The organism is Streptomyces guryensis (assembly GCF_021261325.1).
Taxonomy (GTDB): domain Bacteria; phylum Actinomycetota; class Actinomycetes; order Streptomycetales; family Streptomycetaceae; genus Streptomyces; species Streptomyces guryensis.
This window is the reverse complement of record NZ_JAJSBI010000002.1, coordinates 572,572-629,302: the sequence shown is the minus strand read 5'-3', so window position 1 is coordinate 629,302 and position 56,731 is coordinate 572,572. Positions and strand designations below refer to the sequence as shown.

General features: G+C 71.5%; 52 protein-coding genes and 4 pseudogenes (2 of these 56 running past the window's edge). 31 read left to right on the top strand and 25 right to left on the bottom strand.

Annotation, left to right across the window (positions count from 1 at the left end):
• Positions 1–792, top strand: partial view of a Gfo/Idh/MocA family protein gene (locus LJ657_RS06725; RefSeq protein WP_232647343.1) — the 3' portion only. 231 nt of this gene lie to the left of the window's left edge; 792 of the gene's 1,023 nt are visible here — the last part of the coding sequence; its start codon lies off the left edge, out of view; it ends in the stop codon at positions 790–792.
• Here LJ657_RS06725 and LJ657_RS06720 read toward each other — a convergent pair.
• The 4 genes and pseudogenes from LJ657_RS06720 to LJ657_RS06705 all read right to left on the bottom strand — a co-directional run bounded on the left by LJ657_RS06720 (position 785) and on the right by LJ657_RS06705 (position 4,107).
• A complete protein-coding gene (locus LJ657_RS06720) occupies positions 785–1,285 on the bottom strand; it encodes a hypothetical protein (protein ID WP_232647341.1) in 501 nt (166 codons plus the stop codon). The genes LJ657_RS06725 and LJ657_RS06720 overlap by 8 nt on opposite strands.
• 34 nt (positions 1,286–1,319) lie before the next feature.
• A pseudogene (locus LJ657_RS06715) lies at positions 1,320–1,661 on the bottom strand (cytochrome P450); the annotation flags it as partial.
• 488 nt (positions 1,662–2,149) lie between these two features.
• Positions 2,150–2,812, bottom strand: coding sequence for a response regulator transcription factor (locus LJ657_RS06710; RefSeq protein ID WP_232647339.1), 663 nt, complete (start codon positions 2,810–2,812; stop codon positions 2,150–2,152).
• A gap of 47 nt (positions 2,813–2,859) precedes the next feature.
• On the bottom strand, positions 2,860–4,107 hold the full coding sequence (locus LJ657_RS06705; RefSeq protein WP_232647337.1) for a sensor histidine kinase: 1,248 nt from the start codon (positions 4,105–4,107) through the stop codon (positions 2,860–2,862).
• Positions 4,108–4,286: 179 nt separating this feature from the next.
• Here LJ657_RS06705 and LJ657_RS06700 point away from each other — a divergent pair, with 179 nt between their 5' ends.
• Complete coding sequence (locus tag LJ657_RS06700; RefSeq protein ID WP_232647336.1) at positions 4,287–4,487, top strand: hypothetical protein; 201 nt, start codon at positions 4,287–4,289, stop codon at positions 4,485–4,487.
• 58 nt (positions 4,488–4,545) lie between these two features.
• On the opposite strand, the gene LJ657_RS06695 is transcribed toward LJ657_RS06700, so the two are convergent.
• From LJ657_RS06695 to LJ657_RS06680, 4 genes are all read right to left on the bottom strand, one after another.
• Positions 4,546–4,941, bottom strand: a complete 396-nt coding sequence (locus LJ657_RS06695; protein ID WP_232647335.1) for a ribonuclease domain-containing protein — start codon at positions 4,939–4,941, stop codon at positions 4,546–4,548.
• An 84-nt stretch (positions 4,942–5,025) separates the two neighbouring features.
• The gene (locus LJ657_RS06690) at positions 5,026–5,931 is read right to left on the bottom strand and encodes a DMT family transporter (protein WP_232647334.1); all 906 of its coding nucleotides are present in this window, start codon (positions 5,929–5,931) and stop codon (positions 5,026–5,028) included.
• A gap of 91 nt (positions 5,932–6,022) precedes the next feature.
• Positions 6,023–6,649 (bottom strand): dihydrofolate reductase family protein, encoded by a 627-nt coding sequence (locus tag LJ657_RS06685; RefSeq protein WP_232647332.1) that lies wholly within the window; start codon positions 6,647–6,649, stop codon positions 6,023–6,025.
• Positions 6,650–6,756: 107 nt separating this feature from the next.
• Positions 6,757–7,572 carry an AIM24 family protein gene (locus LJ657_RS06680; protein ID WP_232647331.1) on the bottom strand — a complete coding sequence of 272 codons (816 nt, stop codon included), beginning with the start codon at positions 7,570–7,572 and terminating at the stop codon, positions 6,757–6,759.
• A gap of 120 nt (positions 7,573–7,692) precedes the next feature.
• Between LJ657_RS06680 and LJ657_RS06675 the strand changes: the two genes are divergently transcribed.
• A complete protein-coding gene (locus tag LJ657_RS06675; RefSeq protein WP_232647329.1) occupies positions 7,693–8,439 on the top strand; it encodes an SDR family oxidoreductase in 747 nt (248 codons plus the stop codon).
• A gap of 213 nt (positions 8,440–8,652) precedes the next feature.
• On the opposite strand, the gene alc is transcribed toward LJ657_RS06675, so the two are convergent.
• Positions 8,653–9,783: an allantoicase gene (gene alc, locus LJ657_RS06670; protein WP_232647328.1), complete on the bottom strand. Its 1,131-nt coding sequence runs from the start codon at positions 9,781–9,783 to the stop codon at positions 8,653–8,655.
• Positions 9,784–9,835: 52 nt separating this feature from the next.
• Positions 9,836–11,176, bottom strand: a complete 1,341-nt coding sequence (allB, locus tag LJ657_RS06665) for an allantoinase AllB (RefSeq protein ID WP_232647327.1) — start codon at positions 11,174–11,176, stop codon at positions 9,836–9,838.
• Between the two features lie 253 nt (positions 11,177–11,429).
• Between allB and LJ657_RS06660 the strand changes: the two genes are divergently transcribed.
• Positions 11,430–12,224 (top strand): IclR family transcriptional regulator, encoded by a 795-nt coding sequence (locus LJ657_RS06660; RefSeq protein ID WP_232647326.1) that lies wholly within the window; start codon positions 11,430–11,432, stop codon positions 12,222–12,224.
• A 190-nt stretch (positions 12,225–12,414) separates the two neighbouring features.
• On the opposite strand, the gene LJ657_RS06655 is transcribed toward LJ657_RS06660, so the two are convergent.
• On the bottom strand, positions 12,415–12,699 hold the full coding sequence (locus LJ657_RS06655) for a DUF5955 family protein (RefSeq protein WP_232647426.1): 285 nt from the start codon (positions 12,697–12,699) through the stop codon (positions 12,415–12,417).
• Between the two features lie 215 nt (positions 12,700–12,914).
• On the opposite strand from LJ657_RS06655, the gene LJ657_RS06650 reads away from it, so the two are divergent.
• Positions 12,915–13,514, top strand: coding sequence for a nucleotidyltransferase family protein (locus tag LJ657_RS06650; RefSeq protein WP_232647324.1), 600 nt, complete (start codon positions 12,915–12,917; stop codon positions 13,512–13,514).
• 202 nt (positions 13,515–13,716) lie between these two features.
• Positions 13,717–15,342 carry a malate synthase A gene (aceB, locus tag LJ657_RS06645; protein WP_232647323.1) on the top strand — a complete coding sequence of 542 codons (1,626 nt, stop codon included), beginning with the start codon at positions 13,717–13,719 and terminating at the stop codon, positions 15,340–15,342.
• A 1-nt stretch (position 15,343) separates the two neighbouring features.
• On the opposite strand, the gene LJ657_RS06640 is transcribed toward aceB, so the two are convergent.
• The 10 genes and pseudogenes from LJ657_RS06640 to LJ657_RS06595 form a co-directional block, all read right to left on the bottom strand.
• Positions 15,344–15,634, bottom strand: a complete 291-nt coding sequence (locus LJ657_RS06640; protein WP_269786082.1) for an Rdx family protein — start codon at positions 15,632–15,634, stop codon at positions 15,344–15,346.
• Positions 15,631–16,545 carry a HipA family kinase gene (locus LJ657_RS06635; protein ID WP_232647319.1) on the bottom strand — a complete coding sequence of 305 codons (915 nt, stop codon included), beginning with the start codon at positions 16,543–16,545 and terminating at the stop codon, positions 15,631–15,633. The genes LJ657_RS06640 and LJ657_RS06635 overlap by 4 nt, the downstream gene beginning before the upstream one ends.
• 164 nt (positions 16,546–16,709) lie before the next feature.
• A complete protein-coding gene (locus tag LJ657_RS48530; RefSeq protein ID WP_232647318.1) occupies positions 16,710–16,982 on the bottom strand; it encodes a tyrosine-type recombinase/integrase in 273 nt (90 codons plus the stop codon).
• 248 nt (positions 16,983–17,230) lie between these two features.
• Positions 17,231–18,196 (bottom strand): expansin EXLX1 family cellulose-binding protein, encoded by a 966-nt coding sequence (locus LJ657_RS06625; protein WP_232647317.1) that lies wholly within the window; start codon positions 18,194–18,196, stop codon positions 17,231–17,233.
• A gap of 121 nt (positions 18,197–18,317) precedes the next feature.
• Positions 18,318–19,018: pseudogene (locus tag LJ657_RS06620) on the bottom strand (LUD domain-containing protein); the annotation flags it as partial.
• A pseudogene (locus LJ657_RS06615) lies at positions 19,015–19,250 on the bottom strand (heterodisulfide reductase-related iron-sulfur binding cluster); the annotation flags it as partial. The pseudogenes LJ657_RS06615 and LJ657_RS06620, both read right to left, overlap by 4 nt.
• Entirely contained in the window at positions 19,208–20,239 is a 1,032-nt protein-coding gene (locus tag LJ657_RS06610; RefSeq protein ID WP_232647316.1) for an aldo/keto reductase, read from the bottom strand. The pseudogene LJ657_RS06615 and the gene LJ657_RS06610, both read right to left, overlap by 43 nt.
• The gene (locus LJ657_RS06605) at positions 20,236–20,994 is read right to left on the bottom strand and encodes an SDR family NAD(P)-dependent oxidoreductase (protein WP_232647315.1); all 759 of its coding nucleotides are present in this window, start codon (positions 20,992–20,994) and stop codon (positions 20,236–20,238) included. Before LJ657_RS06605 ends, LJ657_RS06610 begins: the two co-directional genes overlap by 4 nt.
• Positions 20,991–22,337 (bottom strand): L-fuconate dehydratase, encoded by a 1,347-nt coding sequence (locus LJ657_RS06600; protein WP_232647312.1) that lies wholly within the window; start codon positions 22,335–22,337, stop codon positions 20,991–20,993. Before LJ657_RS06600 ends, LJ657_RS06605 begins: the two co-directional genes overlap by 4 nt.
• A gap of 14 nt (positions 22,338–22,351) precedes the next feature.
• Complete coding sequence (locus LJ657_RS06595; RefSeq protein WP_232647310.1) at positions 22,352–23,203, bottom strand: fumarylacetoacetate hydrolase family protein; 852 nt, start codon at positions 23,201–23,203, stop codon at positions 22,352–22,354.
• An 831-nt stretch (positions 23,204–24,034) separates the two neighbouring features.
• On the opposite strand from LJ657_RS06595, the gene LJ657_RS06590 reads away from it, so the two are divergent.
• The 4 genes from LJ657_RS06590 to LJ657_RS06575 all read left to right on the top strand — a co-directional run bounded on the left by LJ657_RS06590 (position 24,035) and on the right by LJ657_RS06575 (position 28,626).
• On the top strand, positions 24,035–25,084 hold the full coding sequence (locus LJ657_RS06590) for a sugar ABC transporter substrate-binding protein (protein WP_232647309.1): 1,050 nt from the start codon (positions 24,035–24,037) through the stop codon (positions 25,082–25,084).
• A gap of 95 nt (positions 25,085–25,179) precedes the next feature.
• The gene (locus tag LJ657_RS06585) at positions 25,180–26,790 is read left to right on the top strand and encodes a sugar ABC transporter ATP-binding protein (RefSeq protein WP_232647307.1); all 1,611 of its coding nucleotides are present in this window, start codon (positions 25,180–25,182) and stop codon (positions 26,788–26,790) included.
• 2 nt (positions 26,791–26,792) lie between these two features.
• Positions 26,793–27,836 carry an ABC transporter permease gene (locus LJ657_RS06580; protein ID WP_232647306.1) on the top strand — a complete coding sequence of 348 codons (1,044 nt, stop codon included), beginning with the start codon at positions 26,793–26,795 and terminating at the stop codon, positions 27,834–27,836.
• Positions 27,837–27,924: 88 nt separating this feature from the next.
• Positions 27,925–28,626, top strand: a complete 702-nt coding sequence (locus LJ657_RS06575; protein ID WP_232647304.1) for a FadR/GntR family transcriptional regulator — start codon at positions 27,925–27,927, stop codon at positions 28,624–28,626.
• 732 nt (positions 28,627–29,358) lie between these two features.
• Here the strand turns inward: LJ657_RS06575 and LJ657_RS06570 are convergent.
• Positions 29,359–30,018, bottom strand: coding sequence for a hypothetical protein (locus tag LJ657_RS06570; protein ID WP_232647302.1), 660 nt, complete (start codon positions 30,016–30,018; stop codon positions 29,359–29,361).
• A 344-nt stretch (positions 30,019–30,362) separates the two neighbouring features.
• Between LJ657_RS06570 and LJ657_RS06565 the strand changes: the two genes are divergently transcribed.
• Positions 30,363–31,409, top strand: a complete 1,047-nt coding sequence (locus LJ657_RS06565; RefSeq protein WP_232647301.1) for a histidinol-phosphate transaminase — start codon at positions 30,363–30,365, stop codon at positions 31,407–31,409.
• Positions 31,410–31,414: 5 nt separating this feature from the next.
• Complete coding sequence (locus LJ657_RS06560; protein ID WP_232647300.1) at positions 31,415–33,112, top strand: aldehyde dehydrogenase family protein; 1,698 nt, start codon at positions 31,415–31,417, stop codon at positions 33,110–33,112.
• A 14-nt stretch (positions 33,113–33,126) separates the two neighbouring features.
• Here the strand turns inward: LJ657_RS06560 and LJ657_RS06555 are convergent, their stop codons facing one another.
• A complete protein-coding gene (locus LJ657_RS06555) occupies positions 33,127–33,627 on the bottom strand; it encodes an Lrp/AsnC family transcriptional regulator (protein WP_232647299.1) in 501 nt (166 codons plus the stop codon).
• Positions 33,628–33,747: 120 nt separating this feature from the next.
• On the opposite strand from LJ657_RS06555, the gene pdhA reads away from it, so the two are divergent.
• The 17 genes from pdhA to LJ657_RS06470 all read left to right on the top strand — a co-directional run bounded on the left by pdhA (position 33,748) and on the right by LJ657_RS06470 (position 51,509).
• A complete protein-coding gene (gene pdhA / locus LJ657_RS06550; protein WP_232647298.1) occupies positions 33,748–34,869 on the top strand; it encodes a pyruvate dehydrogenase (acetyl-transferring) E1 component subunit alpha in 1,122 nt (373 codons plus the stop codon).
• 5 nt (positions 34,870–34,874) lie between these two features.
• Positions 34,875–35,894, top strand: coding sequence for an alpha-ketoacid dehydrogenase subunit beta (locus LJ657_RS06545; protein ID WP_232647297.1), 1,020 nt, complete (start codon positions 34,875–34,877; stop codon positions 35,892–35,894).
• The gene (locus LJ657_RS06540; RefSeq protein WP_232647296.1) at positions 35,891–37,273 is read left to right on the top strand and encodes a dihydrolipoamide acetyltransferase family protein; all 1,383 of its coding nucleotides are present in this window, start codon (positions 35,891–35,893) and stop codon (positions 37,271–37,273) included. Before LJ657_RS06545 ends, LJ657_RS06540 begins: the two co-directional genes overlap by 4 nt.
• A 109-nt stretch (positions 37,274–37,382) precedes the next feature.
• Positions 37,383–39,080 (top strand): phenylacetic acid degradation protein PaaN, encoded by a 1,698-nt coding sequence (gene paaN, locus LJ657_RS06535; RefSeq protein WP_232647295.1) that lies wholly within the window; start codon positions 37,383–37,385, stop codon positions 39,078–39,080.
• Positions 39,070–40,251 (top strand): thiolase family protein, encoded by a 1,182-nt coding sequence (locus tag LJ657_RS06530; protein WP_232647294.1) that lies wholly within the window; start codon positions 39,070–39,072, stop codon positions 40,249–40,251. Before paaN ends, LJ657_RS06530 begins: the two co-directional genes overlap by 11 nt.
• A complete protein-coding gene (locus tag LJ657_RS06525) occupies positions 40,248–41,108 on the top strand; it encodes an enoyl-CoA hydratase/isomerase family protein (protein WP_232647293.1) in 861 nt (286 codons plus the stop codon). Before LJ657_RS06530 ends, LJ657_RS06525 begins: the two co-directional genes overlap by 4 nt.
• Positions 41,105–41,971: a 3-hydroxyacyl-CoA dehydrogenase family protein gene (locus LJ657_RS06520; protein ID WP_232647292.1), complete on the top strand. Its 867-nt coding sequence runs from the start codon at positions 41,105–41,107 to the stop codon at positions 41,969–41,971. Before LJ657_RS06525 ends, LJ657_RS06520 begins: the two co-directional genes overlap by 4 nt.
• Before the next feature lie 32 nt (positions 41,972–42,003).
• The gene (locus LJ657_RS06515; RefSeq protein ID WP_232647291.1) at positions 42,004–42,819 is read left to right on the top strand and encodes an enoyl-CoA hydratase/isomerase family protein; all 816 of its coding nucleotides are present in this window, start codon (positions 42,004–42,006) and stop codon (positions 42,817–42,819) included.
• A 180-nt stretch (positions 42,820–42,999) separates the two neighbouring features.
• Positions 43,000–43,938, top strand: a complete 939-nt coding sequence (gene paaA, locus LJ657_RS06510; RefSeq protein ID WP_232647290.1) for a 1,2-phenylacetyl-CoA epoxidase subunit PaaA — start codon at positions 43,000–43,002, stop codon at positions 43,936–43,938.
• Positions 43,935–44,231 (top strand): 1,2-phenylacetyl-CoA epoxidase subunit PaaB, encoded by a 297-nt coding sequence (gene paaB, locus LJ657_RS06505; protein WP_232647289.1) that lies wholly within the window; start codon positions 43,935–43,937, stop codon positions 44,229–44,231. The genes paaA and paaB overlap by 4 nt, the downstream gene beginning before the upstream one ends.
• Before the next feature lie 81 nt (positions 44,232–44,312).
• Entirely contained in the window at positions 44,313–45,203 is an 891-nt protein-coding gene (gene paaC / locus LJ657_RS06500; protein WP_232647288.1) for a 1,2-phenylacetyl-CoA epoxidase subunit PaaC, read from the top strand.
• On the top strand, positions 45,197–45,715 hold the full coding sequence (gene paaD / locus LJ657_RS06495; protein WP_308117011.1) for a 1,2-phenylacetyl-CoA epoxidase subunit PaaD: 519 nt from the start codon (positions 45,197–45,199) through the stop codon (positions 45,713–45,715). The genes paaC and paaD overlap by 7 nt, the downstream gene beginning before the upstream one ends.
• On the top strand, positions 45,712–46,815 hold the full coding sequence (gene paaE / locus LJ657_RS06490; protein WP_232647287.1) for a 1,2-phenylacetyl-CoA epoxidase subunit PaaE: 1,104 nt from the start codon (positions 45,712–45,714) through the stop codon (positions 46,813–46,815). Before paaD ends, paaE begins: the two co-directional genes overlap by 4 nt.
• 52 nt (positions 46,816–46,867) lie before the next feature.
• Complete coding sequence (locus LJ657_RS06485) at positions 46,868–47,422, top strand: SRPBCC family protein (RefSeq protein WP_232647285.1); 555 nt, start codon at positions 46,868–46,870, stop codon at positions 47,420–47,422.
• 80 nt (positions 47,423–47,502) lie between these two features.
• A complete protein-coding gene (locus LJ657_RS06480) occupies positions 47,503–48,615 on the top strand; it encodes an ABC-2 transporter permease (protein WP_232647284.1) in 1,113 nt (370 codons plus the stop codon).
• Between the two features lie 1,000 nt (positions 48,616–49,615).
• On the top strand, positions 49,616–49,813 hold the full coding sequence (locus tag LJ657_RS48900) for a hypothetical protein (RefSeq protein WP_372487814.1): 198 nt from the start codon (positions 49,616–49,618) through the stop codon (positions 49,811–49,813).
• A gap of 133 nt (positions 49,814–49,946) precedes the next feature.
• Positions 49,947–51,509, top strand: a complete 1,563-nt coding sequence (locus LJ657_RS06470; protein ID WP_232647282.1) for an RICIN domain-containing protein — start codon at positions 49,947–49,949, stop codon at positions 51,507–51,509.
• Positions 51,510–52,121: 612 nt separating this feature from the next.
• On the opposite strand, the pseudogene LJ657_RS06465 reads toward LJ657_RS06470, so the two are convergent.
• Positions 52,122–52,305, bottom strand: a pseudogene (locus LJ657_RS06465) (GntR family transcriptional regulator); the annotation flags it as partial.
• 129 nt (positions 52,306–52,434) lie between these two features.
• Here LJ657_RS06465 and LJ657_RS06460 point away from each other — a divergent pair.
• Positions 52,435–52,572: a hypothetical protein gene (locus LJ657_RS06460; protein WP_232647280.1), complete on the top strand. Its 138-nt coding sequence runs from the start codon at positions 52,435–52,437 to the stop codon at positions 52,570–52,572.
• Positions 52,573–52,842: 270 nt separating this feature from the next.
• On the top strand, positions 52,843–55,842 hold the full coding sequence (locus tag LJ657_RS06455; RefSeq protein WP_232647279.1) for a hypothetical protein: 3,000 nt from the start codon (positions 52,843–52,845) through the stop codon (positions 55,840–55,842).
• Positions 55,843–55,965: 123 nt separating this feature from the next.
• Here the strand turns inward: LJ657_RS06455 and LJ657_RS06450 are convergent, their stop codons facing one another.
• Positions 55,966–56,731: the 3' portion of an SDR family NAD(P)-dependent oxidoreductase gene (locus tag LJ657_RS06450; RefSeq protein ID WP_232647277.1), read on the bottom strand. The gene runs 5 nt beyond the window's last position; the window shows 766 of its 771 coding nt (coding positions 6–771); the start codon falls outside the window, past its right edge; the stop codon is at positions 55,966–55,968.

Sequence of the window (56,731 nt, the reverse complement as noted above, 5' to 3'; positions counted from 1 at the left end):
GGTCGGGCAGCACGCTCGGGGCTCCCGGTGTTCTGCGAGAAGCCCATAGCGCTCGACCTGCCCGGCACCCTGCACGCCATCAGCGAGGTCGAGGCGGCCGGGACGGTTCTGCAGATGGGGTTCCAGCGCCGCTTCGACACGGGCTACACGGGCGCGCGCGACGCGGTGTCCGCGGGCCGACTCGGGCGGCTGCACACCGTACGGGCGGTGACGTCCGACCAGGTTCCTCCCGCGCCCGGATGGCTGCGGCTGTCCGGCGGCCTGTACCGGGACGCACTGATCCACGACTTCGACGCGCTGCGCTGGGTGACGGGGCACGAGGTCGTCGAGGTGTACGCGGCCGGGTCCGACGCGGGGCCGCCGATGTTCCGGGAGGCGGGTGACGTGGACACGGGTGCCGCGCTGCTCACGCTCGACGACGGCACCCTCGCCACGGCCACGGCCACCCGGCTGAACGGCGCCGGCTACGACGTCCGCATGGAACTGGCCGGGGAGCTCGACCAGATCGTCGTCGGCCTGGACGACCGAACACCGATCGCCTCCACCGAGCCGACCGGGCCGCCGGCCGCGGACAAGCCGTGGTCCGGCTTCCTGGAGCGCTTCGGGCCCGCCTACGAGGCCGAACTGGGCGCGTTCGTCGAGGTCGTCCTCGGGCAGCGGGCCAATCCGTGCGACGGTCGCGAGGCGCTGCAGGCGCTGCGGATCGCCGAGGCCTGCGAGGTCTCCCGGCGGGAGCGCAGACAGGTGGCGCTCGCGGAGATTCCGGGCCGGGCCGAGTCCGCGTTCAGGTGAGCAGGCGTATCGCCGGTGCCGTGGTGTCCGCGGCCATCAGTGACTCGCAATGGGTGCAGCGCAGCTCGTACGGCCGGACCAGGTTGCTCTGGATACTGTCGGTGCCGGACTCCTTGGTCTTCGGGCAGCAGTACCCGAGGTGCAACCGCACCCAGGGGTGGCTGGTGGGCGCCTGAGCCGGCCTGCCGTCCTTCGCATCCTCGAAGGGCGCCCACCAGAAGTCGACCAGGGCACGCAGCACCAGCCGCTCCTTGCCAGAGGTGGTGTCGTACGCGGCGATCCGGCCCGCGGTGCGGTGGCGCCGGAAGCCGCTGCGGCTGCCCGAGCACAGGGCCCGCTCCGCGCCGCGCTCGTAGACCGTGGTGCGGCCGGTCCGCTCGCAGATGAAGCAGTCCACGCTGAACTCGAACTGTGAACGCCAGTGCAGATTGTGGAAGTCGTCGCCGCCGAGCTGTCCGGTCAGCTCGGCGGTGATCTCCGCTGTGCGCAGCATGCAGGCCCCCTGAGTACTTCTGGATCAGGGTGTTCTACCAGCGCACCGGCAGGCTGCGCACCCCGCGCATCAGCATGCCGGGTAGCCGGTCGCCGGGCGGGCCGTCGAGGGCCAGGCCGGGGGCCCGCTCGAGCAGCGTACGTATCGCCGTGCGGGCTTCGAGGCGGGCCAGGGGGGCGCCGAGGCAGTAGTGGATGCCGTGGCCGAAGGCCAGGTGGCCGCGGGTGTCGCGGCGGATGTCGAAGCGGTCGGGGGCGGGATAGCGCAGTCCGTCGCGGTCGGCGGCGGTGAGGCCGACCATCACGAAGTCGCCCTTCTCGATCCGGGTGCCGCCGATCTCCAGGGGCTCGGCGGCGAACCGGAACGTGGCGTTCTCCGGCCGTGGTCGCGTCGGCCTGGGTGGAGTCACCGCGTGGCAGAACTGTGATGAGTCACGTCGAGATGGCGGACAAGCTGCTGATCAAGCCAACGGGGTGGGCCAGGCCGACGCCGACGTCCGGCAGACAACTCGGGCGAACGGCAGGCTGCAACGAGCCGCCAATTACCTTGTGGGTCATGCCGGAACGTCGGCGCCGAGCCTGGCAGCAGCCCAACCCGGGCCGCAGCTCGACTATCACAATTACCTTCTTCATGGCCCCGCGTCCCGCCCCGTCCCCCGCCCGGTTCTCCCCGGTGCATCGACAACGCGCGGCGGGCCGCGTCAGTGCCCGTGCGCCGGACGGATCCTGCGCGTTCGCGCGAGGTCCGCAGCGGTTCGGCCGTGCCCTGAAGGGGCGCGCGGCTGTCAGGATCTGCGACTGCGCCGCGGGGCGCGACAAGCCATGGCGACGCCGCAGACGATCGACCTGCCCATCCCGCGGAGCGCTATTCCTCCAGAAGGCCCGCGTCGTACGCCAACAGGGCGATCTGCACACGGTTGTTGAGGTCGAGTTTGGCCAGGATGCGGGAGACATGGGTCTTCACGGTGGGGACGCTCATGAAGAGCGTGGTGGCGATCTCGGCGTTGGACAGGCCGCGGCCGACCGCGACGGCGACCTCGCGCTCGCGGTCGTTGAGGGTGTCGATGCGCACGCGCGCGTGCCTGCGCCGGGTGTCGGCGCCGGAGCCCACGGCGTGCTCCATCAACTGCCGTGTGACGGTGGGCGACAGCACGGGGTCGCCGACCGCGACCCGGCGCACGGCGTCGACGATCTCGGCGGGCGGGGTGTCCTTCAGGACGAATCCGGCAGCACCCGCGCGCAGGGCGCGCAGCACCTGTTCGTCGGCGTGGAAGGTGGTGAGGACCACGACCTGCGGGGCGTCCTTGCGGTCCCGTAGCCGCTCGGTGGCCGTGAGACCGTCCACCGACGGCATCCGGATGTCCATGAGGACCACGTCGGGGCGGGTGCGGTCGACGAGCTCCTCGACCTCGGCGCCGTCGGCGGCCTCACCGACGATCTCGATGTCCTCGGCGCCGCCCATCATCAGGGACAGCCCGGCCCGCACCAGGGGGTCGTCGTCGACGAGGAGCAGTCTGATCGCAGTCATGGGCCTTACGTAATCACGGCGGGCGGGGCCGCCGCGCCCGGGTCGCCTCATCCCCAGGGCAGCCACGCCCGCACCCGGAACCCGCCGTCCGGCTCCGCCCCGTGCTCGAGCCGGCCGCCGGTCAGGGTGGCCCGTTCCGTCAGCCCGATCAGCCCCTGCCCGGAGCCGGGGACGGCGGGCACGTCGCCCTCGGGGGCGGGATTTCGTACGTCGACGACAAGGCCCTCGCCAGGGGTGCCCGTGACGGAGACCGTGACCTCCGTGCCGGGGGCGTGCTTGCGAGCGTTGGTCAGGGCCTCCTGGGCGATGCGGTACGCGGTGCGGCCGACGGAGGAGGGGACGGCGGCGGGGTCCGACACACGACTCGCGAGGGTGACCTTCATGCCGGCCTCGCGGCACTCGGCGACCAGCCCGTCCAGGGCCGCGAGCGTCGGCTGGGGGCGGCCCGCGTCGTCGGGCTCGCCCGCGCGCAGGACGCCGATGATCTCCCGCAGGTCCTGGAGGGCCTCGTGCGCGCTCTCGCGGATGACCCCGGCCGCCCGCGCGACCTCCTCCTGGGGTGCGCCGGGCCGGAACTCCAGGGCGCCGGCGTGCACGCTCAGCAGGGTCAGCCGGTGCGCGAGAACGTCGTGCATCTCGCGGGCGATGGCCTCGCGGGCGAGCCGCTGCGCCTGCTCGGCGCGCAGCTGCGCCTCCGTCTCGGCACGCCGGGCGCGGTCGCGCAGGCTCACCATGAGCTGGCGCTTGGACCGTACGAACATGCCCCAGCCGATGACGGTGAGGGTGAGCAGTTCGGCGAACGCGACCGCCCCCGCGAACTGCAGGTCGGGGTCCGGGCGCAGCCAGAAGAACGGCGGGATCAGCGCGATGGAGACGCCGCCGATCCAGGCGACGTACCGGAAGGGCCGGTGCACGGCGAGGGTGAAGATGACGACCATGCCGGCGCCGCCCGCCGTGTTCGACAGGAGGCCGACGGGGATCATCGCGACGGCGAGTCCGAGCGGCCAGCGGCGGCGCGCCCATACCGCGGCGCAGGCCAGCGCGCCGAGCAGCTGGTCGACGACGGCGAGGGCGTGCGGGGTATGCGTGTCGTGGTGCAGGGTGTCCGCGGCCGCCAGACCGATGGCCACGGCGAGCAGGAAGCAGGTGAAGTCGACGACCCAGTCCCGCACGGTGCGCCTGGGCCGCCCGGACCGCCCGGCGTCGGGGTCGATCTCGTGGAGCAGGGCCGACGGAAACAGCCATCTGCGGCCGATGGTCCCCGCGGCGGCCGGCGCGGGCTTGTCATCCCTCACGGTCGACAAATCTACGCAGTCGGGCCCGCCGCCACCCCTCCATGCGGAGGATCCCCGACCAAAGTCGCACCACTGGAGACTTTCGGCGCGCCCGCCCCGCCGGACGGGGAACTTCCGTCAGACACGGCTCGCCCCGCGGCCGATGTTCCGTGGGGGGTCCGCGGGGCGAGGGTCATGGCATGAAGCAGCTGCTGGAGTTACTCGGATTCTTCGCCCTGGTGCAGGGCGTGCTGGGCCTGGTGGACGAGTTCACCCACTGGCATGCGGGCCTCGTGCAGCGGCTCGGCTTCCTCGACGGCTACGGGGTCTACGCGAGCGTCGCCCTGGTGGTGCTGGCGATCGCGCTGTTCGCCGCCGCGGAGAGCCGGAAGTCCGGATGAGCGCGGACCGGACTTCCGGCGCACCGTTCTTTCGGACTGACCGAGCGGGGGAAGTCGCTCAGCAGCCGAAGTCGATCAGGTCGAACGTGGCGTAGTGGTCCGAGGTGTAGTAGTCCTCCTGGGACTGCTCGCCGGTCACGATGCGACGGGCTCCGCGCGTCGGCGCGCCCGGCGTGATGACCGTGTACTCGTGGTAGTACCCGGACGACTGGCTGGGCAGGACGCCTTCGCGGTTCGTGAAGACGACGCCGTCCTGCGAGTACGGGTACGGCCCGCCCTGCGCGATCAGGTCGAGGGTGTCGTGCGCCTGGGAGGGCAGGGAGTTGTAGCAGATGCTGCCGACGGAGTCGGCGGCTGCGTCCGCGGTGGTGGCGGTGACGGTGCCGCCCACGAGAAGGGCGGACAGAAGAACGGCTGCGGCGCCGAAGCGAGTGGCGCGTGTGGGGGAAGTCATGCCTCATGATGACGCGCGTAGACAGTGGCATGTCAACGTCAAATCCGCAGATTTTCCCGTCAAGTCCGATGAGTTTTCCGTAAGTTAACCTGCGGCCCTGCGTCCCCACGCGGTCCCCACAAGCACCAGCGCACCGCCTGCCAGTCCGAGCGCTCCGAGCCGTTCCCCGCCGAGCGCGATGCCGGCCGCGGCGGCCCACAGCGGCTCGGTGCCGAGCAGCAGGCTGACGCGCGAGGGGGACGTACGGCGCACGGCCCACATCTGCACGAAGAACGCGAACAGCGTGCAGCACACGGACAGGAACAGCAGCCCGGCCCACTCCCGCGCCCCGAAGCCGGCCGCCGTGCCCCACGGCGTGGTGCCGGCGCCGGCCGACAGGACCGCGAACACTGCGACGGCGGCTCCCAGTTGGACCGTGGTGAGCGACAGCGCGTCGGCCCCCCGGACGGCCTTGATGCGCGACATGGCGAGGACGTGCACGGTGCGGGCGAGGGCGGCGAGCAGCATCAGCAGGTCGCCGAGCGAGGGTCGGGTGAAGCCGCCGCCCTGGGTGAGCAGGACGACGCCGAGCACGGAGAGGCCGGCCGCCGCGAGGAACGCGCGGGGGGGCCGGACGCGCGTGACCGCGGCCTCCGCGAGCGGGGTGAAGATCATGGTGAGGCTGATGATGAGGCCGGCGTTGGTCGCCGAGGTCTGCACGACGCCGTACGTCTCCAGCAGGAAGATCCCACCGAGGATCAGCCCGAGCAGCGCGGCGCCGCGCCACTGGGCTGCGGTGAGGGCGCGCAGCGAGCGCCGTGCGACGACTGCGAGCACGGGCAGGACCACGGCGAAGCGCAGCACCAGGACGGCGAGCACCGTCCGTGCGGTGGTGATGTCCTTGGCCGCGAGGTAGCTCGCGCCCCACACGACCGCGACGAGCAGCACGGGCAGGTCGGTGAGCCAGGCCCGGCGGGGCGCGAGCGGGCGCGGTACGGCGATCGACGACATGGGGGCGGCTCTCCCGGTCTCCGGCGGGTGTGCGGAGACGTCGGCGGCTCCCACGGGGAGCGATCACCGTACCGGCGCGGCTGATCCTCGGCTAGGCGTTTTCCGGGAGCTCGTACGAGCCGTAGTCGGGCCGTCCGGCCACGTCGTACGACTGGATGGAGACCCCGGCGGGGGTCGTACGGCCGCCCGTGTGGCGGAACTTGGTCGGTACCGCGCCCTCCTTGAAGAGACGGAGGCCGGTGCCCAGCACCACCGGGAACGTCACCAGGTGGACGGTGTCGACGAGGCCGAGGTCCAGCAGGGACTGGACGAGGGCGCCGCTGCCGTGCACCTGGAGCTCGCCGTCGGTGCGCTCCTTGAGGGCGGTGACCTCCTTGGCGAGGTCGCCGCCGATCACGGTGGTGCCGGACCATGCGGGGTCGGTGAGGGTGGACGACGGGACGTACTTCGGCAGCGCGTTCAGCTGGGCGGCGATGCGGTCGGCGGGGTCGGTCACCTTCGGCCAGTGAGAGGCGAAGATGTCGTACGTGCGGCGCCCGAGGAGGAACGCGGCGGGGCGCTCGAAGACCTCGCCGACGAACCGGCCGAAGTCCTCGTCGCCGTACACGAAACTCCAGCCACCGTGCTCGAAGCCGCCCCGGGTGTCCTCCTGGGGGCCGCCGGGTGCCTGGTAGACGCCGTCGAGGGTGACGAAGATCGTGGAGACGAGCTTGCCCATGGCGGATGCCTGCTTCCTGGTGTGGGGTCTGTTGTCATCACCTCAGACCCCACCGGCGCCCGCAACTCATCGGTCGCTCGTGACCGACCGGCCGTGGGTACGGCACCTCACCCGGCGTGGGTGGAGAACAAGCCGCCCGTCGGGCCCTGCTTGTCGCCGCCCTGGGCCTTCTTGAGGGCGTTCGCCAGGCTCTCGATGGTGAGGGACTGCAGGATCACCCGGCCGTTGCCCTCCAGGGTGGCCAGGGAGAGGCCCTCGCCGCCGAAGACTGCGTTCATCATGCCCTGGCGGTTGAGGCCGCCGATGCGCTGGACGCCGTACTGGATGCCCTCCTCGAAGGCGACGACGCAGCCCGTGTCGACCTCGATACGGCCGCCGAAGTCGGCCGGGTTGAGGTCGATGAAGTTGCCGGCACCCGCGATGATCACCGTGCCGTGCCCGGTGAACTTCTCCAGGATGAAGCCCTCGCCGCCGCTCATGCCGGTACGGCCGCCCTGGAAGGCGATGCCGAAGTCGACGGTGGACTCGGCGGCCACGAAGGCGTCCTTCTCAGCGAACCATGCGCGCGTGCCGTCGAGTTCCAGGGCGCGCATCTCGCCCGGGAGCACGCCCGCGAAGCCGACTGTCCCCTCTCCGCCCTGGGCGCTGAAGTACTGGAACGCGAGCGACTCGCCCGCGAGCATGCGCTGGCCGACCTGCATGGCGGTACCCATGGCCTGGCGCAGCATGCCGCCCATGCCACCGCCTCCGCCGCCCTGGGACTGCCCGCCGCCGTTCGAGGGACCGGAGAGGCGGGTCTCCATGGTCACGTTCGTCGTCTTGAACAGGAACTTGCCCGCCTCGCAGTACACGGTCTGACCGGGGCGCAGGTTGACGACCGCCATCTGCATGGCGGTGCCGACGATCTCTTGCTGAAGTGTCACGTGGGGAGAACGCGGGAGGTGGAGGAAAGAGTTCCGGCCTGATCCGGTGTGTTCCGGCCACTCGATCTCGGTGTCCGTTCGCCGCCGGCGCCAGCGCGCGGCCGGCGCTGGGATGGATCCATGACAACCACTGACGGAACTCTCGAAGGCAAGGTGGCCCTGGTGACCGGCGGCAGCCGCGGCATCGGTGCGGCGACGGCGCTGCGGCTCGCCCGGGACGGCGCGGACGTGGCCGTGACGTGTGTGAACGGCAGCGATGCGGCCGCGGACGTCGTACGGCGGATCGAGGCGCTGGGGCGGCGGGGGGTGGCTCTGCGGGCGGATTCCGCGGATGCGGACGAGGCGGCGGGGGCGGTGGAACGTGCGGCGGTGGCGCTGGGCGGGCTCGATGTGCTGGTGAACAACGCGGGCGTGGGCGTGCTGGGACCGTTGCACGGTCTGGCGCTCGCCGACGTCGACCGGGTCCTTTCGGTGAACGTCCGGGGCGTGTTCCTGACCTCGCAGGCGGCGGCTGCGCGGATGGCGTCCGGGGGGCGGATCATCACGATCGGTACGTGTATGACCCAGCGGGTGCCGGGGCCGGGCGGGACGCTGTACGCCACGAGCAAGGCGGCCCTGGTGGGCCTGACGAAGGCGCTGGCCCGGGAGTTGGGTGGACGGGGGATCGCGGCGAACATCGTGCATCCCGGTCCGATCGACACGGATATGAATCCTGCGGATGGGCCCGATGCGGCCGGTCAGGCGGCGATGACGGCGGTCGGTCGTTACGGGACGGCCGAGGAGGTGGCGGGGATGGTGGCGTACCTGGCGGGGGCTGAGTACGTCACCGGGGCCGAGTTCGCGGTGGACGGCGGGTTCGCGGCGTGATGCCGTCGAAGGCTTTCGCCCCCGCCGCCCCTTCCCGTCCCGACCCGGGGGCCGGCCCCCGGACCCCCGCTCCTCGAACGCCGGAGGGGCTGGATGCCTTCAGCCCGTCCGGCGTTTGAGGACGAGGCCGTTCAGGCCGAAACGGGGGCCTGGGGGCGGAGCCCCCAGGGGACGGGATTGGGAAGGGGCGGCGGGGGCGAGAACCAGCCTGCCTCAGCCCCCCAGTTCCTGGTGCCGGGCCGCAAGCGCCGTCGCACCTGCTTCCGTCAGGGAGCCGAAGAGCCGCAGCCGCGAGATGCCGCCGTCCGGGAAGATGTCCACGCGCGCGTGGGTGCCGACGGCCGGGGCCGGCAGGACGAAGCGGTGGTTGGTGTCGGGCTGGAGGCGCGTGCGCGGGAGTACCTCGCGCCAGTCACCACCCTCGCCGTCCTTCACCGACACCGAGGCCCAGCCCGCGCTGTTGCCCTTCAGATACGCCGTGTCGATCTCGATCGCGCGGATCTGGGACTGGGCCGCGAGGCGGTAGCGGATCCAGTCGTTGCCCTGGTCGCGGCGGCGGCGGGTCTCCCAGCCGTCGTCCATCTTGCGGGAGCGGCCCGGCTGGATGGTGTTCGTGGCCGGGGAGTAGAAGAGGTTGGAGGCGTCCTCGGCCTGGCCGCCGTTCTCCAGGGCGACGACGTCGAAGGTGCCCAGGGTCGCCAGCCACTCGGGGTCCGGGACGACCTCGCCGTACACGCGCAGGCGCGCGATGCCGCCGTCGGGGTGCTGGTTGACGCGGAGGTGTGTGAAGCGCTGCTCGGCCGAGACGGCGAAGCCGTTGGCCGCGTGGCCGCCCACCGGGGTGCGCGGGACGAGGGTCGTCCACTTCACGTCGTCGCCCAGGAGCTCCTCCGGGGACGGGGAGCCGGGTACCGACGTGCCCTCGACCGACACCGCCTGCGGGTAGTTGCCGCGGAAGTGGGCCGTGTCGACGACGATCCCGCGGATCACGCCGGGCGCGCCGAGGCGGACCAGTGCCCAGTCGTGGTCCTCGGCCGTCGGCCACGGGTGCTCGGCCGATGCGCCACGGCGGCGGCGCGTCTCCCAGCCGTCCATGACCTTGCCCTTGTGCCCGAAGTGCTCGGGGTCGAACTCGGCCGCCTCGGGCACCAGCAGGTTCTCGCGCTGGGCGAAGAACTCGTCGTTGGCGGCGATCACGCCGGCTCCGAGCTGCCGGTCGGCGAGGTTGGCGTACTGGGTGAAGGGGAAGTCGGCGGTGCGGTAGTCGGCGTACGGATCACCGCCTCCGTACGGGTTCGCGTCGCCGGTGAAACTGGCCAAGCGGGATTGATGCTGCGCCGTCACGGTGATCAGATCGTCCTTTCGGGGTCGGCCGCTGCGGGTGCGGGAGGTTCGGTCAGTGGTCGCGGGTGAGCAGCCGCCCCTTCGGCCCGGTGAACTCCCCGTCCGCGACGATGCGTTCACCGCGCAGCCAGGTCGACTTCACGACGCCGTACAGGGTCTTGCCGGCGTACGCCGTCACGCGGTTGCGGTGCTGGAGGGCCGCGGGGTCCACGGTGAACGTCTCGTCGGGTGCGAGGACCGCGAAGTCCGCGTCGCGGCCGGCCTCGATGGCGCCCTTGCGGGCGTCCAGGCCCACCAGTTCCGCCGTGCGCGAGGACATCCAGCGGACCACGTCCTCCAGGCCGTGCCCGCGCCTGCGTGCCTCGGTCCACACCGCGGCCAGGCTCAGCTGGAGGCCGGAGATGCCGCCCCAGGCGGTCGCGAAGTCGTCCGTCTTGAGGTCGGCCGTGGACGGGGAGTGGTCGGTGACCACGCAGTCGATGGTGCCGTCCGCCAGCGCCTGCCACAGCAGGTCCTGGTTGGCGGCCTCACGGATGGGCGGGCAGCACTTGAACTCGCTTGCGCCGTCCGGGACTTCCTCTGCCGTCAACGTCAGATAGTGGGGGCAGGTCTCGACCGTGACGCGCACGCCCTCCGCCTTCGCCTCGGCGATCAGCGGAAGCGCGTCGCTCGACGACAGATGCAGGACGTGCACGCGCGCGTTGAGGCGTTTCGCCTGGCCGATCAGCTGGGAGATCGCCGTGTCCTCTGCGTCACGCGGGCGGCTGGCCAGGAAGTCGGCGTACTTGGGGCCGCCGTGCTGCGGGGCCGCGTCCAGGTGGTGCGGGTCCTCGGCATGCACGATCAGCAGGCCGCCGAAGGAGGCGATCTCGGCCAGGGACCGGGCGAGTCGGTCGTGGTCGAGATGCGGGAACTCGTCCACCCCGGACGGCGACAGGAACGCCTTGAAGCCGAAGACACCGGCCTCGTGCAGCGGGCGCAGGTCCTTGACGTTGTCGGGCAGGGCGCCGCCCCAGAAGCCGACGTCGATGTGCGCCTTGTCGACGGCGACGTCCCTCTTCGTACGGAGGTTGTCGACCGTCGTGGTCGGTGGCAGGGAGTTGAGCGGCATGTCGACGAGGGTGGTGATACCGCCGGCCGCCGCCGCGCGCGTGGCCGTCCAGAAGCCCTCCCACTCGGTGCGGCCCGGGTCGTTGACGTGCACGTGCGTGTCGACCAGGCCGGGCAGCAGGACGTCGTCGCCGAAGTCCTCCAGGCGGGCGTCCGAGGGTACGGCGGCGTCGTACGGCAGCACGGCCGTGATCCGGCCGCCGGCGACCGTGACCGTGGCGGGACGCGTTCCCTCGGGTGTGATGACGCGCGTCGAGCGCAGCACCAGCTCTGTGTCGGACACCCGGACCCCTCTCAGCCGCCGCGATTTACTTCCACGAAACGGAATTCAACTTTCTGTTGAAGGAGTCTTCACTCCCGCTTCCGCGCCGTCAAGGGCACACTTCTCCACAGTGCACCCGCTGGACCCACTCTGGACGTTTCCACAAAGCGGAATTAGAATTCCAGCAAGCAGAACGTAGCTACGTACAAGCGGGGAGTCAACCGACCGGCGGGTAGGCTTCTGCCCTTCCCGCCAGTCCCGAAAGGAACGCGCCGTGCCGACGTCCAGCGCCAGCACCACCGACGCCGCCAAATCCAACGGCGGCGGCGTCCAGTCCCTCGAGCGCGCCTTCGATCTGCTGGAACGGATGGCGGACGCGGGCGGCGAGGTCGGACTGAGCGAGCTCTCAGCGAGCAGCGGACTGCCGCTGCCCACCATTCACCGTCTGATGCGCACGCTCGTGGCCTGCGGATACGTCCGCCAGCAGGCCAACCGCCGGTATGCGCTCGGCCCGCGCCTGATCCGCCTCGGCGAGTCCGCCGCACGCCTGCTCGGCACCTGGGCGCGCCCCTATCTGGCCCGCCTGGTCGAGGAGACCGGCGAGACGGCGAACATGGCGCTGCTCGACGGCGACGAGATCGTCTACGTCGCCCAGGTGCCGTCCAAGCACTCGATGCGGATGTTCACCGAGGTCGGCCGACGGGTGCTCCCGCACTCCACGGGCGTCGGCAAGGCCCTGCTCGCGAACACCCCGGACCACGAGGTGCGCGCCCTGCTCGCCCGCACCGGCATGCCCGCCGCGACGGACAAGACGATCACCACGCCGGAGGGCTTCCTGGCGGCCCTGGTGGACGTGCGCAGGGCCGGCTACGCGGTCGACGACAACGAGCAGGAGATCGGGGTGCGCTGCCTCGCCGTCTCCGTGCCCAACTCCCCCACCGCCGCCGCCATTTCGATCTCGGGACCGGCGGGCCGGGTCACCGAGGCGGCGACGGACAAGATCGTGCCGGTGCTCCAGCAGGTGGCGGTGGAACTCTCGGAGGCCCTGGCCAGCCAGAGTCCGGTGTAGGTGCCGCCGCGGCGCCTGTGGTCCGCGGACCGAGCCGATGTGCGGCTCACTCCGCCGGGCCGCCGTAGGCCGCCGTTCACCTGCGGCTCCCTTGCGGTTGATCGCGCCCGCGCGGCGGAGCCGCAAATCGATACAGCCCCGCGCCCCTTCAGGGCGCCGCCCGCGCCCAGGGGCGTAACCGACGCGGCACTCAGCGCGAGGGCTCCCCGAACAGGTCCACCGCGTTGCGTACGTCCGACAGCCCCCTGGCCAGCGCGCTCACGGATCCGATCGCACCGGCGATCAGCAGCAGCGACCGGCGCAGGCGGGGGATTTCGGGGGCGCCGTCGATCGTCATCGCGGCGAGGGCCGCGAGTTCGTCCTCGGCTATGCAGCGGTCGGGGAACTCGGCGGGGTGCGCGGCGAGTTCGCGGCGCAGCCGGGACACCGCGGTCCGCAGTTCCGCCACTCTCGGGTCCTCGTCGCTGCCGGTCACTGGCCTCTGCCCCAAGCTCCGGATCACATCTCTCCCCCTCGCACGCCCTCGTGCGCAGTTTCCTCGTGCTCCCGCAGTGCGGCCCCGTGGCGCTGGTCGGGCGCCGGGGGACGCGGGTCAGTAAACGCCACCCGATGCCCGGTGCGCCACTGCGCGGACCGAAATTCAGCCCCCGGAAACCGGGCACCCGCCCTGGCGTCAGGTATGCAGGACCCATGACCGAGAACGAACAGCAGGTGGCCGGGCTGGTGCTCGCCGCGGGCGGCGGCCGGCGGCTCGGCGGGCGGCCCAAGGCGCTGCTTCAGCACCATGGACGGCCGCTCGTCGAGCACGCGGTCGGCGTGCTGCGCGCGGCAGGCTGCACCCGCGTCCACGTGGTCCTGGGGGCGCGGGCCGACGCCGTACGGGAGCGGGCGGAATTGGAGGGGTGCGTGCTCGTGGAGAACCCGCAGTGGCAGCAGGGCATGGGGACCTCACTGCGGGCCGGGCTGGACTCGCTCGCCGGGACGGGGGCCCGGGCCGCCCTGGTCTCGCTCGTCGACCAGCCGGGGATCGGCCCGGAGGCGGCGGGGCGGGTGCTGGCCGCCCACCGGGACGAGACGTCCCTCGTCTCGGCCGCCTACGACGGCGTACGCGGCCATCCCGTGCTCTTCGGCCGCGTCCACTGGGCGGGCATCGCCGAGACGGCGACCGGGGACCGCGGGGCCCGCGCCTATCTCAAGGCGCACGAGTCGGCGATCACGCTCGTCGAGTGCGGGGACGTGGCACAGCCGTACGACATCGACACCGAAGCCGATCTGGTCCACCTTGAGTGAAGCTTGAACTTTGAGTGACCAGGGTGGCACTGAGCGCCATCATCCCTCGACCCGGAGAATCTCGATATCAACAAACCATTGAACTTCCACGATGAGGAAACTAGTATCCACTGTTCAGAAGCGCCCTACCGCTCCAAGGGCGCCGCTCGCCGTACCCGGTTCGACTGGCACCCGGTGCCACCGCTGAAGGAAGTGACAGCTCATGTCCGCACCAGCGCCGTCCCCGCTGGCCATCGTCGACGCCGAGCCGCTGCCGCGGCAGGAGGAGGTCCTCACGGAGGCGGCCCTGGCCTTCGTGGCCGAGCTGCACCGGCGGTTCACGCCCCGGCGTGACGAACTCCTCGCCCGCCGCGCGGAGCGCCGCGCCGAGATCGCCCGCACCTCCACGCTCGACTTCCTCCCGGAGACGGCCGCGATCCGCGCGGACGACTCCTGGAAGGTGGCCCCCTCCCCCGCCGCCCTGAACGACCGCCGCGTGGAGATCACCGGCCCCACCGACCGCAAGATGACCATCAACGCCCTCAACTCGGGCGCCAGGGTCTGGCTCGCCGACTTCGAGGACGCCTCGGCGCCGACCTGGGAGAACGTGGTCCTGGGTCAGGTCAACCTGGCCGACGCGTACACCCGCAACATCGACTTCACCGACCCGGCGAGCGGCAAGTCGTACGCCCTGCGCCCGGACGAGGAGCTGGCGACGGTCGTCATGCGCCCGCGCGGCTGGCATCTGAACGAGCGCCACCTCGTCGACGCCGACGGCAGCCAGGTCCCGGGCGCCTTCGTCGACTTCGGCCTGTACTTCTTCCACAACGCCCAGCGGCTGCTCGACCTCGGCAAGGGTCCGTACTTCTACCTCCCGAAGACAGAGTCCCACCTGGAGGCCCGCCTCTGGAACGACGTGTTCGTCTTCGCGCAGGACTACGTCGGCATCCCGCAGGGCACCATCCGCGCCACCGTCCTGATCGAGACGATCACCGCGGCGTACGAGATGGAGGAGATCCTCTACGAACTGCGCGACCACGCCTCGGGGTTGAACGCGGGCCGCTGGGACTACCTGTTCTCCATCGTCAAGAACTTCCGTGACGGCGGCGCCAAGTTCGTCCTGCCGGACCGCAACGCGGTCACGATGACGGCGCCGTTCATGCGGGCGTACACCGAACTCCTCGTCCGCACCTGCCACAAGCGCGGCGCACACGCGATCGGCGGCATGGCGGCGTTCATCCCCTCCCGCCGGGACGCCGAGGTCAACAAGGTCGCGTTCGAGAAGGTCCGGGCCGACAAGGACCGTGAGGCCGGCGACGGCTTCGACGGCTCCTGGGTCGCCCACCCCGACCTGGTCCCGATCGCCATGGAGTCCTTCGACAAGGTGCTCGGCGACAAGCCGAACCAGAAGGACCGGCTGCGCGAGGACGTCCACGTCGAGGCGGCCGACCTGATCGCCGTCGACTCCCTCGACGCCAAGCCGACGTACAACGGGCTGGTCAACGCCGTCCAGGTCGGCATCCGTTACATCGAGGCCTGGCTGCGCGGCCTCGGCGCGGTCGCCATCTTCAACCTCATGGAGGACGCGGCCACCGCCGAGATCTCCCGCTCGCAGATCTGGCAGTGGATCAACGCGGGCGTCGAGTTCGAGAACGGCGAGAAGGCCACCCCGGAGCTGGCCCGCAAGGTCGCCGCCGAGGAGCTGTCCGACATCCGCCAGGAGATCGGCGAGGAGGCCTTCGCGGCCGGCCACTGGCAGCAGGCCCACGACCTGCTGCTCCAGGTCTCCCTCGACGACAACTACGCGGACTTCCTCACACTGCCCGCGTACCAGCAGCTCAAGGGCTGACCTACTTCTGCGACGCCTTGTCCGAGTGGCCCAGGGACCTTCCCGGGGCCACTCGGTCGCGTACGGCCTGCTTCACGGCCGTCGGCTCCGGGAAGCCCTGTTCGCGGCGGTCCCAGACCACCTCGCCGTCGACCCGGACCACGAAGACACCTCCGGTCCCGGGCTTGAGCGACAGCTCGGTCAGCTCCGCCTCGAAGGTGGTCAGCAGCTCCTGTGCCAGCCAGGCCGCGCGGGGCAGCCAGCGGCACTGGGTGCAGTACTCGATCTGTACGACCTGTCCCACGCGGTTCATCCGAGGTGCACCGACCAATCCTGTTCCGCCGCCGGTTTGCCGTGCAGGTCGGGGACCCGCTTCAGCCAGTTCGGGCGGCCCTGCTGGGTACGCGCCGTCCGGAGGGCCTCCTCGGCGTCGAGCTCCTCCCGGCTGGGGAAGTCGGCGGGGAGCCAGGCCGCGGAGGCCTGCACGCGCGCGTGGAGGTAATCGACATACGCCGTCCGGATGTCGTCCGGGGTGGCGAAGCCCTCCTCTCCGGCCAGCCAGGCGTCGGGTACCTCCGCGGCGATGTCCCGCAGCAGCCCCCGCGTCACCTTCGGCGCCAGCTCCGCGTCGGCCGCCCGCACGTCGGGGGCGTAGTGACCGAGGGCGTGGTGCCGGAAGTCGTACAGCTTCGCGGGATCCGAACCGTCCCAGCGGTGGTGGAAGACGAGGGCCGCACCGTGGTCGATGAGCCACAGCCGCGGGGGCGCGATACCGAGCGTCGGCCAGACCATCAGGTTCGAGCTGTGGACCGTGCGGTCCACGTTCACGGTGAGCGCGTCGAGCCAGACGACCCGGCCCGCCTCCAGCGCATCGACCGGGAACGACTTCGCGACCTCCGAGGTGAAGTCCCTCGCGCCCGGCAGATAGTCCATCCCGAGGTTGATCCCCGCGCTGGCGCTGTGGAGTTCCCGCACCTCCTGGTGGGGCTCGGCGTCGGCGACCGCCGGGTCGAAGTGCACCAGCACCAGCTCGGGGAAGCGCAGCCCGAGCGCGCGGGCCAGTTCCCCGACGATCACCTCGGCGACCAGCGCCTTGCGGCCCTGCGCGGAGCCGGTGAACTTCACCACGTAGGTGCCCAGGTCGTCGGCCTCGACGATTCCGGGCACGGAGCCGCCGGATCGAAGGGGTGCGACGTAGCGGGTCGCGGTGACCTCTCTCAGCATTTCCTCAGCTCACCCCGTCCATTGGCCTTGCAATCCAAGGTCGACCTCGGAGGCGTCCAACAGCGGGAATTGCCCGTCATCAGCCCTGGGGAGAATCTGGGGAGTTTCGAGAATCTGGGGAGTTTCGGCTGGCATGCAGATCTCCCCGCCTCCCCAGCAGTCCGTCAATGGCCGTCCGCCCCGCTTCCGGCCTCCGGCATGAAGTGAGCATAGTAACCAAGGGTGATCGCCGGCGACGAGTGCCCGAGCCGCCGAGCCACCGTCACCAGGGACTCTCCCGCCTCCAGCATGAGCGAGGCGTAGGTGTGCCGCAGCACGTGGAAGCCGTCCTTCGGCGCAGCCTCCCACCGCCAGTCCTTCGCCCCCTTGGCACGCGCCGGGATGATGCCGGCCTTGGCCGACGCGGGCTTCCAGGTGTAGGTGTTCCACGCATTCACCGCAGCGGCGTTGCCGAATCGTGTGGTGAGCAGCAGGGAGAACTTCTTCCGCTGTCCCTCCGCCTCCGGCTTCCCCCGTCACCAAGCGCGGGCCCGGCGGCTTCGGCTCCGGTCACCTCGCCTTCTGTCGCGGTCGTCTCACCGACTCCCTCGCCCGACTGCGGGCTCCGAGGCGGGCGGCCGGCCGGGCAGGCCACGCTCCTCCGAGGTTCCGTTCCGTTCGGAGGAGCCCGCTGTTCGTGGCCTGGTCAGTGTCGTGCGAACTGGGCGCTCGTCGGTTGGATCACGTTGGGTCGCACGGTGGTTCCGCTGATGGTGAGTTGCTGTCCGTAGATGTCGGTGAGCCTGATGGGGCTGCCGCATCCGCTGCCGTCGGGGGAGAGGAAGTAGTTGTAGTCGGTGCGGGTGAGTGGGCGCCAGCCGCTGTTGGTGCGGACCTCGAGCCGGGCGAGGGGGTTGCGGTGGCCGATGGCCTGGATGGCGCACCAGTAGCGGCTGGAGCCGGTCTTGTAGCGGATCGAGATGGTGCCTGCCGTGTCGGGGCTGAGCAGGTTCCAGGTGATGGTGAGCCGGCCGGTGGAGACGGGAGCGAGTTTGGCGAAGGCCTGCTCGCTGAGGTCGAGTTGACCGGGTGCGCAGGGCAGGGGGCATTCGTTGGTGATGCGGACGGTGACGGAGTTGCCGTTGGCCGCGTGGACGCGTATGTAGGCCCCGCATGCCCGGGAGGTCTCGTAGTCGGTGGTGTTCATGGCGGCGATCATCATGTCGCTGCTGGGGCCGTAGGAGCAGGCGCCGTCTCCGACTCCGGCCTGGTAGACGGTGGCGACTCCGGGGTAGGTGACCTTGGGCCGGATCCGTCCGGCCAGGGGGGTCGTGGCGGGGGCCGTGCGCGGGGACGCCGAGGACGGCGAGCCCGACCGCGCCTTGGAGGGGGACGGCGAGGCCTTCGGGGTGGCGCTGGGCTTGGGGCTCGCGGAGGTGGCCGAGGGTGAGGGTGTGGACGGCTGGTGCCCGGGTGAGGCCGGGGGGTGGGCGTGCTGGGAGTCGGCGACGGCAGTGGCCGCGGCCGCGGCGGCGTTCTCCTTGCGGTCGGGTTGTATCGCCATGACCAGGCAGACGAGGAGTGCGGTGACGGCCAGGCCGGTGGTGGTGCCGATCACCAGCCGGCGTCTGCGCCTGCGCTGCCGCGCGGCCTGACGTGTTGTCTCTTGCATGTCCATCCGTTCGGAAAGAGCGAGTCGGTGCTGCACCGCTCAGTGGCCGCCGGACGCGAAAAGGTTGCCGCCGATTTTGGCGGTGGCGGTGGCGGTGGCGACGGCGGTGACCACGGCGTCCGCCGACCTTGGCCCGCAGGAACTTCTCGCGCGGGTGGAACCGGGCCGCCTCGGCCAGGTCGCGGGGCTCGTCGGTGAGTTCCTCGGGGGCCGGCCTGCCCCACTCCCCCATCTCGCGGTCGCGGGGCTCGTCGGTGAGCCCCGCGGGGGCCGGCCTGCCCCACTCCCCCATCTCGCGCCGGAAGATCTCCCGGATCTCGGAGCGGCCCCGGTGGATGGCGGCACCAGGATGTGTGCGGGGCGGTCGCCGCCCAACTGCACGATGAGCTCCGCGAGGTCGGTCTCGTAGGCGCGGATGCCCGCGTCCGCGAGTGCCTCGTTGAGGCCGGTCTCCTGGGTGGCCATCGACTTGACCTCGACGGCCTCGCCCTCGCCGGTCGCCTTCACCAGATAGGTGACGATGCGGTTGGCCTCGGCGGCGTCCGCCGCCCAGTGGACCACTCCCCCGGCGGCCGTCACCGCCTTCTCCAGCCGAAGTAGGTGGTGGTCGAGGTGGCGCAGGGTGCGACGCTTGACCGCCGCGGCCGTCTCCCGCAGTTCCTCCCAGTCCTCCAGTTCGGCGGCGACCGCCAGCCGTTTGTCCCGGATGGTCCCGGTCGCCCGGCGCAGATTCGCCCGCAACCGGGTGTCGGCGAGCGCGGTGCGCCCCGCCTCCGGGAAGGCCGGGGTGCCCAGCCATACGACGTTGCCGGCACCGCTCACCGTACGTCCCCTTCCGTTGCGGCAAGGATCTCCGCCAGGTGCATCGTGCCGAAGCCGGTGCGGAGCCGGGAAAGCCCGCCGCCGATGTGCGTCAGGCAGGAGTTGTCGCCCGCGCACAGGAACTCGGCCCCGGTGTCCTGCACATGGCGCATCTGGTCGGCGAGCATGGCGTTGGACACGTCCGCGTCTTCAACGCGAAGGTGCCGCCGAAGCCGCAGCAGGACTCGGCGCCGTGGCTGCGGGGACGGGGATGCCCGGGTCCAGCAGGCCCTCTGCGCGCAGTTCGTCCCACAGGGCGTCCGGGATCGGGCGGCCCAGCTGCTCCACCGTGTCGCGCACTTCCTCGGGAGTGCGCGCGCCGGTCAGGACGCTTGCGACAGCGGGATGGCCGAACGGGAAGCGCAGCGCGGCGCCACGCAGCGGCACGCCGTGGCGTTCGCAGACCGCCAGCAACCGCAGCGCCCGGTCGAGCACCGGCTGCGGAGCGGGGGCGTAGTCGTAGGTGGCGCCGGGCCGGGGGGCCGTCAGCAGCCCGGAGTTGAACACCCCGCCGATGAGCACGCTCCGGCCGCGGGCGGCCGCCTCCGGGAGCAGTTCGGTGAGCCCGTCCTGTTCCAGGAGGGTGTAGCGGCCGGCCAGCAGCACCACGTCCATGTCGGTCTCGCGCACGAACCGGGCCGGCAGCGCGGACTGGTTCATCCCGACGCCGATCGCTCCGATCACGCCTTCGGCGCGCAGCCGCTCCAAAGCCGGATACGCCTCGCGCAACGCCTGCTCGGCGTGGTCGTCCGGATCGTGCAGCAGGGCCACGTCGACGCGGTCGACGCCGAGGCGCTCCAGGCTGGCCTCCAGGGAGCGCAGCACTCCGTCGGCGCTGAAGTCCCAGACCCTGCGGTGGGTGGCCGGGACGGCGAAGCCGTTCGCGAGGTCGTCGCCGGCGCCGCCGTCCGGGTCCGGCACCAGAAGCCGGCCCACCTTGGTGGAGAGGGTGTAGGCGTTGCGGGGGTGCCGGCGCAGCGCGGCGCCGAGCCGCCGTTCCGACAGGCCGAGACCGTAGTGGGGCGCGGTGTCGAAGGTGCGGATGCCGGCATCCCAGGCCGCGTCCACCGTGGCGTGGGCGGCCTCATCGGTGACCGGGTGGAAGAGGTTGCCGAGGGCGGCACAGCCGAGCGCCAGTTCCGAGACCGGTACGGCGGTGGCACCCAGCCCGGTGCTCCTCACGACCGGTCCACCGGGCGCAGCCGCAACCCCTGCATGCCGCCGTCCACCGCGAGCGCGGTGCCGGTGACGGACGCCGCGGCCGGACTCGCCAGGTAGACGATGGCTGCCGCCACCTCGTCGGCGGTCACCAGGCGGCCCATGGGCTGGCGGGCGTGGAGGGCGGCGCGCTCGGCCTCCGGGTCGTCGGCGGAGTCCAGCAGCCGGGCCACCCAGGGGGTGTCGGCGGTGCCGGGGTTCACGCAGTTGACGCGGATGCCCTCGCGGACGTGGTCGGCGGCCATGGCCAGGGTGAGCGACAGCACGGCACCCTTGCTGGCGCAGTACAGGGCGCGCTGCGGCAGTCCCGCCGTGGCCCCGATGGAACAGGTGTTGACCACGGACGCGTGCGCGGACCGACGCAGATGAGGCAGGGCGGCGCGGGTGCTGCGCACCACGCCGAGGACGTTGATGTCCAGGACGCGGTGCCACTCCTCGTCGGGGTTGTCCTCGACGGTGCCGAGCGCGCCGACGCCCGCGTTGTTGACGAGGATGTCGACGCCACCGAGGCGCGTGGCCGCCAGGTCGACGGCGGCGCGCACGGAGGCTTCGTCCCCGACGTCGGCCTGGAGTCCGAGCAGCGGTTCACTGACGCCGCCCGGGTCGAGGTCGAGCACGGCCACTGCCGCGCCCTGCGCCGCCAGTGCACGGGCCGTGGCCAGCCCGATGCCGGACGCGCCTCCCGTGACGACGGCTCTGAGCCCTGACAGACCGGTCATGCCACGTTCTCCTGGTCCGAGAGTCCGGCGCGGTCGGCCACCCAGAACGCCCCGTCCGGGTAGCGGAACTCGGCGATCGACGCCTCCCGCATGGTGGCGGAGAAGCCGGGGGCGAGCGGTGCGGTGTAGTGGCCGTCGCGCATCACCACGGGCACGGTGAAGTGCTGGTGGAGGTGGTCGACGTACTCGATCACCCGGTTCTCGGTGGTGCCGGACAGTGCCAGGTAGTCGAACATCGACAGGTGCTGCACCAGCTCGCACAGCCCCACTCCGCCGGCGTGCGGGCAGACCGGTACCCCGAACTTGGCGGCGAGCAGCAGGATCGCGAGGTTCTCGTTGACCCCGCCGACCCGGGCCGCGTCGATCTGCAGGACGTCGATGGCGCCGGCCTGCAGCAGCTGCTTGAAGACGATGCGGTTCTGGACGTGCTCGCCGGTGGCGACCTTCACCGGGCCGACCGCCTGGCGTACGGCGGCGTGTCCGAGGACGTCGTCGGGGCTGGTGGGCTCCTCGATCCAGTACGGGTCGAACTCGGCGAGCGCCTTGGTCCACTCGATCGCCTCGTCCACGTTCCACCGCTGGTTGGCGTCGACGGCGATGCGGATGTCGTCGCCGACGGCGGCACGGGCGGTGCGCAGCCGACGGATGTCGTCGTTCAGGTCGGCGCCGACCTTCAGCTTGATCTGCCTGAAGCCGTCGGTCACGGCCTGCTTGGCCAGCCGGGTGAGCTTGTCGTCGGAGTAGCCGAGCCAGCCCGGGGATGTGGTGTAGCCGGGGTAGCCGCGCTCCAGCAGGAGTGCCTCACGCCGCGCGAGGCCCGTCCGGCCCTCGCGCAGCAGGGTGAGGGCGTCCTCGGGGGTGAGGGCGTCGGCGATGTAGCGGAAGTCGACCTGCGAGACCAGCCACTCCGGGGTGGCCTGGGCGAGCAGTTGCCACAGCGGCTTGCCCTCCCGCTTGGCGGCCAGGTCCCACAGGGCGTTGACCACGGCTCCGATCGCCATGTGCATCACGCCCTTCTCGGGTCCGAGCCAGCGCAGCTGACTGTCACCGATCAGGTCGCGGCTGAGCGAGCCGGGGTCGGCGCACAGCTCCTGGACGCTGCGGCCCAGGACATGGGGCCGCAGCGCGTCGATCGCGGCGACCTGGACGTCGTTGCCGCGTCCGATGGTGAAGGTGAAGCCGTGGCCTTCGTGTCCGTCGCCGGCGTCGGTGCGCAGCACGACGTAAGCGGCGGAGTAGTCGGGATCCGGGTTCATCGCGTCGGAGCCGTCCAGTTCCCGCGAGGTGGGGAAGCGGACGTCGTAGGTGTCGACGGCGGTGATCCGGGCGGAGTCTGCAGTCAAGGTGGTGCTGCCTTTCACGCTTGGGCGAAGGTCTGGCGCTGGCTGCCGAGGCCGTCGACGGAGAGCTCGACGGTGTCGCCGGGGCGCAGGAACGGGTTGCCGGGCAGGCCCAGGGCGACGCCCGCAGGGGTACCGGTGTTGATCACGTCGCCCGGTTCCAGGACCATGTACTGGCTCAGGTACGCCACGATGTGGTCGACCTGGAAGATCATGTCGCTGGTGTGGCCGTCCTGCCGCTTCTCGCCGTTGACGCTGAGGTGCAGGCCGAGGTTCTGCGGGTCGCCGGCCTCGTCCGCCGTGACCAGCCACGGCCCGAGCGGGTTGAAGGTCTCGCAGGACTTGCCCAGGTCCCACTGAGGCGAGTACTCCAGCTGGAACTCGCGCTCCGAGACGTCATGGCTGATCGCGTATCCCGCGATCACGTCCCGCGCTGCCTGAGGACCGTCGAGGTAGCGAGCCCGCTGTCCGATGACGACGGCGAGTTCGACCTCCCAGTCGGTCTTCACCGACCCCCGCGGGATCAGTACCTCGTCGTACGGGCCGACGACCGTCCCCGGGTCCTTCATGAACACCACGGGGCGCGGGGGTATGGCCGCGCCGGTCTCGGCGGCGTGGTCGCGGTAGTTGAGCCCGACGCAGATGACCTTGCCGGGCCGCGAGACGGGTGCGCCGACCCTCAGGCCGTCCCCGTCGAGCTCGGGCAGCTTCCCCGCCGTGACGGCCGCGCGGGCCCGGTCGACTCCACCGGAGGCGAGGAAGACTCCGTCGATGTCCGCGGTCAAGGAGGACAGCTCCAGCAGCCGGCCGTCGTCGGTACGGACCGCCGGCCGCTCCTCACCGGGGGCGCCGACTCGTAGCAGTTTCACTGGGGAGCTCCCTTGCCATGCGGATTTCGTCTCAGAGGTGGTCGGCCGTCGGCCGGGCCGCACGTGCTGCGCCGGACGGAAGCTCTCGGAACAGCCTCGCTCCTGCCCGTCGTCAGTCATCGGATGAATGGCGGCAGGGTGACCTTAGATTGCAGCGATCGCGCCTGGCAATGGATTCCTCGGATGTATTTGCTCGCCGTTGCCAGTCAAGCCCCACCGAGGTGCGGATCTTCTGCGATCACGCGCGACAGGGCAGTTGACACACGATTCGCCATCCGATGAATCCAGAGGCGGGTCACAGGCTCGTCTGCCCTGGTGGGAGCGGGTCCAGACGGCATGCGGGCGGGCCGCCGCGCGGGGATGCGGCACCGGGGTGTGCCTCCCGTTGCCGAATCGTGAGCTGCCGCAGTGCCCCTCCCCTCGTCCACGGAATCAGTGAATACGCAGGCCAGGTGGGAGCCAATGCGGCGCCAGGAGGCCGGAACGGCGCCTCGACGCCCTGCGCGGGATGTCCGGAAAATCTCTGGCGGCGGACTCTTGTCAACGGCGGCAACGTCGTCGTAACGTCCTGGTCGTCCGAGATACATCGGAGGAATGGCCGCAACATCCAGTGCCCCCGTTTCGGCCCGCATCCGGCCGGTCGCTTCGCCTCCGCGCCTCGGGCTCCGGTCGACCCTCACACCCGCTCCTCTCAGGGGCGATCTGCGCGTCTTCCGCGCCGGATCGGCACCTGCCCGTCCTACGACCTCGCCCCTCCCCCCACGGGCAGGTACACCCCCTCCCACCGTCGCCCTGCGGCCCTGTGCCCCTGGCTAAGGAGAGATCACGGCCATGAAGCTCGCTCACACCCGCTCCACCGCCGCAGCCGCCACCGCCGTTCTCGCGGTGCTGGCCCTCGCCACCGCGTGCAACCGCGCGGGCACCACCTCGGTCTCCTCCGGCGGCGACAAGCCCGCCATCGGCATCGACCTGCCGCGCTCCGACTCCGACTTCTGGAACTCCTACGCCGAGTACGTGAAGAAGGACATCAAGTCCGACGGCATCAACGCGCTGCCGCTGAGCAACTCGCAGAACGACGTCACCAAGCTGGTCGCCAACGTCCAGGTGTTCCAGAACACGGGCGCCAAGGCCGTCGTCATGGCCCCGCAGGACACCGGCGCGATCGCCTCCACCCTCGACACCCTCGCGGCAAAGAAGATCCCCGTGGTCAGCGTCGACACCAGGCCCGACACGGGCGATGTCTACATGGTGGTCCGTGCCGACAACCGGGCCTACGGCACCAAGGCCTGCGAGTTCCTCGGCAAGCAGCTGGGCGGCAAGGGCAAGGTCGCCGAGCTGCAGGGCGCCCTGGACTCCATCAACGGACGCGACCGCTCCGAGGCGTTCGCGGAGTGCATGAAGACGAAGTTCCCGAAGATCAAGGTGTTCGAGCTGCCCACCGACTGGAAGGGCGACGTGGCCTCCGCGAAGCTGCAGTCGCTCCTCGCCCAGAACAAGGACCTGAACGGCATCTACATGCAGGCCGGCGGCGTCTTCCTCCAGCCGACCCTCGCCCTGCTGGAGCAGAAGAACCTGCTCAAGCCCGCGGGGCAGAAGGGCCACATCAGCATCGTCTCCAACGACGGCATCCCGCAGGAGTTCGACGCCATCCGCAAGGGCCAGATCGACGCCACGATCTCCCAGCCCGCCGACCTCTACGCCAAGTACGCGCTGTACTACGCCAAGGCCGCGGCAGAGGGCAAGACCTTCAAGCCGGGTGCGACCGACCACGACTCCACCATCATCAAGCTGCCCAACGGCCTCGAGGACCAGCTCCCCGCGCCGCTGATCACCAAGGACAACGTCGACGACAAGTCCCTGTGGGGCAACAACGTCGGCTGACGACCGCCGGTTCCGCGTCGGGGAGCACGTCCCCCGGCGCCCACCCCGCTCCGCCCCTCAGCCCCAGCCTCCGTACACGAAGGACGGTATCCACCATGGCGGACACCGCGACCGCCCCGGCGACCGGCCCCGGCACCCCGGCCCCGGTGGCCGAGGCGACCGGCATCAGCAAGAGATTCGGTGCGACGGTCGCTCTGCGCGACGCCCGTATCACCGTGGCCCCGGGCGAGTCGCACGCCCTGGTCGGACGAAACGGCGCCGGCAAGTCGACGCTGGTGTCCATCCTCACCGGCCTCCAGCAGCCCGACACCGGGACCCTGCGCTTCTCCGGCGAGCCCGCGCCCGCCTTCGGCGACATCGACGCCTGGCGCTCCCGGGTCGCCTGTGTCTACCAGCGCTCCACCATCATCGGTGACCTGACCGTCGCCGAGAACCTCTTCCTGAACCGGCAGAGCGGCAAAGCGGTGCAGCCCATCCGCTGGAAGCAGCTGCGCCGGCGTGCCGAGGAACTGCTCGGCGAGTACGGCGTCGCCGTCGACCCCGCCGCCCGGGCCAAGGACCTCACCGTCGAGCAACGGCAGTTCGTGGAGATCGCACGCGCCCTGTCGTTCGGCGCGCGCTTCATCATCCTCGACGAGCCGACCGCCAGACTCGACGCCCGCGGCATCGAGCGGCTCTTCGAAAAGCTCCGCGACCTCCAGCGCCAGGGTGTCGCCTTCCTCTTCATATCCCACCACCTGCAAGAGGTGTACGACCTCTGCACCACGGTCACGGTCTACCGCGACGCGAGCCACATCCTCACCGCGCCCGTCGCCGAACTCGGCCACCAGGCACTGGTGGAGGCCATGACCGGCGAGTCCGCCTCCGCGGTCACCGCCACGGGCGGGCGCCCCGCCGTGCGCTCCGCCGCCGACGAACTGCTGACGATCGACGGCCTGACACTGCCCGGCGTCTGCGAGGACATGTCCCTCTCGGTCCGCGCCGGCGAGGTCGTCGGGCTCGCCGGCGCCACCGCCAGCGGCAATGTGCAGGTAGGTGAGGCGATCGCCGGTCTGCACCGCGCCAGGACGGGCCGCGTCTCGGTCGGCGGCAGGACCGTGCGCACCGGCAGTGTGCCGTCCGCACTGACCGCCGGAGTCGGTCTGGTCCCCGAGGACCGCCACCTCCAGGGCCTGGTGAACAACCGCAGCGTGGCGGAGAACGCGACACTGACCGTCACCGACCAGCTCGGCCCGTTCGGCACGGTGCTGCCCGCCCGTACCAGGGCGTTCGCCGGGCGCATGATCCGCGACCTCGACATCAAGACCCCGGGAGCCGCCACCCCGGTCTCCGCGCTCTCCGGCGGCAACCAGCAGAAGGTCGTCGTCGCCCGGGCCCTGGCCACCGAGCCTCACGTACTGGTGGCCATCCGCCCCACCAACGGGGTGGACGTCAAGTCCAAGGAATTCCTCCTGGGCCGCATCCGGCAGGTCGCGGACGGCGGCAGGGCCGCGCTGATCGTCTCCGACGAACTGGACGACCTCAAGGTCTGCGACCGGGTCGTCGTGATGTTCCACGGACGCGTGGTCGCCGAATTCGACCGCGGATGGAGGGACGAGGACCTCGTCGCCGCCATCGAGGGGGTCTCCGGCGACGCGCCCCCCGCCGCCACGTTCCCCGTATCCGCCGTATCCGCCTCATCCGGCGCAGACGAGCACGGAAGGTAGTCATGTCCGCCACCACAGATCTCACCGAGCCCGCAGTGAGCCCGGCTGAGCCGGCCGCCGCGGACACCACGCGCCGCCGGGTCGACCTCGGGCGCTTCCGTGAACTGTCCCTGGTCCCGGCGATCCTCGTCCTGGGCCTGATCGGGTTCATCGTCTCGCCGGCCTTCCTCACCGCCGACAACCTGATCGGTGTGGCTCAGCAGTCCACAGAGCTGAGCCTGCTGGTGCTCGCCACGACCTTCATCCTGATCTCAGGGCGGATGGACCTCTCCCTCGAGTCCACCATCGGCGTGGCCCCCGTCATCGCCGTGTGGCTCGTCCTGCCGACCAGCGGCGGCCGGTTCAACGGACTCGGGCTGCTCCCCGAGTGGACGGCGGTCCCGCTCTGCCTGCTCGTCGGGGCGCTGATCGGCGCCGTCAACGGCTTCCTCATCCTCAAGCTGCGCCTCAACGGCTTCATCGTCACCCTCGGCGCCCTGACGATGCTCCGCGGTCTCCAAGTCGCTCTCTCCCAGGGCCAGTCCATCGTCGAGTTGCCCTCCTCCTTCACCTACCTGGGCAAGGCGTCGTGGCTGGGCGTGCCCGCCGCCATCTGGGTGTGCGCGCTGCTCTTCGCCATCGGTGGCAGTACGCTGGCGTGGCTCCGGCACGGCCGGGCGCTGTACGCGATCGGCGGCAACGCGGAGGCGGCCCGCACCGCGGGCATCCGCGTCGACCGCATCGTCTGGATCGTCCTCATCCTCGGCAGCGTCCTGTCCGCGTTCGCCGGCATCCTCTACAGCGGCCACTACGGCTCGCTCTCCGCCACCCAGGGCAGCGGCTGGATCTTCCAGGTCTTCGCCGCGACCGTCATCGGCGGTGTCAGCCTCAACGGCGGCAAGGGCTCCGTGTTCGGCGCGCTCACCGGTGTGCTGACCCTCCAGTTGGTCGTGAACGTCATGACACTGGCCGGCGTGCCTCCGCTGTGGAACCAGTTCCTCAACGGGGCCATCATCATCGTCGCCCTGGTCATCTCCCGCTTCGCCTCCGGCGAGAAGCAGGAATGACCACGTGCCGGTCGGCGGCCTCGCCGGCCCCGAGCCGGGTCGGGCGAAGCGGCCGACCGGCACATCCACCGCTCAGAGAGGCACGCTCGTGGCACTGACGGACGAGGCGATCGACAAGATCAAGGCGATGATCGTCGACGGCGAACTCGCGCCCGGCTCGCGGCTGCCCAAGGAGGAGATACTCGCCGGGCAACTCGGCCTGTCCCGGAACTCACTGCGGGAGGCGGTCCGTGCGCTGGCCGCCATGCGGATCCTGATCACCCGTCAGGGCGACGGCACGTACGTCTCCAGCCTCGAGCCCCATCTGCTGCTGGAAAGCCTCTCCTTCGCCGCCGACGTCTCCCAGGGCCATACGGCTCTGCAGTTGCTCCAGGTACGACGCCTGCTCGAACCGCAGGCGACCGGGCTGGCCGCCGCGCTGCTGACACCGGAGGACCTCAGGGAACTGCGCAACATCCTCAAGCGGTCCCGGACCGTGGCCACCGTGGAGGAGTTCGTCGCCCACGACATCGCCTTCCACCTCAGGATCGTCGAAGCGGTCGGCAACCCCGTGCTGTCGATGCTGCTGCAGGTGCTCTCCACCCGCACCCAGCGGGTCCGCATCGTCCGTGGCAGCCAGACCAGTCACGCCCTGAACAACGCCCACGAGGACCACGAGCAGATCCTCAGCGCGCTCCAGTCGCGCGACGCCCTGCTCGCCGCCGCCGCGGCGACCGTCCACATCACGGCCGTCGAGCAGTGGCTGGCCGCCAGTCTGACCGATGACGCGATGCAGGTGATCGACGACTGACCCCGCGCTCCCCTCCGCCCCCGCCGCCACCCGGTCTCCCCCTCCGCGCACCGACCGGCTGGCGGCGGCCCGAGGCCGCTCGCACTTCCGCTCCGTGGTCAGCCCCGACCGCGTCCGCCGGCCGGGGTTCGTTCGCGTCTGCCGCAGCGCGGAAGGATCGACGTCCGGGCGGGGTTGTGCGGGTGCGGCATGATGCCGCCGATGATCCTCGCACCGCCCGCCTGTGCCTGCGCGATGATGTTCGGGTGGCCGCGTGGCCACCCGGGGGCGTTCGGTGAGACTCCGTCGCTGGTCGGGGTTGCCGTTGAAACGATCGCTGGATGACGTGCGCTTCAGCGGAGGTGGAAGCGAATGAACCGTCTCCGTCGGCTACGGCCTGCCACGGCCGGCTCGGGTCGCCGGAGGCGGTCTTCCGCGCCACGTCCATGGCGTCGGCCTGCGGTCCGGTGGTGGCGGCGAACGGGCCGGAGGCCGGGCATCACGGTCCACCGCTGGTTGCCGGCGCCGTTGCAGGACCAGATCTCCGGCCACGGGTACCGCCGCGGTGAGGTCTGCCGCACGGATGGGCGACATCCTCGCGCGAAACGGCTCAGCCATCCGATCCATCCTTGGAGGCGGCCGGTGCGGGTGCCGGCGGCGGCCCCCGTCGCGCGGCAGTACCGCAGCGCTCGAAGGACGAAGGGCGCCTGAACAGGCAAGACGCCCGTCAGACGCCCTTCCGCCGCGGCGGAGTCACGGATGATAGATGTCCCAGCCCGCCGACCCGGTGGGTGCAGGGCCCGGCTTCGACCTGTTCGCGTCGCACCGTGCGGAATCCCGCGCCGGGAGCAGCCGGTGCCCACCGATCCGCTCCGTCCCGAACCGCACGTCCGCGTCCCCGGCAGCGGCCAAGTCCCCTGTCACCCGCGGCAGTTCCCCGCCGGCCAGTGGTCTGCCCGCGTACGCCGCGACAAGGCCCCGGGTGCAGGTGGCGTCCTGTCCGGTGGCAAGACTGCTCGGAAAGGCGACCGTTCGGGTCCTGCTGCCGTCCGCGGACAGCCCGTAGCGCAGGACGAACGACAGCTCCGGCCCCGTCGCCCTGGCGGTGAGGGTCCAGAACTCGACCTGTACGTCCAGCGGTCGGCACAGCACCCGCACATCGCCCGTACGTGGCGGGCGGACGACGACCGACGCCTCCTCGTACGACGGTCCGGCCCCGTCGGCCGGCCGGTGGAAGGCGACCGCGGTCCGCAGCCAGGCGGCCTCCTGCCGTCCCGACCAGTCTCCGTCGTCGCGGCAGTCGCCGGCCTGCGTGCCCGCGGACACCTTCGCGCAGCCCGCCGCGAGCAGGGCGAGGACCGCCGCGCCCGCCGTCAGGGCTCCGTGGCGGAAGCGGGTCTGGGTGCGCTGCATGGTCTCCCTCGATCGGAACGGGACGGGCCGCGGGAATCGCGTGGCCCGGGCGGCGAGCAGTCTGCTGGCGCTTCGCCCGCGGCGGGGGCCTCGACGGCCCGCTGTGTCCGTCCCGTGACCATGAAGGCGACGCGGGACCCGACAGAGGGTGTGTCCGTCCGTCTCGCGGCAAAGGCCCCGCAGGGCAGGACGAGAGACGGTTTGCCGATCCACAGGCTCGATTTCGGCGATACGTAGCCGAATTCCCCAAACGCTTGAGCGCTTGTCGTCCCCTGTTCACGATTTGCCTGTCAAGTGCCCGACGGCCAGGCCTCGGGCCCCAGCGCTGCAGAAGCGAGACCAGCATGGTGCGTGTCCGTGCGTCCCTGTCCCAGCTGCCCGCCTACGTTCCGGGCCGCAAACAGCCCGGGGCCATCGTGCTGGCCAGCAACGAGTCCCCGTACGGGTTGCTGCCGGGGGTGGCCCGAACCCTCGCGGAGGCCGTCGGCGGCGTGTCGCGGTACCCCGATCTGCACGCCGGCTCGCTGGTCGAGACCCTGGCGGCGCACCACGGGGTCGAGCCGGACCGGATCGCGGTGGGCGCCGGTTCCTCCGAGGTGTGCGGGCAGTTGCTGCACACCGTCGTGGGGCCCGGTGACGAGGTCGTCTTCGGCTGGCGGTCGTTCGAGGCGTACCCGATCCTCACCGCCGTGGCAGGCGGTACGGCGGTGCCGGTGCCGTTGCGCGACCACGCCCTCGACCTCGATGCCATGGCCGCGGCGATCACCGACCGGACCCGGCTGGTCTTCGTGTGCAACCCCAACAACCCGACCTCCACGGCGGTCGGTGCGCGGGCGCTGACCGACTTCGCGGACCGGGTGCCGCGGAACGTGCTGATCGTCGTCGACGAGGCGTACCGGGAGTACGCCGATCCCGCCCGGGTCCCCGACGGCCTCGCCCTCCTCGGCGACCGGCCGAACGTGGCGGTGCTGCGGACCTTCTCGAAGGCGTACGGACTGGCCGGGCTGCGCGTGGGCTACTGCGTCGCGCCACCCGGGATCGCGGCGCACGTCCGCCGCACGCAGGTGCCGTTCAGCGTCAGCGCCCTGGCCCAGCGGGCCGCCGTGGTCGCCCTCGGCGAGGGCGCGGAGGTCGCCAGGCGGGCCGCCCTCACGGTCGCCGAACGCGACCGGGTCAGCGCACGGTTGCGGGCGCTGGGCCACGACGTGCCCGACTCCGGGTCCAACTTCGTCTGGCTCCCGCTCGGCGACGGCAGCGCGGAATTCGCCCGGCACTGCGCCGACGGGAACGTCGTGGTCCGGCCCTTCCCCGGCGAGGGCGTCCGGGTGACGATCGGGCTGCCCGAGGAGAACGACGCCTTCCTCGCACTCGCCGCGAGCCCGAGAGGCTGACGGCCGTGCGCCCCGGTCCCTACGAGCGCCACCGCGAGCTGCTGCAGAGCGTGGTCCGCGCGATCGCCGCCGGTGAGTGCCGTCGCCCCTTCACCGAGGCGACCGGCCAGGACGCGGCCGACGCGGGCATGAGATCGACCCGGACCGCGGGCAAGGTGTTCCGCTCGCTGCTGGGACGGCCCTTCGACCTGGGGCAGCCCGGCGGGCTCGGCCTTGTGCGCCCGGAGGCGTCGCCGTACGGCGTCGGTCCGGCCGTCGCCTACCCCCGCTGTGATCCCACGGCGCTGGTCGCGGCGGCCGAGCGGGCGGCGGCCGGCTGGCGGGCCGCAGGGCCGTACGAGCGCGCCGGGCTCGCCGTGGAGATCCTGCGCCGGCTCAACACCCGCAGCCACGAACTGGCCCTCGCGGCGCACCACACCACCGGCCAGTCCCTCCGCACGGCCTTCCGCGCCGCCGGGCCGCACGCCCAGGACCGTGCCCTGGAGGCGGTGGCCCGCGCCTTCGCCGAGTCGGAACGTCTCCCGGCCGACCTGCACTGGGAGAGCGCCGAGCGGGGCGGGCTGCCGCGCGCGCTGCGGGGCACCTGCGTCCTGGTGCCCCGCGGGGTGTCGCTGCTCGTCGGCTGTCCCGACTTCCCGCTCTGGAACGGGTATCCGGGCCTTTTCGCCAGCCTGGTCACCGGCAACCCGGTGGTCGTGGCTCCGCACCCGCGCTCGGTGCTGCCGCTGGCCATCACGGTGCGGGTCGCCCGGCAGGTGCTGGCTCAGGCCGGTCACTCCCCCGACCTCGTGACCCTGGCGGTGGCGGAACCCGAGCGGCACGTGCAACGGCAGCTGGCCACGCACCCGGCGGTGCGCATCGTCGACTTCACGGGCTCCGCGCGCTTCGCCGACTGGCTGGAGCAACACGCCCGGCAGGCCGCCGTGTTCGCCGACCGGATCGGGCTGAACACCATGGTGGTGGACTCGACCGACGACTACCGGGGCCTGGTACGGGCTCTCGCTCTCTCCTCGTGCCGGTGCAACGGCACGGTGCGCACCACGCCGCAGAACGTCCTGGTGCCCGAGCGGGGCCTGCGCACCGACGAAGGGCACAAGACGCTGCGGGACCTCGGGGCCGACCTCGGCGACGCGGTCGACCGGCTGCTCGGGCATCCCGCCCGCGCGGCAAGGGTGTTGGGCGCGGTCACCACCGACGAGGTGCGCGGCGCTCTGACGGAAGCCGCGCGTTACGGGCCGGTCCTGCACGCCTCCGGCCCGGTCACGCACCCCGACCACCCGGACGCCGATCTGCGCAGCCCGCTGCTGGTGCGGCTGCGCGCCTCGGACGAGCGGGTCTACACGCGGGAGTGGCCCGGTCCGGTGACCTTCCTGGTGGGCACCGACTCGACCTCGCACAGCCTGGCGCTGCTGCGCCGGACGGTGGCGCGGCACGGGGCGCTGTACGCCTCGGTGCACTCCACCGACCCGCTGGTGCTGGCGGCCGCCGGGACCGCGGCGCTGGACGCCGGGGTGCACCTGGTGGAGAACCTCGACGACCTGCCCGCCGACCCGTCCTCGGCCCTCGCCGAACTGCCGGGCGGGGGCGCCCACTTCGTCACCGGGCGGTTCCGCGTCGTGCGCTCGCGCAGGCACGCGCCGCCGACGTCTGCCGTCCCGGCACCGGACCGCCTCGAAACCGGCGTCGCGCTCATCGACGTATGACCGCCCACCCGTCCTCAGTCGGTCCAGGTGGCGCCGCGCCCCCGCACCTCGTCGAAGACGAGCCAGGTGCGGGTGGAGCGCACGCCCGGCACCGCGTGGATGCTCTCCAGCACCACCTTGCGCAGCGCCAGGTTGTCCGGCGCCCGCACCAGCACCAGCACGTCGAAGTCGCCGGTGACGAGGGCGACGTGTTCCACGTAGGGGATCTCACGCAGTTCGCGGGAGATGTCGCGCCAGGCGTTCTGGTCGATGCCCAGCGTCACGTAGGCGCTCGTGCCCAGGCCGGCCCGCTGGGCGTTGAGCTGCGCGGTGAAGCCCGTGATGACGTCCTCGGCCACGAGCCGGCCGATGCGCGTGTACGCGTTGGCCCGGGAGATGTGCACCTGCTCGGCGAGGGCCCGGACCGAGATCCGGCCGTCCTCGAGGAGCCGGCTCAGGATCTGCCGGTCGATGTCGTCGAGCGGGACGGCAGTTCGTCCGGCCGCGGCCCCCGGCAGCGCGTTTTCCTCGGACACTTTGTCCTCCCAGACCCTGATGTTCGGCAGTTCATCGCCGGTTCGGCCGAGCTATTGAACACATATTCCGTGGTGGCGACCATCCTCCTGTCAAGTGTCCAGAGAAAGCGAGTGCCCTCCATGTCTGTGAAGAGCCTCCGCCAGACGGTCCAGGGCCTCCTGCCGTCCCTGACGCCGGTGCGGTTCGTGGCCGAGGACGGCACACCCGTCGCGAAGCCACCGGCCGGCTACACCGAGCCCGAGGCCGAGACCCTGCTCGACGCCTGGCGGCGCATGGTCCTGGGCCGCAGGTTCGACACCCAGGCGACCGCCCTCACCAAGCAGGGCCGCCTCGCGGTCTACCCCTCCAGCCGTGGTCAGGAGGCCTGCCAGATCGGCGCCGTGCTCGCGCTGCGCCCGGACGACTGGCTGTTTCCGACCTACCGCGACTCCGTCGCCCTGGTGACCCGTGGCATCGACCCGGTCGAGGTCCTGACGCTGCTGCGCGGCGACTGGCACTGCGGCTACGACCCCGCCACCACCCGTGTCGCTCCCCAGTGCACCCCGCTGGCCACCCAGGTGCTGCACGCGACGGGCATGGCCGAGTCCCTTCGCCGCAAGGGCGAGGACGGCGTGGCGATGGCGCTCGTCGGGGACGGGGCGACCAGCGAGGGCGACTTCCACGAGGCGCTGAATTTCGCGGCCGTCTTCCGCGCTCCGGTCGTGTTCTTCGTGCAGAACAACAAGTACGCGATCTCCGTGCCCCTGGCCCGGCAGACCGCGGCGCCCGCCCTGGCGTACAAGGGCATCGGCTACGGGGTGCGCTCCGAGCAGGTCGACGGCAACGACCTGGTCGCGGTGCTGGCGGTGCTGACCTCGGCCGTCGAGCACGCCCGCGCCGGTCACGGCCCCGTCCTGGTCGAGGCGCACACCTACCGCATGGACGCGCACACCAACGCCGACGACGCCACCCGCTACCGGGAGGAAGGCGAGGTCGACCAGTGGCGGGCCGCCGACCCGGTCGACCGCCTGGAGGCGTACCTGCGCTCGCGCGAGGCGCTCACCGACGAGGACGTGGCGGCGCTGCGGGAGGAGGCCGAGGAGCTGGCGGCCCGGGTGCGCGCCGGCATGAACGCGGACTCCGTGCCGGACCCGCTGGAGCTGTTCGACCACGTCTACGCCGAGCCGACCCCCCAGCTACACGAGCAGCGTGCCCAGTTGGCGGCCGAGCTCGCCGAATCCGCCCAGGCCCAGGAGGACTGACGACCATGGCCAAGGTCACGATGGCGCAGGCGCTCAACACCGCCCTGCGCGACGCGCTGCGCGAGGACGAGAGGGTCCTCGTCTTCGGCGAGGACGTCGGCCCGCTCGGCGGGGTGTTCCGCATCACCGACGGGCTGACCCGCGACTTCGGCGAGCAGCGCTGCTTCGACACCCCACTCGCGGAGGCCGGCATCGTCGGCCTGGCGGTCGGCATGGCGATGGGCGGCTTTCGGCCCGTGGTGGAGATGCAGTTCGACGCGTTCGCCTATCCGGCGTTCGAGCAGATCGCCTCGCACGTCGCCAAGACGCGCAACCGCACCCGCGGCCGGATCGGCCTGCCGATGGTGATCCGCATCCCCTACGCGGGCGGGATCGGCGGAGTCGAGCACCACTGCGACTCCAGCGAGGCCTACTACGCGCACACGCCGGGCCTCAAGGTCGTCACCCCGGCCACGGCCGAGGACGCGTACTGGCTGCTGCGGGACGCGGTGGCCGACCCCGACCCGGTGGTGTTCCTGGAGCCGAAGAAGCTGTACTGGTCGCGCGAGGACACCGACCTGCAGACGCGCGGGGCGCTGCCGTTCGGGCGGGCGGCGATCCGGCGGGCGGGGTGTGACGCCACCCTCGTCGCCTACGGTCCGTCGGTCCCGGTGGCGCTGGCCGCCGCCGAGGCCGCCGCGGAGGACGGCATCGAGCTGGAGGTCGTGGACCTGCGGACCCTGGTGCCCTTCGACGACGGGACGGTCAGCGAGTCGGTGCGCAGGACCGGCCGCTGCGTGGTCGTGCAGGAGGCGCAGGGCTTCGCCGGGGTCGGCGCGGAGATCGCCGCCCGGGTGCAGGAGCGCTGCTTCCACTCGCTCGCCGCTCCCGTGCTGCGGGTGGCCGGCTTCGACATTCCGTATCCGCCGCCGAAGCTGGAGCACGCGCACCTTCCCGGCGTCGACCGGATCCTCGACACCGTCGACCGTCTGCAGTTCGCCGACGAGCCGGACACCCGGCACCTCGTGAAGGGAGCGGTCGCATGAGCGCCGCGACGCTGAACGAGCAGCTGTTCCGGCTGCCCGACCTCGGCGAGGGGCTCACCGACGCCGAGATCGTCGAGTGGAAGGTCGCCGTCGGCGACACCGTGTCGATCGACCAGATCGTGGTCGAGGTGGAGACCGCCAAGGCCGTGGTCGAGGTGCCGGTGCCGTACGCGGGCACGGTGCTGCGGCTGCACGCGGAGGCGGGAACGCCGCTGGGGGTGGGCGAACCGCTGATCACGGTGGGAGCGGCGGCACCCGCGGCACCGGAGACGGCCGTCCCGGAGCCGGCCGCCGAGCGGTACCGCGAGGAGGAGCAGGCCGGTTCCGGCAACGTTCTGATCGGCTACGGCACCGGGCACGAACCGGCGTCGCGCCGGCGCCGCCGACGAACGGCCACCGCACCGGAGACGCCCGCACCCGCGCCGGTCGCGCAGGCGCATGCTCCCCGCGTCATCTCGCCCCTCGTCCGGCGGCTGGCCCGGGACCACGGCATCGACCTCGCCGCGCTGGCACCTTCGGGACCGGCCGGGGTCGTCCTGCGGGGGGACGTGGAACAGGCCGCCGCCCGACAGACACCGACCACGACGGAACCCACCCCGGGCCCCTCCCCGGAACCGACCCCGGGCCCCTCCCCGGAACCGACCCCGGGCCCCTCCCCGGAACCCACCCTGGAGCCCGCCCCCGGCGGCCCAGTCCGCATCCCGCTGCGAGGCGTCCGCAAGGCCGTCGCGGACAAGCTCACCCGCAGCCGCACCGAGATCCCCGACGCCACCACCTGGGTCGACGTGGACGCGACCGGCCTGCTGCAGGCCAAGAAGGCGCTGGAGGCCGCCGAACCCGGCCGCCGCGTCGGCCTGTTGGCCCTGCTGGCCCGGATCTGTGTCGCCGGTCTGCGCCGCTACCCCGAGCTCAACTCGACCGTCGACACCGAGCGCCGGGAGATCCTGCGCTTCGACGAGGTGCACCTGGGCTTCGCCGCCCAGACCGACCGCGGTCTCGTCGTCCCCGTCGTCCGGGACGCCCACCGGCTCACGACGGTCCAACTGGCCGCGGAGCTGGCCCGGTTGACCGAACTGGCCCGGACCGGAAGCCTGCCGCCCGACCGGCTGACCGGCGGCACCTTCACCCTCAACAACTACGGCGTGTTCGGCGTCGACGGCTCCACGCCCATCATCAACCACCCGGAGGCGGCGCTCCTCGGTGTGGGCCGCATCGTCGACAAGCCCTGGGTGGTGGACGGCGCGCTCACCGTCCGCAAGGTCACACAGCTGTCGTTCAGCTTCGACCACCGGGTCTGCGACGGCGGCACCGCCGGCGGTTTCCTGCGCTTCGTGGCCGACTGCGTGGAACGCCCGGCAGTCCTGCTCGCCGACATCTGATCAACCTCTTCTTGGCCGCACCACCTTTTTGCTGCACCACGCTTTTTGTTCCACCACACCTGGGCGCACCCCACCCACCAACCGACCGAACGTTCGGCCTGGAGCTCTCATGTCATCAACCTTCCACGCCCGCCACGCGGACCTGCTCGAACAGGCCGCGGCCCGCACCACCGACCGCGGCTACTGGACGCCGTATCCGGAAATCCCCAGCGCCTCGGCGTACGGGGCCGGAGCGCCGGAGTCGGGCGAGGCGGCTTTCCGCGCCCTCCTCGACCGCCCGTTCCCGATCGACGGGCACCCCACCACCGGCACCGTCCCGGCCACGGAGGTGTCGCCGTACGGCTTCCCCCTCGGCATCAGCTACCCGCATCTGGCGCCCGAGGCCGCCGTGGCGACAGCCAGGTCCGCGGCTCCGGCGTGGCGTTCGGCGAGCCCCGACGTCCGGGCCGGCGTGGCGGCCGAGATCCTGGCCCGCCTCAACGCTGCGAGCTTCGAGATCGCGCACGCCGTCCAGCACACCACCGGCCAGCCCTTCGTGATGGCCTTCCAGGCGGGCGGCCCGCACGCCCAGGACCGCGGCCTCGAAGCGGTGGCGTACGCCTGGGAGGCGCAGCGGCGCCATCCGGCCACCGCGCGCTGGAGCAAGCCCCGGCGGCGGGGCGGACCGCTGGTCATGGACAAGACCTGCACGCCGGTCGGCCGGGGCGTGGCCGTGCTCGTCGCCTGCAACACCTTCCCCACCTGGAACGGCTATCCGGGCTTCTTCGCGAGCCTGGTCACGGGCAACCCGGTGATCGTCAAGCCGCACCGGCGGGCCGTGCTGCCGCTGGCGATCACCGTACGGATCGCCCGTGAGGTGCTGGCGGAGGCCGGCTTCGACCCGGACGTGGTGCTGCTGGCCGCCTCACTGCCCGAGGAGCGCACCGCTCCCGCCCTGGCCACCCACCCCGACGTACGGATCGTGGACTTCACCGGTTCCAGCGAGTTCGGCGACTGGCTGGAGACCAACGCCCGCCAGGCCGCCGTGCACACGGAGAAGGCGGGGCTCAACACCGTCGTCGTGGACTCCACCGACGACTACGCCGGGCTGCTGCGCAACCTCGCGTTCTCGCTGTCGCTCTACAGCGGGCAGATGTGCACCACCCCGCAGAACATCCTGGTGCCCCGCGACGGGTTCCCCACGGACCAAGGGCCGCGTACGGCCGACGAGTTCGCCGCCGATCTGGGCTCCGCGCTGGACGACCTGCTCGGCGACACGGCCCGCGCCACCGCCACCCTCGGCGCGATCGTCAACGACTCGGTCCTCGCGGGCCTGGAGGAGGCGGCAGCACTGGGCCGTACCGCCCATCCCACGCGGGCCGTGACACACCCCGGCCACCCGGACGCCGTCGTCCGCACCCCGCTGGTGGCCCGGCTCGACGCCGAGGCCGACGAGAAGACCTACACGAGCGAGTGGTTCGGGCCGGTCTCCTTCGTCATCGCCACCGACGACACCGCGCACTCCCTGCGCGTCCTGCACGACACCGTACGGAGCCACGGCGCGCTCACCGCCTGCGTGTACGCGACCGGCGAGGACGTCCTGACGGCGGCGCGTGCGACGGCTCTGGAGGCGGGTGTGCACCTGTCGGAGAACCTGACCGGCGAGGTGTTCCCCAACCAGTCCGCCGCCTTCAGCGACTTCCACGGCACATCGGCCAACCCGGCCGCCAACGCGACCCTGACCGACCCGGCGTTCGTCACCGGCCGGTTCGCCGTCCTCCAGTCCCGCCGTCACGCCCCCGCCCAGGAGCACGCCGATGTCCGATGAGGTCTATCTGATCGACGGGGCCCGTACCCCGCAGGGCCGCTACGGCGGGGCGCTGGCCTCCGTGCGCCCCGACGACCTGGCCGCGCTCGTCGTCGGCGAGGCCGTGCGACGCGCCGGAGCCCCGGCCGGCTCCGTGGACGAGGTGATCCTCGGCGCCGCGAACCAGGCCGGTGAGGACAACCGGGACGTCGCGCGGATGGCCGTACTGCTGGCGGGACTTCCGCACACCGTGCCCGGATACACCGTCAACCGGCTGTGCGCCTCGGGGCTCACGGCCGTCGCGTCCGCCGCGCAGGCGATACGAGCGGGCGAGGCCGATCTGGTCGTGGCCGGCGGGGTCGAGTCCATGACCCGGGCGCCCTGGGTGATGGCCAAGCCGGGCACACCCTGGTCCCGGCCCGGCGACGTCCACGACACCTCGCTCGGCTGGCGCTTCACCAACGCCCGCTTCCCCGCGACGACGACCTTGTCGATGGGCGAGACCGCCGAGGAGGTGGCCGCCCTGGAGGGCATCAGCCGCCTGGACGCGGACTCCTTCGCGCTGCGCAGCCACCGGCGGGCGGTGGCCGCGCGGATGGCGGGCCGCTTCGCGACGGAGATCGTCCCGGTGCCGGTGGCGGACGGTGAGGTGACCGAGGACGAAGGGCCGCGCCCGACCACCACGTTGGAGAAGCTGAGCGGTCTGCGCACCGCCTTCCGCACGGGCGGCGTCGTCACGGCGGGCAACTCCTCGCCGCTGTCCGACGGGGCCGCCGCCCTCGTGGTGGCGAGCGGGGCGGCGGTGGAGCGCCACGGGCTGACTCCCCGGGCCCGGGTCGTCACCGCCGCCTCTGCCGGGGTCGAGCCCCACCTGATGGGGCTCGGGCCGGTACCGGCCACCGCCAAGGCCCTGGAGCGGGCTGGCTGGACGGCCGCGGACCTCGACGCGATCGAGCTCAACGAGGCCTTCGCCGCCCAGGCCCTCGCGGTCATGCACCGGCTGAAGCTCGACCCGGACCGCGTCAACGCCGACGGCGGCGCCATCGCCCTCGGCCACCCCCTCGGCTGCTCCGGCGCCCGCGTCCTGCTCACCCTGCTGGGCCGACTGGAACGGGAGGGCGGCCGGCGAGGCCTGGCGACCCTCTGCGTCGGGGTCGGACAGGGCGTGGCCATGCTCGTGGAACGCGTATGAACACGCGCGAGAAGGGCTCGTCGGAGACGCCGGCGACTCCGCCGCCCGTGCACCCGCGGTACGGAAAACCGTCGTACGAGGAGACGTCGTACGAGAAATCGTCGGACGGGAAGCCGTCGTACGAGACGCTGTCGGTCGAGAAGCACACGGACCGGGTGGTCGTCACGCTGCGCCGGCCCGCCGCCCGCAATGCCATCAACGGCCGCATGATCGCCGAACTGCACCGTGTGTGCGATGAGTTGGAGCGGGCACCGAAGCTTCTCCTGCTCACCGGGCACGAGGGGGTCTTCGCCGGCGGTGCCGACATCGGGGAACTGCGGCGGCGCGGCCGGGACGAGGCGCTGGAGGGGATCAACAGCCGCCTGTTCGAGCGGGTACGCAGGCTGCCGCTGCCCACGGTGGCCGCCGTGCCCGGCTGGGCGCTGGGCGGTGGCGCCGAGCTGGCGTACGCCTGCGATCTCAGGATCGCCGATCCGAACGCGGTCTTCGGCAATCCCGAACCGGGCCTGGGCATCCTCGCCGCCGCCGGTGCGTGCTGGCGGCTGCGCGAACTGGTGGGCGAGTCGGTGGCCAAGCAGGTCCTGCTCGCCGGGCGCACCCTCGACGCCCGGACCGCACTCGCGTGCGGGCTGGTCATGGAGGTCGTACCGACGGACCGGCTGGCTGCCGAGGCCCACGCGCTGCTCGACCGGATGGCCCGCTCCTCGGCGCTCGCCCTGCGGCTCACGAAGCTCGTCACCGACGCCTCGGGAGCTCATCCCGTGGCCGACGACCTCGCCCAGGCGGTGCTGTTCGAGAGCCCCGACAAACAGGAGCGCATGACGCGCTTCCTGGAGAAGAAGGGAGGCCGGGCATGACCTCGGCAGCAGCACCACCCCCCGTGGTGGGGGTCGTCGGCGGCGGTCGCATGGGCGCAGGTATCGCCCAGTCGTTCGCGGCTGCCGGGTCGCGCGTGGTGGTCGTGGAGCGCGACGGTTCCGCGGCGGCCACGGCAATGGAGCGGGTCACCGCGGGACTTCGGCAGGCGGCCGAGCGGGGGACGCTCGGCGGGCCGCCGGACCTCGGAGTGCCGGACCGCGTCACCGTCGTCTCATCGATCGCCCAACTTCCCTACGATGCCGACCTGGTGGTCGAGGCCGTCTTCGAGGACGCGTCCCTCAAGGCCGAGTTGCTCGCCGCCGCCGAGGCCGCCGTGCACGACGGATGCGTGCTGGCCAGCAACACCAGTTCCCTGTCCGTCACCGGACTCGCGGCGGCCCTGGGGCGTCCCGGGCGCTTCCTGGGGATGCACTTCTTCAACCCCGTGCCCGTCTCCGCCCTCGTCGAACTGGTCCTGGCTCCAGGCACGACCGAGGCGACCCTGGCCGCGGCCGTCCGCTGGACCCACGCCCTCGGCAAACAGGAGGTCGTCGTCAAGGACTCGCCCGGGTTCGCCAGCAGCCGCCTCGGCCTCGCCCTCGGCCTCGAGGCGATCCGCATGGTCGAGGAAGGCGTCGCCGACCCGGAGGCCATCGACACGGCCATGCGCCTCGGCTACCGGCACCCGATGGGCCCCCTGCGGCTGACGGACGTGGTGGGACTCGACGTACGCCTCGCCATCGCGGAACACCTGCACTCGACGCTCGGCGAGCGGTTCGCACCGCCACGGCTGCTGCGGGAGAAGGTCGCCCGCGGTGAGCTGGGCCGCAAGACCGGTCAGGGGTTCTACCAATGGAAGTGAACGAAAGGCCGCCGACAGCGAGCGAGACACCGATGGCAGTGAGTGCAACACCGACGTCGCACGGTGTGTCGTACGAGGTCACCGGCGCCGTGGCCGTGATCGAACTGCGCGGACGCGCGAGCGGCAACGGGCTTGACGCACACATGCGCAACGCCCTCCTCAAGGCCGCACGGCGGCTGACCACGGACGCCCGGCGCGAGGTGCGGGCGGCCCTGATCACCGCCCGCGGCCGGAACTTCTGCGTCGGCCAGGACCTCAAGGAGCACGCCCGCCTGCTGAAGGACTCGCCCGGCACCGCCTTCGCCAACATCCCGGAGCACTTCAACCCGCTGGTGAAGGAGCTGCACGCGCTGCCGATCCCGCTCGTCGTCGCGGTCGAGGGCTCCTGTGTCGGCGCCGGACTGGGCCTCGCGCTCTGCGCCGACGTACGCGTGGCGGCCGAGAGCGCCCGCTTCGGCACCGCGTTCGGCGGTATCGCTCTCGCCTCGGACTCGGGCGTGGCCCGCGCCCTGGCCCGGCAGCTGGGCCCCTCCCGCACCTCCGGACTCATGCTGCTCGGCGACACCTTCTCCGCGCGGGACGCCGAGCAGTGGGGGCTGGTGCACCGCGTCGTCGCGGACGGCTCGGCCGCCGCCGAGGGCGTGGTCCTGGCCCGCGCGCTCGCCTCCGGACCCACCGCCGCGCTCCGGGAGACCAAGGCGCTGCTGCGTTCGGCGGCCACCACGGCCCTGCCGGCGGCGCTGGAGCGCGAGTCCGTCGTCCAGCGGCGGCTCGGCGCCACCGACGACCACCGCGAGGCCGTCACCGCCTTCCTCGAACGGCGCGGCCCGGTCTTCCGCGGCCGCTGACCACCCGTCACCCACGGCCCGCCACCCGCTACTACCCACCACCCGTGACCCGCCGGCCACTCCCCACCACCCATGACCCGTCGGCCATGACCATCCACCCATGAGCCGCACCCGTGAAGGACATCCATGCAAGAGACAGAAGAGACAGAAGGGACAGATGTGAAAGAGGCACCCGCCTCCATGAACATGTCCGTGTTCGAGGACACCATCGCCCGTGACCAGCGGATCGAGCCCCGTGACTGGATGCCCGTCGCCTACCGGGCCACGCTCGTCCGGCAGATCGCCCAGCACGCCCACTCCGAGGCCATCGGCATGCAGCCGGAGGGCGAGTGGATCACCCGGGCGCCCTCGCTGCGCCGCAAGGCGATCCTGTTCGCCAAAGTGCAGGACGAGGCCGGGCACGGGCTCTACCTCTACTCGGCGGCCGAGACCCTCGGCGCCGACCGCACCGACCTGACCGAGCGGTTGATCGACGGCAGCCAGAAGTACTCCTCGATCTTCAACTACCCCACCCGCACCTTCGCCGACGTCGGGGTGATCGGCTGGTTCGTGGACGGGGCGGCCATCTGCAACCAGGTCCCGCTGTGCCGCACCTCGTACGGCCCGTACGGACGCGCCATGGTCCGCGTCTGCAAGGAGGAGTCCTTCCACCAGCGGCAGGGCTACGAACTGCTGCTGACCATGATGCGCGGCACCGACGAACAGCGCGTCATGGTGCAGGAGGCCGTCGACCGCTGGTGGTGGCCGTCCCTGATGATGTTCGGCCCGCCCGACGACGACTCCCCCAACTCGGCGCGTTCCATGGCCTGGAGGATCAAGCGGCACTCCAACGACGTCCTGCGACAGCGCTTCGTCGACATGACCGTCCCGCAGGCGCGGAAGCTGGGCGTCACCCTGCCCGACCCGGGCCTGCGCTGGAACGAGGAGCGCGGCCACCACGACTTCTCCGCCCCCGACTGGGACGAGCTGAAGCGGGTCGTCTCCGGTGACGGACCGTGCAACTCCGAGCGGCTCGCCCGTCGCCGGGCCGCGCACGAGGAGGGCGCCTGGGTACGGCGGGCAGCCGCAGCGCACGCGGCCAGGCGGACGGCCCGGCTACGGGAAGGAAGAGCGGCATGAGCACGACGAGCAGAGGCGACTGGCCGCTGTACGAGGTGTTCGTCCGCGGCAAGCGCGGGCTCAACCACGTCCACGTGGGCTCCCTGCGCGCCGCCGACGACGAGATGGCCCTGCTGCACGCCCGCGATCTCTACACCCGGCGCAACGAGGGCGTGAGCATCTGGGCCGTGCGCTCGGACACCATCGCCGCCTCCGCGCCGGACGAGAAGGACCCCTTCTTCGCGCCCAGCGGCGACAAGGTCTACCGCCACCCCACCTTCTACGACATCCCCGACGACGTCCCGCACATCTAGGGGCGTCCGGACATCTAGGGGCGTCCGGCAGTCCCCAGGCACGGCTACAGGCACATCCACAGGAACATCCAGGAGCAGCACATGACCGACGAGGACCTGCACGTCGACGGCGAGGACGACCTCTACGTCGACGGCGACGGCGCGCGGTGGGCGTTCGGCACCGGGTTCACCGACCCGCTGCACGGCGTCGACCAGTCGGTGCCCGACGGCGTCGACGCGGAGGACCTGGCCGCCTGCTGTCTGGCACTCGGCGACGACGCCCTGGTGTCCGCGCAGCGGCTGGCCGAATGGTGCACCCGCGCCCCGGAGTTGGAGGAGGAACTGGCGCTGGCCAACATCGGTCTCGACCTCCTCGGCCAGGCCCGTCTGCTGTACGCGAGGGCGGGCCGGGCCGACGGCACGGGCCGTGGCGAGGACGCCTACGCCTACTTCCGCTACCCGGAGGACTTCCGCAACGTACGCCTCGCCGAACTTCCGGGCGGCGACTTCGCGTTCACCGTCGCCCGGCTGCTGGTGCTGTCCGTCTGGCGGCTGGCCGTGTGCGAGGCGCTCGCCGCCGCACCCGACCCGGTGCTGGCCGCGATCGCGGCCAAGAGCGCCAAGGAGCTTGCCTACCACAGCCGTTGGGCCGCCGAGTGGACGGTGCGGCTCGGTGACGGCACCGGCGAGTCCGCCGGACGGATGCGGGCCGCGCTGGACGCCCTCGCCCCCTGGCTGGACGAGCTGCTGACGGACCGTGCGGCCGCGCGCCAGGGCGCGGACCCGGCCGCCGTCGCCGCGCGGACCCGCCTCGAACTGTTCCACGTGCTGGCCGATGCCGGGCTGGACCGGTCCGACGACGTGTCCCCGCTCGAAACGCCGGCGCCCCCGGTCCCGGGCTCCGGGAGGAACGGACGGCACACCCCGCACCTGGCGCCCCTCCTCGCCGAGTTGCAGAGCGTCGCCCGCGCCCACCCGGACGCGTCGTGGTGACGGCGTCGCCGGAGCGGGCGTCGCGGATCGCCGCCGAGGTCCCCGACCCCGAACTGCCGATGCTGACGCTCGCCGACCTCGGGGTGCTGCACGGCGTCGAGGTGGCGCCGGAGGGAACCGTCGTCGTACGACTCGCCCCGACGTACGCGGGCTGCCCCGCCGTGGCCGAGATGCGTGCCGAGGTGACGGCCCGGCTGCTGGCCGCCGGCTTCACCGACGTACGGGTGGTCACGGTGCTCGACCCGCCGTGGAGCACCGACCGGATCACCGACGAGGGCCGCCGCAAGCTGGCGGAACACGGCATCGCACCGCCCGGCCCACGCGGCGCGCCGGGTCCGGCACCGGCCCGGACCTGGCTGAGACTGACCAGCGGGCCACCCGAGGTTCCCTGCCCGCGCTGTGCTTCGGCCGACACCGAGGAGATCTCGCGCTTCGCCGCCACCGCCTGCACGGCACTTCGGCGCTGCCGTAGCTGCCGGGAGCCGTTCCCCCACGTCAAGGACCTGCCATGACCATCTCCCCCGTTCGGTCCCGCCCTCGCCCCGGCTTCCACGCCCTGCGGGTGTCCGCCGTGGAACCGCTGTGCGCCGACGCGGCTGCCCTCACCTTCGAAGTCCCCGACCGCCTGGCGGCCGACTTCGCGTTCCGGCCAGGTCAGTGCCTCACCGTGCGCCGCGAGATCGACGGCCGCGACGAGCGGCGCTCGTACTCGATCTGCTCACCGGCCGGTACGGCGCTGCGCATCGGCGTCCGGGTGGTACCGGGCGGCTTGTTCTCCTCCTGGCTCGTGCACGGTGTACGCCCCGGGGACACCCTGCAGGTCATGGCCCCGGCCGGGGCGTTCACCCCGGACCTGGCCGGTGCCGGCGGCCTCGGCCACCATGTCCTCGTCGCCGCCGGGTCCGGCATCACACCGATGCTGTCCATCGCCGCCTCCGTCCTCGCCGCGGACGAGGACGCGCGCGTCACGCTCCTGTACGGCAACCGGCGCACCGGCACCGTGATGTTCGCGGACGAACTCGCCGACCTGAAGGACCGGTACCCGGCCCGTTTCCAGCTCGCACACGTCCTGTCCCGCGAGCCGCGCGAGGCCGAGTCACTCTCCGGCCGCCTCGACACAGCGCGGCTCACCGTTCTGCTGGACGCTCTCCTCGACATCCGGGAGGTCGCCCACTGGTGGCTGTGCGGCCCGCACGGCCTGGTGCGCGACACCCGCGTGCTCCTGACCGGGCTCGGCGTCCCGGCGGACCGCGTCCACCAGGAACTGTTCCACGCGGACGAGGAGCCGCCCGCGGCAACCACCGCCGACCGCGAAGACACGACCGGCCGAGGTCCGACGAGCGAGGTCACCGTGGTCCTCGACGGCCGGGCGACCACGTTCACCGCGCCACGCCGCCGCAGCATCCTCGACGGTGCCCAACAGGCCCGGTCCGACCTGCCGTTCGCGTGCAAGGGCGGCGTCTGCGGAACCTGCCGCGCCGTCGTCACCGCCGGCGACGCCGACATGCGCCGCAACTACGCCCTGGAACCGGCCGAGGTCTCCGCGGGCTACGTCCTCACCTGCCAGACCCATGCCGTCTCCGACACCCTGACGGTCGACTTCGACAGTTGAGATCCGAAGTTGAGAATCGAGGCCGGACCCGGCCCGTCGAGGAGGTAAGCCCGTGCGGTACGCCGAAGTTCCGAGCCTGTCCTGCGAGGTCTACGTGGAAGCGGCGCCGTCGCGCGTGTGGAGCCTGGTGACCGACATCGCCCTGCCTGCCCGCCTGAGCCCTGAACTGCAGCGCGTGGAGTGGCTCGGCGGCGTGGAGGAGCCCGCGGTGGGGGCGCGCTTCGCGGGGTACGCCCGCCACCGCCTGCTCGGCGAGTGGCGGACCGTCTCGCACGTCGTCGAACTGGAGGAGCAGCGGGTGTTCTGCTGGGCGGTCGTCGATGAGGACGGCCGGTTCGGCACCCCGTCGCGCCTCCCCTCGCACCCGCTGGCCACGTGGCGCTTCGAGCTGGCGCCCGACGGGGCCGGCACCAGGCTGCGGCACCTCGCCCGGATGGGCCCCGGCCGCTCAGGGGTCACCCTGGCGATCGAGGGCACGCCCGATCGGGAGGAGGAGATAGTGGCCTTCCGGATCACCGAGCTGCGCGGCAACATGGAAGCCACCTTGCACGGCGTCAAGGCACTGGCCGAACGCGCCGCCCAGACACCTCACTGGATCTCGGCGTAGCCCGGGGGGACGGCGGCAGCATCGCGCCGGTCCCGGTGAAGCCAGATGGTGAGTTCATCCGGCTGTGCGATCATGCGCCCGTGAACGCGCCTTCCCGCCGGTCTTCCGGCGAATCCGCCACCGAACCCGTCGCGAAGTCCCCCGGTTTCGCAGCCGAGTTCAAGGACGCCATCACGCTCCGGGCCTTCGGGCTCGTGCTCGGCGGTCTGCTGGTCCAGCTCGCCTTCGTCGTGTCCTACGTCGGGGCCTTCCACTCGCCCACGCCGCACCGGATACCGGTGGCGGTCGCCGCTCCGCAGCAGGTGTCCGCGAAGATCGTGGCCCAGCTCAACTCCCTGGACGGCGCGCCGGTGGAGGCCACGGCGGCACCGAGCCCCGCGGCCGCCCGGCAGTGGGTCCTCACGCGGAAGACGGATGCCGCCTTCCTCTTCGATGCGACCGGCACCAAGGACACCCTCCTGGTCGCCTCGGCGGGTGGGCCGTCGGTGTCGCAGACCGCCACCCAGATCGCCCAGAAGATCGAGGCGGCTCAGAAGCGGCAGATCACCGTCACCGACATCCGCTCCCCGAACTCCGGAGACGGGCGCGGCATGACGTCCTTCTACCTCGTGCTTGGCTGGGTGATCGGCGGCTACCTGACCGCGACGATCATGGGAATGGCGGCGGGTTCCCGGCCCGCCAGCCGGCACCGCACCCTGATCCGCCTCGCCGTCCTCGTGCTGTACGCGGCCGTGTCGGGGATCGCCGGAGCGGCCATCGTGGGACCCGTGTTCGACGCGCTCGGCGGTCACTTCTGGGCCCTGAGCGGCATCGGCACCCTGGTCGTCCTCGCCTCGGCGGCCACCGCGCTCGCCCTGCAGACCCTGCTGGGCCTGCTGGGCACCGGCGTGGTCATCCTGCTCTTCGTGGTGCTGGGCAATCCCAGCTCCGGCGGTGTCTATCCGGCACCGCTGCTCCCGTCGTTCTGGAGCACCATCGGGCAGGCCCTGCCGCCGGGCGCCGGCACCACCCTTGTCCGCAACACCGTGTACTTCTCGGGCCACGCCATCACACAGGCGCTCTGGGTGCTCGGAGCCTATGCGGTGGGTGGTGCGGTGCTGGCCTGGGCGGCGTCCTGGTGGCGCGAACGCGTGCATGTCGACGCGACCACCGCGGAACCCGAGCTGCCCCTCGAACCCTCCCCCACCGCCTGACTCACGGCCCACCTGCTCAAAGCCCGCAACCCGGCCCCGCCCGTTGAGTGGAACCGCTGCGGTGGCACTGGCCGCGGCGGCCACACCGACTGCATCCAGACCCCTGTTGCCCGTACTCGCGCGGACGCCCGTCGGCCCAGCAATGCCGTGAGGTCGCCGGCGGCCTGGGGGTCGTGCCGACGCGTCGGCGGCGACGATCTGCACGCTGCCGCAGCCGTTGCTGTCGAGGGCGCTGCGCAGTTGCGGGAACCAGTTCGCGTCGTAGCCGTGCTCGTTCCAGCCGTGCTTGCGTCGCGGACGTTCCGACGAGGAGCGCGGCCGCCAGTGCCTCACGGTCAACGCGGCCGGCCATCGGCGCCGGGCCGGTCTCGGCCAACAGGCCACCGCACTCAATCAAGATGGCGCACAATCAAACGCGAGCATCAGAGGACTACTCCAGAACCGAACAGTCAAGGGTCTCGGCAGCCCTCTTCGTAACTCGGCACAGGCATTGAGTCACGAACGCATGAGTAAGCGACACATCCCATGTGTGTCCCGGTAGTTGTGTGCGGCGCCTCTTGACCGGCTGGTTCGTTCAGGGCAAGCTCTCCCACGGCCTCAGCGAGCCGGATACAGAGCCGCACTGTACCGATCGCCGAGGCTTCCCTCGCAGCATTCATCCCATCTATAGCTTTCCGCGATCGCCGCCACCAGCGGCGAGCCTCTCGCCGGCAAGCGTTGCGGCGCGACAGGCAGAATCGAACATAAGGCAACACAGCAGTTGGAACATGAGGGGTGCGGTTCGGGCGTTTTGTCTTCCACGATCCTCGACGTGAATCGACGAAGGGTTCCGCTATGACGATCAGCAGGCGTGTGTTCCTGTCGCGTGCCGCCGGTGTCGTCACCGTGACGGCGGATCTCACACTCGGTACGGCGAAGGCGCAGGCGGCCCCGTCGTCGTACTCGCCCACGTGGGCGTCGGTGGACCAGCACCCGGCGGCGGCGGAGTGGTTACCCCTCGGTGTGGCCGTACAACAACTTCCTGGGCGGAGCTCGCGACAAGGCGGGCAACCGGGTGACCCGCTGCGGCCCCGCCGCGGGCCCGCACGTCCGCCCGACGGCGCGATGGGCACGCGTCGGGGCCGCAGCCGTGCTCGACGGTTGCGCGCTGGTCGGCGCCACGACGGCCGCCGGGACAGCACGGGCGACCCTGGGCTGATCCCACGGTGATCCGCAGGGCGAAGCAGGTGGTGCCGCTCTCCGGACCAGGCGGCGGCACCACCCGTGACAGGCACCGGCGTGGTGCCGACAGATGCCGAAAAGTCTCCCCCCAACGTCGCAAGGAGAACTTCGTGAACAGCGTGACAAAGGGTCCACTCCGCCACCGGGAAAATCCAGGGACCGGTGAGCAGGCGAACGCTCCCGCCGGCCCGGAAAGCCGGCAGGGCGTCGGCAGACGCCTCCGTACCGCCCAGCGCCTGATCGCCGGCTCGGCGGCCACGGCCCTGGCGCTGCTGGGACTACTGACCGGCGGCACCGCCCGGGCCGCCACCCCGGCGCAGACCGCCGCGGCGGCCTCGGGCACCAGCCAGTTCCGCGGAGTGAACTGGGCAGATCCCAACGACAACTTCATCACCGGCCCCAACATCCCCGTCGGCCTGTCGGAGTCGGACGACTACGCCACCGTGTACACGAAGTCCACGGCCATACTCAAGGGCTTCCAGGGCCTGGGGGCCAACACCGTCCGCATGGGATTCAACGCGGCGACCACCTCGGGAGCCTGGTGGGGCAGTTACACCGCGACGCTGGACGCCGCCACCGCCCTGGGCATGAAGGTCATCGTCGCCCCGTGGCTGCAGAACGGGAAGGTCAGCGACACCGCGTCCTTCTACCAGATGTGGGACACGATGATCAACAAGTACGGCGGGCACTCCAACTTCTACTTCGACATCATGAACGAGCCCTGGGCGTACAGTTCCACCGACCTGACCGACTTCGAGGCCGACTGGCTGGCGCACTACCCCAGCCTGCCCCGTGACCACGTGATCGTCCCCGGCCTGTGGGGCGACGCGAGTCTGTGCGGCGTGGGCTCCGACTCCCGGCTGTCCGGCACCCTGCTGTCCATCCACACGTACAGCATGTTCGGCGTCTCCCACAGCACCGAGGCCGACTGGGTCAAGGAGTTCACCGGCAACCTGTGCGGCTATGCCGACCGCGCCGTGGTGACCGAGTTCGGCGACCCGATGACCACCGGCGTCAACTACAACGGTCCCAAGGACGGCACCAACAACATCTCGTTCCTCTACGCCATCACCGACACCGCCCGCAGCCTCGGCATCGGTACCGTCCTGTGGACCGGCGTCAAGGAAGCCAACCAGACGCAGGGCCCCGGGCCCTGCGACAACGCCTCCTGCGCCATCACCTCCCTGAACGGCAGCGGCACCAACCTGTCCCTGACCGTCACCAACCAGTCCGGCCTCGACCGCCTCCAGTGGGGCTGGGGCACCGGCACCAACCCGGGCGGCGGAAGCGGCAACGTACTGCGCGGCGCCGGCTCCAACCGCTGCCTGGACGTGCCCGGCGCGAGCACCGCCAACGGCGTGCAGACCGAGATCTGGAACTGCAACAGCGGCACCAACCAGCAGTGGACCGCCACCTCCGCCAAAGAGCTGCGGGTCTACGGGAACAAGTGCCTGGACGCCGACCGATGGGGGACCTCCCCGGGTACCAAGGTCGTGATCTGGGACTGCACCGGCGGCAGCAACCAGCAGTGGAACCTCAACGGCGACGGCACCGTCACCAGCGTCCAGTCCGGGCTGTGCCTGGACGTCAAGGACGCCTCCACCGCCAACAGCGCACCCGTCCAGCTGTGGACCTGCAACGGCGGCACCAACCAGAAATGGAGCCGGCAGTAGCGAGGAGACGTCGTGCCGGGGGCTCGGTGGAGCCCCCGGCACGGTTGTCCCGACGGACTCGCTGGCGAACACAGCGCCGCAGCGTCGGCGGCAGATCCGTAGGAATCAACGTCGACCAGGTCGGCCTGCCGAGGGGCAACGGCCGGCTGGTGTGCGTCATGGATTCCTCGGGCGGTGGGGGTCGGTGGGGGCGGTTCCCGGTCGCTCCCACGCCCTCGTGCCGCGCCCGGATCGACTCTGACCTGCACGCCAGGGGAAACGCGGGGAGAAAGCTGGGAATTGACGGGGAGTCCGCTGGCAGGCCGCCCGCCGGCAGGCGGCGGAGGACGTGGCCGATCCTTGCCCTGCAACCTGGGAGGCGGAGGTCAGCAACCCGGGGACCCGGGGCCCCGCCGAGAGGATGTTGTGGGACCACCGCCGGCACATCTCCGCACACCGAAGCGCTCCATGACCTCTCAGGCCCAGAAGCGCCCCCCGAAAGCCATGGCGAGCAGCCTGCTGGCAACAGTCCCGCCGGCAGTTCCGCCGGGGCCGTCTGCCCAATCCGACATGTATCGGATGGATGCGCAGCGCACAGGTCAGGCAGAGGGAGTCAGACCGCCCTCCCCGCCATCCGAATACTCCCCGCTGGATTTCCTGTCGGTAGTCCTCAAGCGTCCTGTCGAGGTGCAGGGCGGTGGCCCGGGCCGCCGCTTCCGGCGTCACGTACGGCTTCTTGGACGGCGGCGTGCTCCTCGACGGCGGCCTCGGAATGGGCGCCGAGTGTGTCGTGTATCCCGATGGCACTGGACTGCCGCAACTACGACCCCGAACGCGGTGGTCTGTCCGACGGGGAGAGCTGCCCCTGGCTGCCCAAGGAAGCCGAGCTGTGCGGCTTTCCGCTCGACTGGATCCTCGCCGGCCGACGCCCCCGCGCCCCCGCGACATGCCTCTGTTCAAGGACGACGACGGCACCGCCCACCAGATCACCTCCGCCGCCGGCAACGCCGACGTGCAGATCTGGAGGCTCGGTGGCGACTGCACGGCCATTCTCATGGCGCTCCCCTATTGCTCGCGCCGGTGATGTCACCGTAACCTCCCTGACAACCATCAGAGATCCGATGAATCTCTGGCCAGGTCCACACAGCCTGACCCTGCCACCGGCCGATCCAGACCGCGCCGCACGTCCACCCCGCTCCATGCACCTCCTTCAGCCCGCAATCCTCGCGCCGACGGGCCACCCACAACCCAGCCCTCCCAGCGGATGGGCAACTCCACACCACCCACCACGCCACATTTCAACCAGGCAATCATCGGATCTATATCGTTGGGATCCGTACCTGAAGGAGCATCAATGCCGCTGTCCCGCCCAAGAGCCACCGGATGCCTCGGTGTGCTCGTCGCCCTGCTGTGCGCCGCGGTCGTCGCACCCACCCCCGCGGCCGCCGCCACTCCCACCCTTCTGTACGCGGCGCCCACCGGCTCGGGCGACACCTGCACGATCAGCGCACCCTGCAGCCTGGACGGCGTCAAGACCAAGGTGCAGGGACTGGTCTCCGGTATGGCCACGGACATCGACGTGTATCTGCGCGGCGGGACCTACCGGCTGACGCAGGCGTTCACCCTCGGGCCCTCGGACTCCGGGAAGAACGGTCACAAGGTCGTCTACGCCGCCTACCCGGGCGAGAAGCCGGTGCTCAACGGCGCGAAGGAGATCACCGGTTTCTCGCTGTACGACAGCGCGAAGAACATCTACCGCGCCCCGGTGCCGGCCGGCACACAGAGCCGCCAGCTGTTCGTCGACGGGGTGCGCGCACAGCGCGCCCGCGGCCCGCTCAATCCGGGCGGCTTCACCCTCAGCGGGTCCAGCTTCACCACCAGCGACACCTCCTACGCGTCGTTCACCAACGCCTCCTCGATCGAGGTCGCGTACGACAAGGACTGGAAGCACATGCGGTGCCCCCTGGCGAGCATCACCGTGCCCAGCGGCGGCGGATCCAGCCTCAACGTCGACCCGAAATGCTTCGACCACAACAACACCTCGGTGGTCAACCGGGGCTTCCCCTTCAACGGCGCCGGCCTGCCCAAGCTGGACGGCCTCACCTGGGTGGAGAACGCCTACCAACTGCTCGACGAGCAGGGCGAGTTCTACCTGGACACCGCGGCGAACTTCCTCTACTACAAGCCGCGCACCGGTGAGGACCTGAGCACCGCGGACGTGGAACTGCCCGTCCTGGAGAAGCTGGTGGACGCCGCCGGCACCCCGGGCCACCTGGCCCCGGTCGACGACGACGACTCGCACGCCACGTACACCGGCTCATGGTCGGCGACCACCGGGCGCAACTTCGGCGACCTGTACGACGACGTGCACGCCACCAGCACCAACGGCGACTCGGTGAGCTACACCTTCACCGGCACCGGGCTGGACGTGCTGTCGGAGGTCAACAGCGACGAGGGCGGCATCGACGTCTACGTCGACGGCACCAAGACCAAGAGCGTGAGCGCGGCCGGCTCCACCCGGCTCGCCCAGCAGGTCATCGCCTCGGTGAGCGGGCTGCCCAAGGCGCAGCACACCGTCAAGCTGGTCAAGACCAGCGGCAGCTTCATGGTGATCGACGGCTTCACCGTCATCCCCGACACCATGGCCACGGTCCACGACATCACCCTGCAGGGCCTCACCTTCGCCTACACCACGTGGAATCTGCCCTCGACCGTCGGCTACATCGACAACCAGGCGGGGGTGCTGTGGGACGCCGCCACCCAGGCCCCGCTCCGTGTCCCGGCGGCCGTCCAGATCCACCGCGGCTCGGACATCAGCCTCATCCGCAACGAGATCACCCACGCCGGCGGCAGCGGCGTCGACCTCGCCGACGGTACGCAGAACACCTCGGTCACCGGCAACTTCGTCCACGACATCTCCGGCGGCGGCGTCTACGCCGGCGAGGTCGACGACTACTACCTCACCGACACCGCCCGGATGACCACCGGCGACACCATCTCGCAGAACTCGATCGAGCACGTCGCCCTGGACTGGCGCGACGCGGTCGGTGTCTGGGGTGGCTACACCCGCGACCTGACCATCGCGAACAACGACATCGGCCACACCGCCTACTCCGGGATATCTGTCGGCTGGGGCTGGGGCTACGCCTCCGCCTGCGCCCTGCAGGCGAAGCAGGGCCTGACCATCTGCCGCCACGGCACCATCTACGCCGGCCACAACCAGATCCTGAACAACCACGTCCACGACGTGATGAACGTCCTGCACGACGGCGGCCCGATCTACACCAACGGCGGCCAGGGCAACGGAGACGGCTCCGCCACCTCCGTGGTCTCGGGCAACCTGCTCGAGGTGACCAACCACACCAACCAGGTGATCTACCACGACGAGGGAAGTTCCTACTGGAACACCCACGACAACGTCATCCGCTTCGGACCGGGCAACTGGGTCGGCATGTGGACGCCGACCATCCATGACAACAACATCCACGACAACTTCGCGGACCGCTCCAACTGGAGCAGCAACGCCACCAACACCACGGTTGTCCAGTCGACGATCGTCTCCGGCGGTGCCTGGCCCGCCGCGGCCCAGGCGATCATCGCAGCGGCCGGCCCCACGCAGGCGTACCGGCCGATGACCGGCCTGATCGACGACGACGACACCGCGATCGCCTACACCGGCTCCTGGAGCGCCAGCGGCTACCGCGGCCTGGGCGACCTCCACGACAACGTGCACGCCGCCGGTGCCAACGGTTCCACCGCCACGCTGACCTTCACCGGCACCGGCGTCTCGGTGATCGGGGAGAAGTACAGCGACCAGGGCCAGATCGAGGTCTTCATCGACGGCGTGTCCAAGGGCCTTTTTGACACCACCTCCACCACCCGCAAGGTGCAGCAGGCCGTCTACAGCACCAGCGGCCTGAGCGTCGGCAGTCACACCATCCAGGTCGTCAAGCGCAGCGGTTCGTTCGCCACCGTGGACGGCTTCGAGGTGACCGGCACCTACGACGACAGCTACCCCTCCATCACGTACACCGGAGGCTGGAGCCGCTACGCCAACCGCGGCCTCGGCGACTACCAGGACGACGTCCACGCCACCGGGGTCAACGGCGACTCGGTCACCGTCACCTTCAACGGCACCGGGATCGACGTGCTCACCGAGACCAACACCGACGAGGGCACGATCGCGGTCTCCCTCGACGGGGCCTCGCAGGGCACCGTCAACGCCAACGCCGCCAGCCGCCACGCCCAGCAGACCGTCTACACGGTCAGCGGTCTGCCGGCCGGACGGCACACCCTCACCCTCACCAAGAACAGCGGCACCTTCATGGTGATCGACCGGTTCGACGTGAAGTGACCGTCGGGCGGCCCCGGCCGCCCGACGGCAGCGCTGCCCGTGCCGGCCCCGGCACGGGCAGCGCCGACCGCCTCGGCCGCGCTCGCGCGGACCTTGTCCATGGGTGGGAGGGCCTTTCTGCTGCTAGTGGTGGAGGGCGTCGGAGATCGACTTGACGCCGCCGTGCGCCGTGAAACCGCCGTCGACCGGGATCTCGGCGCCGGTGATGAAGGACGACTCGTCGGACAGGAGGAAGACCACGAGCGGGGCGACCTCCTCGACGGTGCCGGTGCGGCCGAGTGGCGTCTCCCGGATGTTCGCCTCACGGAAGGCGGGCGCGGCGGTGGCGGTCATGTCCGTCTCGATGAAGCCGGGGTGGATCGTGTTCACCCGGATGCCGCGGGGTCCCAGCTCCATGGCGGCGGTCTTCGACAGGCCGCGCAGGGCCCACTTGCTGGTCGTGTAGGCGACCGGGTAGTGGCCGCTGAGCGCGGCGGTGGAGCCGACGTTCACGATCGAGGAGCCGGGTGGCATCAGCGGGGCCAGGTGCTGGATGCCCAGCAACGGGCCGGTGACGTTGACCGCGTGGACCCGGGCCATGTCCTCGGGGCGTACGTCGTCGATCCGGGCCCGCCAGGTGACGCCCGCGTTGTTGACCAGGCCGTGCACCTGGCCGTACGCCTCGCGCAGCTCGGCGGCGAGTTCGGCCCAGTCCTTCTCGCTGGTGACGTCGAGGCGGCGGCAGCCGGGCGCCTCGGTCACGTCGGCGGCGATCACCCGGGCGCCCTCGCGGGTCAGCGCCTCGGCCTCCGCGGCGCCCTGGCCACCGGCCGCGCCCGTGACCACGACGACCCTGCCGAGGAGCCTCCCCCCGCCTTCGGCCGGGAGGTGCCCCCAGGGATGGAGATCG

What these genes read in the sequence shown, in the direction of transcription:
- LJ657_RS06720 (WP_232647341.1), bottom strand. Translation starts at nt 1,285, where the DNA reads ATGCTGCGCACAGCGGAGATCACCGCCGAGCTGACCGGACAGCTCGGC.
- LJ657_RS06710 (WP_232647339.1), bottom strand. Translation starts at nt 2,812, where the DNA reads ATGACTGCGATCAGACTGCTCCTCGTCGACGACGACCCCCTGGTGCGG.
- LJ657_RS06700 (WP_232647336.1), top strand. Translation starts at nt 4,287, where the DNA reads ATGAAGCAGCTGCTGGAGTTACTCGGATTCTTCGCCCTGGTGCAGGGC.
- LJ657_RS06695 (WP_232647335.1), bottom strand. Translation starts at nt 4,941, where the DNA reads ATGACTTCCCCCACACGCGCCACTCGCTTCGGCGCCGCAGCCGTTCTT.
- LJ657_RS06690 (WP_232647334.1), bottom strand. Translation starts at nt 5,931, where the DNA reads ATGTCGTCGATCGCCGTACCGCGCCCGCTCGCGCCCCGCCGGGCCTGG.
- LJ657_RS06685 (WP_232647332.1), bottom strand. Translation starts at nt 6,649, where the DNA reads ATGGGCAAGCTCGTCTCCACGATCTTCGTCACCCTCGACGGCGTCTAC.
- LJ657_RS06675 (WP_232647329.1), top strand. Translation starts at nt 7,693, where the DNA reads ATGACAACCACTGACGGAACTCTCGAAGGCAAGGTGGCCCTGGTGACC.
- LJ657_RS06650 (WP_232647324.1), top strand. Translation starts at nt 12,915, where the DNA reads ATGACCGAGAACGAACAGCAGGTGGCCGGGCTGGTGCTCGCCGCGGGC.
- aceB (WP_232647323.1), top strand. Translation starts at nt 13,717, where the DNA reads ATGTCCGCACCAGCGCCGTCCCCGCTGGCCATCGTCGACGCCGAGCCG.
- LJ657_RS06640 (WP_269786082.1), bottom strand. Translation starts at nt 15,634, where the DNA reads ATGAACCGCGTGGGACAGGTCGTACAGATCGAGTACTGCACCCAGTGC.
- LJ657_RS06635 (WP_232647319.1), bottom strand. Translation starts at nt 16,545, where the DNA reads ATGCTGAGAGAGGTCACCGCGACCCGCTACGTCGCACCCCTTCGATCC.
- LJ657_RS06625 (WP_232647317.1), bottom strand. Translation starts at nt 18,196, where the DNA reads ATGCAAGAGACAACACGTCAGGCCGCGCGGCAGCGCAGGCGCAGACGC.
- LJ657_RS06605 (WP_232647315.1), bottom strand. Translation starts at nt 20,994, where the DNA reads ATGACCGGTCTGTCAGGGCTCAGAGCCGTCGTCACGGGAGGCGCGTCC.
- LJ657_RS06590 (WP_232647309.1), top strand. Translation starts at nt 24,035, where the DNA reads ATGAAGCTCGCTCACACCCGCTCCACCGCCGCAGCCGCCACCGCCGTT.
- LJ657_RS06585 (WP_232647307.1), top strand. Translation starts at nt 25,180, where the DNA reads ATGGCGGACACCGCGACCGCCCCGGCGACCGGCCCCGGCACCCCGGCC.
- LJ657_RS06580 (WP_232647306.1), top strand. Translation starts at nt 26,793, where the DNA reads ATGTCCGCCACCACAGATCTCACCGAGCCCGCAGTGAGCCCGGCTGAG.
- LJ657_RS06570 (WP_232647302.1), bottom strand. Translation starts at nt 30,018, where the DNA reads ATGCAGCGCACCCAGACCCGCTTCCGCCACGGAGCCCTGACGGCGGGC.
- LJ657_RS06565 (WP_232647301.1), top strand. Translation starts at nt 30,363, where the DNA reads ATGGTGCGTGTCCGTGCGTCCCTGTCCCAGCTGCCCGCCTACGTTCCG.
- pdhA (WP_232647298.1), top strand. Translation starts at nt 33,748, where the DNA reads ATGTCTGTGAAGAGCCTCCGCCAGACGGTCCAGGGCCTCCTGCCGTCC.
- LJ657_RS06545 (WP_232647297.1), top strand. Translation starts at nt 34,875, where the DNA reads ATGGCCAAGGTCACGATGGCGCAGGCGCTCAACACCGCCCTGCGCGAC.
- LJ657_RS06540 (WP_232647296.1), top strand. Translation starts at nt 35,891, where the DNA reads ATGAGCGCCGCGACGCTGAACGAGCAGCTGTTCCGGCTGCCCGACCTC.
- paaN (WP_232647295.1), top strand. Translation starts at nt 37,383, where the DNA reads ATGTCATCAACCTTCCACGCCCGCCACGCGGACCTGCTCGAACAGGCC.
- LJ657_RS06530 (WP_232647294.1), top strand. Translation starts at nt 39,070, where the DNA reads ATGTCCGATGAGGTCTATCTGATCGACGGGGCCCGTACCCCGCAGGGC.
- LJ657_RS06525 (WP_232647293.1), top strand. Translation starts at nt 40,248, where the DNA reads ATGAACACGCGCGAGAAGGGCTCGTCGGAGACGCCGGCGACTCCGCCG.
- LJ657_RS06520 (WP_232647292.1), top strand. Translation starts at nt 41,105, where the DNA reads ATGACCTCGGCAGCAGCACCACCCCCCGTGGTGGGGGTCGTCGGCGGC.
- LJ657_RS06515 (WP_232647291.1), top strand. Translation starts at nt 42,004, where the DNA reads ATGGCAGTGAGTGCAACACCGACGTCGCACGGTGTGTCGTACGAGGTC.
- paaA (WP_232647290.1), top strand. Translation starts at nt 43,000, where the DNA reads ATGAACATGTCCGTGTTCGAGGACACCATCGCCCGTGACCAGCGGATC.
- paaB (WP_232647289.1), top strand. Translation starts at nt 43,935, where the DNA reads ATGAGCACGACGAGCAGAGGCGACTGGCCGCTGTACGAGGTGTTCGTC.
- paaC (WP_232647288.1), top strand. Translation starts at nt 44,313, where the DNA reads ATGACCGACGAGGACCTGCACGTCGACGGCGAGGACGACCTCTACGTC.
- paaE (WP_232647287.1), top strand. Translation starts at nt 45,712, where the DNA reads ATGACCATCTCCCCCGTTCGGTCCCGCCCTCGCCCCGGCTTCCACGCC.
- LJ657_RS06460 (WP_232647280.1), top strand. Translation starts at nt 52,435, where the DNA reads ATGCCTCTGTTCAAGGACGACGACGGCACCGCCCACCAGATCACCTCC.
- LJ657_RS06455 (WP_232647279.1), top strand. Translation starts at nt 52,843, where the DNA reads ATGCCGCTGTCCCGCCCAAGAGCCACCGGATGCCTCGGTGTGCTCGTC.